This is a genomic window from Yimella radicis (assembly GCF_054778255.1).
This window is the reverse complement of sequence record NZ_BAAGZR010000007.1, coordinates 229860-287128: the sequence shown is the minus strand read 5'-3', so window position 1 is coordinate 287128 and position 57269 is coordinate 229860. Positions and strand designations below refer to the sequence as shown.

Annotated in this window: 55 protein-coding genes and 1 riboswitch (2 of these 56 cut by a window edge); of the genes, 35 read left to right on the top strand and 20 right to left on the bottom strand. The window is 67.5% G+C overall.

Annotation, left to right across the window (positions count from 1 at the left end; genetic code table 11):
- Positions 1 to 665: the 5' portion of a THUMP-like domain-containing protein gene (locus tag ACYU8W_RS05885; RefSeq protein WP_499467438.1), read on the bottom strand. The gene continues 556 nt to the left of window position 1, outside the view; only the first 665 of its 1221 coding nucleotides appear in the window; the start codon lies at positions 663 to 665; its stop codon lies beyond the left edge, outside the window.
- Entirely contained in the window at positions 665 to 1567 is a 903-nt protein-coding gene (locus tag ACYU8W_RS05880) for a metallophosphoesterase (RefSeq protein WP_499467436.1), read from the bottom strand. The genes ACYU8W_RS05885 and ACYU8W_RS05880 overlap by 1 nt, the downstream gene beginning before the upstream one ends.
- A 227-nt stretch (positions 1568 to 1794) precedes the next feature.
- On the opposite strand from ACYU8W_RS05880, the gene groES reads away from it, so the two are divergent.
- From groES to shbA, 3 genes are all read left to right on the top strand, one after another.
- On the top strand, positions 1795 to 2088 hold the full coding sequence (gene groES, locus ACYU8W_RS05875; protein ID WP_205744757.1) for a co-chaperone GroES: 294 nt from the start codon (positions 1795 to 1797) through the stop codon (positions 2086 to 2088).
- 128 nt (positions 2089 to 2216) lie between these two features.
- Positions 2217 to 3827, top strand: a complete 1611-nt coding sequence (gene groL / locus ACYU8W_RS05870) for a chaperonin GroEL (protein WP_141929166.1) — start codon at positions 2217 to 2219, stop codon at positions 3825 to 3827.
- Positions 3828 to 4079: 252 nt separating this feature from the next.
- Positions 4080 to 4658 carry an RNA polymerase sigma factor ShbA gene (shbA, locus tag ACYU8W_RS05865; RefSeq protein ID WP_499467434.1) on the top strand — a complete coding sequence of 193 codons (579 nt, stop codon included), beginning with the start codon at positions 4080 to 4082 and terminating at the stop codon, positions 4656 to 4658.
- On the opposite strand, the gene ACYU8W_RS05860 is transcribed toward shbA, so the two are convergent.
- Positions 4649 to 4831 carry a hypothetical protein gene (locus ACYU8W_RS05860; protein WP_499467433.1) on the bottom strand — a complete coding sequence of 61 codons (183 nt, stop codon included), beginning with the start codon at positions 4829 to 4831 and terminating at the stop codon, positions 4649 to 4651. The two genes, shbA and ACYU8W_RS05860, sit on opposite strands and share 10 nt — an antisense overlap.
- Positions 4832 to 5235: 404 nt before the next feature.
- Entirely contained in the window at positions 5236 to 5727 is a 492-nt protein-coding gene (locus ACYU8W_RS05855) for a hypothetical protein (protein WP_499467431.1), read from the bottom strand.
- A gap of 51 nt (positions 5728 to 5778) precedes the next feature.
- Between ACYU8W_RS05855 and guaB the strand changes: the two genes are divergently transcribed.
- From guaB to guaA, 7 genes are all read left to right on the top strand, one after another.
- Positions 5779 to 7305: an IMP dehydrogenase gene (gene guaB / locus ACYU8W_RS05850; RefSeq protein ID WP_499467429.1), complete on the top strand. Its 1527-nt coding sequence runs from the start codon at positions 5779 to 5781 to the stop codon at positions 7303 to 7305.
- 85 nt (positions 7306 to 7390) lie between these two features.
- Positions 7391 to 8512 (top strand): GuaB3 family IMP dehydrogenase-related protein, encoded by a 1122-nt coding sequence (locus tag ACYU8W_RS05845; protein WP_129625951.1) that lies wholly within the window; start codon positions 7391 to 7393, stop codon positions 8510 to 8512.
- Positions 8513 to 8635: 123 nt separating this feature from the next.
- Positions 8636 to 10264 (top strand): succinic semialdehyde dehydrogenase, encoded by a 1629-nt coding sequence (locus ACYU8W_RS05840; protein WP_499467427.1) that lies wholly within the window; start codon positions 8636 to 8638, stop codon positions 10262 to 10264.
- The gene (locus ACYU8W_RS05835) at positions 10261 to 11976 is read left to right on the top strand and encodes a GMC oxidoreductase (protein ID WP_499467425.1); all 1716 of its coding nucleotides are present in this window, start codon (positions 10261 to 10263) and stop codon (positions 11974 to 11976) included. The genes ACYU8W_RS05840 and ACYU8W_RS05835 overlap by 4 nt, the downstream gene beginning before the upstream one ends.
- A 29-nt stretch (positions 11977 to 12005) precedes the next feature.
- Positions 12006 to 12791 carry an SURF1 family protein gene (locus ACYU8W_RS05830; RefSeq protein WP_499467423.1) on the top strand — a complete coding sequence of 262 codons (786 nt, stop codon included), beginning with the start codon at positions 12006 to 12008 and terminating at the stop codon, positions 12789 to 12791.
- A complete protein-coding gene (locus tag ACYU8W_RS05825) occupies positions 12784 to 13137 on the top strand; it encodes a DUF3817 domain-containing protein (RefSeq protein WP_499467422.1) in 354 nt (117 codons plus the stop codon). Before ACYU8W_RS05830 ends, ACYU8W_RS05825 begins: the two co-directional genes overlap by 8 nt.
- Positions 13138 to 13146: 9 nt before the next feature.
- Positions 13147 to 14724 carry a glutamine-hydrolyzing GMP synthase gene (gene guaA / locus ACYU8W_RS05820; RefSeq protein WP_499467420.1) on the top strand — a complete coding sequence of 526 codons (1578 nt, stop codon included), beginning with the start codon at positions 13147 to 13149 and terminating at the stop codon, positions 14722 to 14724.
- Between the two features lie 141 nt (positions 14725 to 14865).
- Here the strand turns inward: guaA and ACYU8W_RS05815 are convergent, their stop codons facing one another.
- Positions 14866 to 16311: a sugar porter family MFS transporter gene (locus ACYU8W_RS05815; protein ID WP_499467418.1), complete on the bottom strand. Its 1446-nt coding sequence runs from the start codon at positions 16309 to 16311 to the stop codon at positions 14866 to 14868.
- Positions 16312 to 16459: 148 nt separating this feature from the next.
- On the opposite strand from ACYU8W_RS05815, the gene ACYU8W_RS05810 reads away from it, so the two are divergent.
- Positions 16460 to 17317 carry a phosphatase PAP2 family protein gene (locus ACYU8W_RS05810; protein WP_499467416.1) on the top strand — a complete coding sequence of 286 codons (858 nt, stop codon included), beginning with the start codon at positions 16460 to 16462 and terminating at the stop codon, positions 17315 to 17317.
- A gap of 3 nt (positions 17318 to 17320) precedes the next feature.
- Here ACYU8W_RS05810 and ACYU8W_RS05805 read toward each other — a convergent pair whose 3' ends face one another.
- Positions 17321 to 18406: a lysylphosphatidylglycerol synthase transmembrane domain-containing protein gene (locus ACYU8W_RS05805; protein WP_499467414.1), complete on the bottom strand. Its 1086-nt coding sequence runs from the start codon at positions 18404 to 18406 to the stop codon at positions 17321 to 17323.
- On the bottom strand, positions 18403 to 19200 hold the full coding sequence (locus tag ACYU8W_RS05800; RefSeq protein WP_499467412.1) for a PIG-L deacetylase family protein: 798 nt from the start codon (positions 19198 to 19200) through the stop codon (positions 18403 to 18405). The genes ACYU8W_RS05805 and ACYU8W_RS05800 overlap by 4 nt, the downstream gene beginning before the upstream one ends.
- A gap of 22 nt (positions 19201 to 19222) precedes the next feature.
- Between ACYU8W_RS05800 and ACYU8W_RS05795 the strand changes: the two genes are divergently transcribed.
- The 7 genes from ACYU8W_RS05795 to ACYU8W_RS05765 all read left to right on the top strand — a co-directional run bounded on the left by ACYU8W_RS05795 (position 19223) and on the right by ACYU8W_RS05765 (position 27117).
- Entirely contained in the window at positions 19223 to 20368 is a 1146-nt protein-coding gene (locus ACYU8W_RS05795; protein WP_499467410.1) for a glycosyltransferase family 4 protein, read from the top strand.
- A gap of 252 nt (positions 20369 to 20620) precedes the next feature.
- Complete coding sequence (locus ACYU8W_RS05790) at positions 20621 to 21760, top strand: GAF domain-containing protein (protein ID WP_499467408.1); 1140 nt, start codon at positions 20621 to 20623, stop codon at positions 21758 to 21760.
- A 143-nt stretch (positions 21761 to 21903) separates the two neighbouring features.
- On the top strand, positions 21904 to 23427 hold the full coding sequence (exaC, locus tag ACYU8W_RS05785; RefSeq protein WP_129625940.1) for an acetaldehyde dehydrogenase ExaC: 1524 nt from the start codon (positions 21904 to 21906) through the stop codon (positions 23425 to 23427).
- Positions 23428 to 23529: 102 nt separating this feature from the next.
- A complete protein-coding gene (locus ACYU8W_RS05780; RefSeq protein ID WP_141929151.1) occupies positions 23530 to 23943 on the top strand; it encodes a DUF779 domain-containing protein in 414 nt (137 codons plus the stop codon).
- Positions 23944 to 23948: 5 nt separating this feature from the next.
- Positions 23949 to 25103, top strand: a complete 1155-nt coding sequence (locus ACYU8W_RS05775) for an iron-containing alcohol dehydrogenase (RefSeq protein ID WP_499467406.1) — start codon at positions 23949 to 23951, stop codon at positions 25101 to 25103.
- The gene (locus tag ACYU8W_RS05770; protein ID WP_499467404.1) at positions 25100 to 26449 is read left to right on the top strand and encodes a GAF domain-containing sensor histidine kinase; all 1350 of its coding nucleotides are present in this window, start codon (positions 25100 to 25102) and stop codon (positions 26447 to 26449) included. The genes ACYU8W_RS05775 and ACYU8W_RS05770 overlap by 4 nt, the downstream gene beginning before the upstream one ends.
- Positions 26449 to 27117: a MadR family response regulator transcription factor gene (locus ACYU8W_RS05765; protein WP_499467402.1), complete on the top strand. Its 669-nt coding sequence runs from the start codon at positions 26449 to 26451 to the stop codon at positions 27115 to 27117. Before ACYU8W_RS05770 ends, ACYU8W_RS05765 begins: the two co-directional genes overlap by 1 nt.
- A 33-nt stretch (positions 27118 to 27150) precedes the next feature.
- Here ACYU8W_RS05765 and mftM read toward each other — a convergent pair whose 3' ends face one another.
- The 4 genes from mftM to mdo form a co-directional block, all read right to left on the bottom strand.
- Positions 27151 to 28023: a mycofactocin oligosaccharide methyltransferase MftM gene (gene mftM, locus ACYU8W_RS05760; RefSeq protein WP_499467400.1), complete on the bottom strand. Its 873-nt coding sequence runs from the start codon at positions 28021 to 28023 to the stop codon at positions 27151 to 27153.
- Between the two features lie 7 nt (positions 28024 to 28030).
- On the bottom strand, positions 28031 to 29554 hold the full coding sequence (locus tag ACYU8W_RS05755) for a VWA domain-containing protein (RefSeq protein WP_499467398.1): 1524 nt from the start codon (positions 29552 to 29554) through the stop codon (positions 28031 to 28033).
- Positions 29555 to 29566: 12 nt separating this feature from the next.
- Positions 29567 to 30784, bottom strand: a complete 1218-nt coding sequence (locus ACYU8W_RS05750) for an AAA family ATPase (protein WP_499467396.1) — start codon at positions 30782 to 30784, stop codon at positions 29567 to 29569.
- Between the two features lie 92 nt (positions 30785 to 30876).
- Positions 30877 to 32169 (bottom strand): NDMA-dependent methanol dehydrogenase, encoded by a 1293-nt coding sequence (mdo, locus tag ACYU8W_RS05745; protein WP_499467394.1) that lies wholly within the window; start codon positions 32167 to 32169, stop codon positions 30877 to 30879.
- A 276-nt stretch (positions 32170 to 32445) separates the two neighbouring features.
- Here mdo and mftA point away from each other — a divergent pair, with 276 nt between their 5' ends.
- From mftA to mftD, 7 genes are read left to right on the top strand one after another with little or no spacing between them, the layout of a single operon-like run.
- Complete coding sequence (gene mftA / locus ACYU8W_RS05740; RefSeq protein WP_141929144.1) at positions 32446 to 32550, top strand: mycofactocin precursor MftA; 105 nt, start codon at positions 32446 to 32448, stop codon at positions 32548 to 32550.
- Positions 32550 to 32819, top strand: coding sequence for a mycofactocin biosynthesis chaperone MftB (mftB, locus tag ACYU8W_RS05735; RefSeq protein WP_141929143.1), 270 nt, complete (start codon positions 32550 to 32552; stop codon positions 32817 to 32819). The genes mftA and mftB overlap by 1 nt, the downstream gene beginning before the upstream one ends.
- A complete protein-coding gene (gene mftC / locus ACYU8W_RS05730) occupies positions 32816 to 34015 on the top strand; it encodes a mycofactocin radical SAM maturase (RefSeq protein WP_141929142.1) in 1200 nt (399 codons plus the stop codon). Before mftB ends, mftC begins: the two co-directional genes overlap by 4 nt.
- Positions 34012 to 34758, top strand: coding sequence for a mycofactocin biosynthesis peptidyl-dipeptidase MftE (gene mftE, locus ACYU8W_RS05725; RefSeq protein WP_246092488.1), 747 nt, complete (start codon positions 34012 to 34014; stop codon positions 34756 to 34758). The genes mftC and mftE overlap by 4 nt, the downstream gene beginning before the upstream one ends.
- Entirely contained in the window at positions 34755 to 35531 is a 777-nt protein-coding gene (locus tag ACYU8W_RS05720; protein WP_499467391.1) for a mycofactocin-coupled SDR family oxidoreductase, read from the top strand. Before mftE ends, ACYU8W_RS05720 begins: the two co-directional genes overlap by 4 nt.
- Complete coding sequence (mftF, locus tag ACYU8W_RS05715; RefSeq protein WP_499467389.1) at positions 35528 to 36958, top strand: mycofactocin biosynthesis glycosyltransferase MftF; 1431 nt, start codon at positions 35528 to 35530, stop codon at positions 36956 to 36958. The genes ACYU8W_RS05720 and mftF overlap by 4 nt, the downstream gene beginning before the upstream one ends.
- Complete coding sequence (mftD, locus tag ACYU8W_RS05710; protein WP_499467387.1) at positions 36958 to 38181, top strand: pre-mycofactocin synthase MftD; 1224 nt, start codon at positions 36958 to 36960, stop codon at positions 38179 to 38181. The genes mftF and mftD overlap by 1 nt, the downstream gene beginning before the upstream one ends.
- A gap of 42 nt (positions 38182 to 38223) precedes the next feature.
- Here mftD and ACYU8W_RS05705 read toward each other — a convergent pair whose 3' ends face one another.
- The 4 genes from ACYU8W_RS05705 to ACYU8W_RS05690 all read right to left on the bottom strand — a co-directional run bounded on the left by ACYU8W_RS05705 (position 38224) and on the right by ACYU8W_RS05690 (position 42209).
- Positions 38224 to 39282 carry a hypothetical protein gene (locus tag ACYU8W_RS05705; RefSeq protein ID WP_499467385.1) on the bottom strand — a complete coding sequence of 353 codons (1059 nt, stop codon included), beginning with the start codon at positions 39280 to 39282 and terminating at the stop codon, positions 38224 to 38226.
- Positions 39275 to 39973: a hypothetical protein gene (locus tag ACYU8W_RS05700; protein ID WP_499467384.1), complete on the bottom strand. Its 699-nt coding sequence runs from the start codon at positions 39971 to 39973 to the stop codon at positions 39275 to 39277. Before ACYU8W_RS05700 ends, ACYU8W_RS05705 begins: the two co-directional genes overlap by 8 nt.
- 333 nt (positions 39974 to 40306) lie before the next feature.
- Entirely contained in the window at positions 40307 to 41644 is a 1338-nt protein-coding gene (locus ACYU8W_RS05695) for a serine hydrolase domain-containing protein (protein WP_499467382.1), read from the bottom strand.
- Positions 41645 to 41648: 4 nt separating this feature from the next.
- A complete protein-coding gene (locus ACYU8W_RS05690) occupies positions 41649 to 42209 on the bottom strand; it encodes a GNAT family N-acetyltransferase (protein WP_499467380.1) in 561 nt (186 codons plus the stop codon).
- A 132-nt stretch (positions 42210 to 42341) separates the two neighbouring features.
- Here ACYU8W_RS05690 and pcrA point away from each other — a divergent pair, with 132 nt between their 5' ends.
- Entirely contained in the window at positions 42342 to 44771 is a 2430-nt protein-coding gene (gene pcrA / locus ACYU8W_RS05685) for a DNA helicase PcrA (RefSeq protein ID WP_499467378.1), read from the top strand.
- A gap of 54 nt (positions 44772 to 44825) precedes the next feature.
- On the opposite strand, the gene ACYU8W_RS05680 is transcribed toward pcrA, so the two are convergent.
- The gene (locus ACYU8W_RS05680; RefSeq protein WP_499467376.1) at positions 44826 to 45803 is read right to left on the bottom strand and encodes a M23 family metallopeptidase; all 978 of its coding nucleotides are present in this window, start codon (positions 45801 to 45803) and stop codon (positions 44826 to 44828) included.
- A gap of 141 nt (positions 45804 to 45944) precedes the next feature.
- Between ACYU8W_RS05680 and ACYU8W_RS05675 the strand changes: the two genes are divergently transcribed.
- The 4 genes from ACYU8W_RS05675 to ACYU8W_RS05660 all read left to right on the top strand — a co-directional run bounded on the left by ACYU8W_RS05675 (position 45945) and on the right by ACYU8W_RS05660 (position 49877).
- Positions 45945 to 46409, top strand: coding sequence for a cobalamin B12-binding domain-containing protein (locus ACYU8W_RS05675; protein WP_129625934.1), 465 nt, complete (start codon positions 45945 to 45947; stop codon positions 46407 to 46409).
- Positions 46410 to 46458: 49 nt separating this feature from the next.
- Entirely contained in the window at positions 46459 to 47640 is a 1182-nt protein-coding gene (gene sucC / locus ACYU8W_RS05670) for an ADP-forming succinate--CoA ligase subunit beta (protein WP_499467373.1), read from the top strand.
- A 16-nt stretch (positions 47641 to 47656) separates the two neighbouring features.
- Positions 47657 to 48547: a succinate--CoA ligase subunit alpha gene (sucD, locus tag ACYU8W_RS05665; RefSeq protein WP_499467371.1), complete on the top strand. Its 891-nt coding sequence runs from the start codon at positions 47657 to 47659 to the stop codon at positions 48545 to 48547.
- Positions 48548 to 48650: 103 nt separating this feature from the next.
- Entirely contained in the window at positions 48651 to 49877 is a 1227-nt protein-coding gene (locus ACYU8W_RS05660) for a cell division protein PerM (protein ID WP_499467369.1), read from the top strand.
- A 12-nt stretch (positions 49878 to 49889) separates the two neighbouring features.
- Here the strand turns inward: ACYU8W_RS05660 and ACYU8W_RS05655 are convergent, their stop codons facing one another.
- The 3 genes from ACYU8W_RS05655 to purN all read right to left on the bottom strand — a co-directional run bounded on the left by ACYU8W_RS05655 (position 49890) and on the right by purN (position 51535).
- Entirely contained in the window at positions 49890 to 50552 is a 663-nt protein-coding gene (locus ACYU8W_RS05655; protein ID WP_499467367.1) for a hypothetical protein, read from the bottom strand.
- Positions 50549 to 50818: a hypothetical protein gene (locus ACYU8W_RS05650; RefSeq protein WP_499467365.1), complete on the bottom strand. Its 270-nt coding sequence runs from the start codon at positions 50816 to 50818 to the stop codon at positions 50549 to 50551. Before ACYU8W_RS05650 ends, ACYU8W_RS05655 begins: the two co-directional genes overlap by 4 nt.
- Before the next feature lie 90 nt (positions 50819 to 50908).
- Positions 50909 to 51535, bottom strand: a complete 627-nt coding sequence (gene purN / locus ACYU8W_RS05645) for a phosphoribosylglycinamide formyltransferase (protein ID WP_499467364.1) — start codon at positions 51533 to 51535, stop codon at positions 50909 to 50911.
- Between the two features lie 43 nt (positions 51536 to 51578).
- Positions 51579 to 51656: riboswitch (ZMP/ZTP riboswitch) on the top strand.
- Positions 51657 to 51683: 27 nt separating this feature from the next.
- Between purN and purH the strand changes: the two genes are divergently transcribed.
- From purH to ACYU8W_RS05625, 4 genes are all read left to right on the top strand, one after another.
- A complete protein-coding gene (purH, locus tag ACYU8W_RS05640; RefSeq protein ID WP_499467362.1) occupies positions 51684 to 53285 on the top strand; it encodes a bifunctional phosphoribosylaminoimidazolecarboxamide formyltransferase/IMP cyclohydrolase in 1602 nt (533 codons plus the stop codon).
- Positions 53286 to 53435: 150 nt separating this feature from the next.
- Positions 53436 to 54395 (top strand): DMT family transporter, encoded by a 960-nt coding sequence (locus ACYU8W_RS05635; protein ID WP_499467360.1) that lies wholly within the window; start codon positions 53436 to 53438, stop codon positions 54393 to 54395.
- A gap of 120 nt (positions 54396 to 54515) precedes the next feature.
- The gene (locus ACYU8W_RS05630; protein ID WP_499467358.1) at positions 54516 to 55361 is read left to right on the top strand and encodes a bifunctional methylenetetrahydrofolate dehydrogenase/methenyltetrahydrofolate cyclohydrolase; all 846 of its coding nucleotides are present in this window, start codon (positions 54516 to 54518) and stop codon (positions 55359 to 55361) included.
- Complete coding sequence (locus ACYU8W_RS05625) at positions 55358 to 55618, top strand: DUF3017 domain-containing protein (protein ID WP_499467357.1); 261 nt, start codon at positions 55358 to 55360, stop codon at positions 55616 to 55618. The genes ACYU8W_RS05630 and ACYU8W_RS05625 overlap by 4 nt, the downstream gene beginning before the upstream one ends.
- Before the next feature lie 210 nt (positions 55619 to 55828).
- Here the strand turns inward: ACYU8W_RS05625 and ACYU8W_RS05620 are convergent, their stop codons facing one another.
- The gene (locus tag ACYU8W_RS05620) at positions 55829 to 56809 is read right to left on the bottom strand and encodes a malate dehydrogenase (RefSeq protein ID WP_499467356.1); all 981 of its coding nucleotides are present in this window, start codon (positions 56807 to 56809) and stop codon (positions 55829 to 55831) included.
- Positions 56810 to 56966: 157 nt separating this feature from the next.
- On the opposite strand from ACYU8W_RS05620, the gene ACYU8W_RS05615 reads away from it, so the two are divergent.
- Positions 56967 to 57269, top strand: partial view of a beta propeller repeat protein gene (locus ACYU8W_RS05615; RefSeq protein ID WP_499467355.1) — the start only. The gene runs 963 nt beyond the window's last position; 303 of the gene's 1266 nt are visible here — the first part of the coding sequence; the start codon lies at positions 56967 to 56969; its stop codon lies off the right edge, out of view.

The following is a 57269-nucleotide window of genomic DNA, read 5'->3' as shown; positions in this document are numbered from 1 at the left end:
GCTCCGTCGGGGAGTGCCGAGCGTGGGAAGGAAGGACTGAGCTTGGCGCCCACCGCTCGTCCGGAGGCCCCCAGAGCGGTGACGAAATTCCAGGACGGCAGGAGATCCTCCAGCCGGAAGGTGCGCCTGGTCCGGCCGGTGATGTCGGCAACGCCCGAGGTGCGCCGCGCCGGATCGAGCCAGACACCCACGTGTGAGGGGACGTCGACGGTCGTGACGTCCTCGACCGACACCGTCGTACCGCCGGGCAGGTTCGCGCGTGCGATCGCCGCAGTCGCAGCGTCCAGGTCGAATGCGTGCACGGCAAGTCCGGCGCGAGCGAATGCCCGTGCGTCCGAGCCGATTCCGCAACCGAGGTCGTACACGTGGTTCACGCCCGCGGCTGCGAAGCGGGCCGCGTGCCCGTCGGCGATGCGCGGACGGGTGGCCTGCTCGAGTCCGTCGGGAGTGAAGAACATCCGCGCGGCGTCGGGTCCGAACTTCTCCACCGCCCTGTGTCGCAGCGCCGACTGTGTGAGCACGGCACTGACGAGTTCGGGATCGTGGCCCTGTGCGCGCAGTCGCGTCGTCAACGCCATCACCGAAGCAGGGTCGTACGAAGGCAACGAGTCGAGCAGCGAACGGCCGTCGTCCGACAGGATTCGCTCGACGAGAAAGGCATCCATCAGGACGGCGTCCAGGTGGAGGACTTGCTGGAGAAGGCCTCGCGGCGCTCCGCCGGCGAGAGCGCGGCCAGCGCGTCCTGCACCTGCGGCGAGAACCCGCTGACCACCGGGGGAGAGCCGAGCGGAATGTGAGTGTGCACCAGCCCGTGCGGATGTATGTCGACCAGGTCGAAGCCTTGACGCCCGTCGACCCCGACCAGCGCTCCGTTCGGCGCCCCGCCGTCCAGGGAGTAGCAGGACACGGCCGCCACCGAGACCGGGATGCCCGCGAACGTGCCGTGACAGCTGTGGTGCAGGTGCCCGGCCAGGATCGCCCGGACATCGCTGCCACGCAGCACCGATGCGAAGGCGTCCTGGTTGTCGAGGCCGATGACATTCATCAGGTCGACAGCCGAGACCAGTGGCGGGTGATGCAGCGCGAGCAAGGTGCCGTACTGACTGGGCGTACTCAGCCGGTCTGCCAGCCAGGCGATCTGGTCGTCGTCGATCGCACCGTGGTGGTAGCCGGTCACCGTGCTGTCCAGCGCGATCACCCGAAGCCCGCGCAGGTCGTACACGCGATCCTGCGGCTCGTCGTCCACCGCGAGATCGAAGAGCCCGCGGGCGTACGGCGCACGTTCGTCGTGGTTGCCCATGACCCAGATGACCGTGCAGGACAACTCCTTAGCCGCGGGCTCGACGATCTCACGCAGTGCGCGATATGCGTCCGGTTCGCCGAGGTCGGCGAGGTCGCCGGTGAACACCATCGCGTCGATGGACCGACCGGTGCGAACCACTTGGTCCAGGGTGCGGCGCAGGTTGTCGATCACGTCGATCACCCCGTGCAGCCGGCGCCCGTCCGCGAGCACGTGCGGGTCGCTCAGATGGGCGATGGTGTGGGTCGGCGCGGGTCCGAATCGCATGTCCCCATCCTGCCCGCCCGAACGGAATGAAGAGTGTCGGACGGCAGTTAGCACTCGACGTATGCGAGTGCTAGATTCGCCAGTGGCACTCAGCCTGTGACAGTGCCGGCTCCGCAAAGGCTCAGGTCGACCCCCGCGACGGCGACCGGAGCCCGGGAGCCGGTGAGTCACAGGGCAAACTTCCGCCGCACGACGCGGTGGGTACAACGTAGAAAGGATCCGCTGTGGTGAACATCAAGCCGCTCGAGGACCGCATTGTGGTCAAGGCCGTCGAGGCCGAGCAGACCACCGCTTCCGGTCTGGTCATCCCGGACACCGCCAAGGAGAAGCCCCAGGAGGGCGAGGTCGTCGCTGTCGGCCCCGGCCGCTTCAACGAGGACGGTGACGAGCGTGTCCCTATGGACATCAAGGTCGGCGACAAGGTCATCTACTCCAAGTACGGCGGCACCGAGGTGAAGTACGGCGGCCAGGAGCTGCTGATCCTCTCGGCGCGCGACGTGCTCGCCATCGTCGAGCGCTGATCGGCCTCACGAGCATTCAAGGCGCCCCGGCTCGCCGCCCTCTGCGGGCCGCGATCCGGGGCGTCGCACATTCCCCGGTCCACCCAGGACCTCTCGAAAGAGACTGAAAGACAAGGACTTCCATCACCATGGCAAAGACCCTGGAGTTCAACGACGACGCGCGTAAGTCGCTCGAGCGCGGTGTTGACGCACTCGCCAACGCCGTCAAGGTGACGCTCGGCCCCAAGGGCCGCAACGTCGTCATCGACAAGAAGTGGGGCGCCCCGACCATCACCAACGACGGCGTCACCATCGCCCGTGAGGTCGAGCTGGACGACCCCTACGAAAACCTCGGCGCGCAGCTCGCCAAGGAGGTCGCCACCAAGACCAACGACATCGCCGGTGACGGCACCACCACCGCGACCGTCCTCGCCCAGGCGATGGTCAAGGAGGGTCTGCGCAACGTGGCCGCCGGCGCCTCGCCGTCCGGTCTGAAGCGCGGCATGGACAAGGCCGTCGAAGCCGTCAACGACCAGTTGCTGTCCAATGCCCGCGAGGTCGACGGCAAGGAAGAGATCGCTCAGGTCGCATCCCTGTCCGCGCAGGACACCACGATCGGTGGCCTCATCGCCGACGCGTTCGACAAGGTCGGCAAGGACGGTGTCATCACGGTCGAGGAGTCCTCGACGGCGGTGACCGAGCTCGACTTCACCGAGGGCATGCAGTTCGACAAGGGCTACATCTCGCCCTACTTCGTGACCGATCCGGAGCGGATGGAGGCCGTCCTCGAGGACGCCTACATCCTGATCAACCAGGGCAAGATCTCGGCGATCGCCGACGTCCTGCCGGTGCTGGAGAAGGTCGTCCAGTCGGGCAAGCCGCTGGTGATCATCGCCGAGGACATCGACGGCGAAGCGCTGTCGACCCTGGTGGTCAACAAGATCCGCGGCACCTTCAACGTCGTCGCGGTCAAGGCCCCCGGTTTCGGTGACCGTCGCAAGGCGATGCTGCAGGACATGGCCATCCTCACCGGTGGTCAGGTCATCGCCGAGGAGGTCGGCCTCAAGCTCGACCAGGCTGACCTGGACGTGCTGGGCCAGGCCCGCCGCGTCGTGGTCACCAAGGACTCCACCACGATCATCGACGGCCAGGGCGACACCGCCGACGTCGACGGTCGCGTGAAGGAGCTGAAGGCCGAGATCGAGCGCACCGACTCCGACTGGGACCGCGAGAAGCTCCAGGAGCGTCTCGCCAAGCTGGCCGGCGGCGTCTGCGTCATCAAGGTCGGCGCCCACACCGAGGTGGAGCTGAAGGAGAAGAAGCACCGCATCGAGGACGCGATCTCCGCCACCCGTGCGGCGATCGAGGAGGGCATCGTCGCCGGTGGTGGCTCGGCGCTCATCCACGCCGTCTCGGCGCTCGACTCCCTGCAGCTCGAGGGCGACGAGGCCACGGGCGCGAACATCGTCCGCAAGGCGGCCGCCGAGCCGCTGCGCTGGATCGCCGAGAACGCGGGCCTCGAGGGTTATGTCGCGGTGTCGAAGGTCGGTGAGCAGCCGCTGGGCAGTGGCCTCAACGCCGCCACCGGCGAGTACGGCGACCTGATCAAGGCCGGCGTCATCGACCCGGTCAAGGTCACCCGTTCCGCGCTGCGCAACGCGGCGTCCATCGCGTCGATGGTGCTCACCACCGACACGCTCGTGGTGGAGAAGCCGGAAGAGGAAGAGCCCGCGGCCGCGGGCCACGGACACGCTCACTGAGGCGGTCCATCCAGGCAAGCGCCCCGGTTCCTCACGGACCGGGGCGCTTCGCATTCCGGCATCGGCAGGTCAACCGGCATTTGACCAGCACGGCAGGTGGATGCCTACTCTGGTGAGTGCGCCCCTCGGTCATCTGTCCAGGAGTTCGGCCGGGACGGGGTTCAGGAACCGACGACGAGGACCCGGGAAGGCAGGATGAGCGGATCGCCAAACGCTGCCCACCGACCTGTAACAAACTGGGCCGCTCGCACGATGTCCCCATCGGAAGCGCAGATCCCCCTGCGGGACCTGGCTGCTGAGGCTCGTGCAGGAAGCGATGCTGCGGCAGCCGCTTTGATGGCAGGCGTCCACGAGATCGCGTTGCGCTACGCCCGAGCCCGGCTCGGCCGTTTCTCCGCGACCTCGGACGCCGCGGCAGACGTTGCTCAGGAGGTGTGTGTGGCCGTGTTGACCGCGCTGCCTCGATACGTCGACCAAGGCGCCCCGTTCGAGGCATTCGTCTATCGCATCGCTTCCCACAAGGTGGCCGACGCCCAGCGCGGCGTGCTGCGTGGTGCAGTGCCCAGCGATGATCTTCCCGAGCAGACCGACGCGCGACTGACCCCCGAGGAGCACGCGCTCGAGGCCGACCGATCGGCGCAGGTGCATGCCTACCTCGACCAGTTGAACGAACAACAGCGCGAGATCCTCACGCTTCGGGTTGCCGTGGGCATGTCTGCCGAAGAAACCGCCGCCGCCCTTGACATGACTCCCGGCGCCGTCCGCGTCGCGCAGCACCGTGCGCTTGCCCGTCTGCGCAGGATCATGACCGACACGAAGGATCAGCAGTGACGCCGCGCCTGGACGACATCCGTCGCGACGACGAGTGGCTGGACGCCCTCGGCGGTCGTCGAGGCGCGCAGGCGTCGAACGACGAAGCGATCGCGCTGCTCTCGGAGTGGGTCGAGGCGATCGATCACCTCCCCAGCAGGCCCGAACCGGTTGTCGGCCGTTATTCGCGCCATGGGCTCCTTCGCGGACGTCGCGGCGCGGGCCTCCACCTGCGTCGTGTCGCGTCGGTCTCCGGTATCGCGGTTGCGGCCCTGTCGGTGAGTTCGGTGTCTGCTGCGGTCACCGGCACTTCGGTTCCGGTGTTCCGTGAACTCGGCACGGTCACCCGCGGACTCGTCGGCGCCGACCCCTTGCCCCGCACGGTCGAGGCGACCGGCGTACCTGCCGAATCATCTTCCAGCACAACACAGTCGGACACCAGGTCCGACGACCGCGCCCACGAGCACTCCGGTACGACGACGCAGACGCAGTCGGCAACGAGCGATGACCCGACCTCGGTACCGCGAGCCTCCAGTACGCAGTGGGTCTGGACCGGCACGCAGTGGAAGCAGTCCACGACTTCGGTAGGTTCGACGAGTCAGCAACGTCCGACGTCCACGCGCGCGACGCGTCCGGTGCTGCCTCCCACCGGCACTTCGGCTCCGACGTCGACCAGCGTCCCGACCTCCACTTCGACGCCGTCGTCCACCTCGACGCCGTCGTCCACCTCGACGTCCACCTCGACGCCGTCGTCCACCTCGACGTCCACCTCGACGTCCACCGCGACGTCCACCTCGACCAGCAGTCCGACGGCCTCGAGTCCGTCGACGACGAAGTCAACGAAGACCACCAAGAAGACGCGTCCGACCTCTCCGTCCACCGTGACAAGAACGCCCACGTCAACGGCAACGAGCACGCCGACGTCCACATCGACCGACGGTCGGCGCGGGCGCCCGACCGCGCGTCCCACACTTCCGATGCCGCCGCAGCCGTCTCCGCGTGCCCGTACCGCGACCGCGAGCGAGAGGTCCGTCGTGACCCCGGACGACGCCTCGGACTCGTTGGCGAACGAGACCTTCACCGCCACCATTCAGTGACCACCCTCGTCGCGTCGGCTCCGTCGGCTTCGTAGACTTGCACAATGACGTCTGGTGAGCCGACTGTGAGCGATGTTCCTGCGATCTTCGGCCAACTGGGCCTGACCTACGACGACGTGCTGTTGTTGCCGGGGGAGACCGATGTGATCCCCTCCGAAGTCGACACCACCTCCCGCCTCACCCGCGATCTGAAACTGCGCATGCCGCTGATCTCGGCGGCGATGGACACCGTGACCGAGTCGCGGATGGCGATCGCGATGGCGCGCCAGGGCGGCATCGGTGTGCTGCACCGCAATCTGTCGATCGAGGACCAGGCCGAGCAGGTCGATCTGGTCAAGCGCACCCAGACCGGGATCATCTCCAACCCGGTCACGATCGGTCCCGACGCCACGCTCGAGGAACTCGACCAGATCTGTGGTCGCTATCGCGTCTCCGGACTTCCGGTCGTCGACCCCGACAACACGCTGATCGGCATCATCACCAACCGCGACCTGCGGTTCACCCCGCTCGCGGAGTGGGCGACCGCCAAGGTGCACGAGATGATGACGCCGATGCCGCTGGTCACGGGACCGGTCGGCATCAGCCGTGAGGACGCCACCTTGTTGCTGCGTCAGCACAAGCGGGAGCGTCTGCCGCTGATCGACGACGAGGGCAAACTCGTCGGCCTGATCACCGTGAAGGACTTCGTGAAGTCCGAGCAGTTCCCCGACGCTTCCAAGGACGACCAGGGACGGCTGCTGGTGGCCGCCGCCGTCGGCTACTTCGGTGACGCCTGGGAGCGCGCGACCCGTCTGGTCGAGGCCGGCGTCGATGTGCTCGTGCCCGATGTCGCGAACGGTCACGCCAGCCTGATGCTCGACATGATCCGCAAGCTGAAGTCCGACCCGGCCACCAAACACGTCCAGATCATCGGCGGCAATGTGGCCACCCGCGCCGGAGCGCAGGCACTCGTCGACGCCGGCGTCGACGCGGTGAAGGTCGGCGTCGGGCCGGGTTCGATCTGCACCACGCGCGTGGTCGCCGGTGTCGGCGTACCGCAGGTGACCGCGATCTACGAGGCGTCCCTGGCCTGCAAGCCGGCGGGTGTGCCGGTGATCGGTGACGGTGGTCTGCAGTACTCCGGCGACATCGCCAAAGCATTGGTCGCGGGCGCGTCCTCGGTCATGATCGGTTCGCTGATCGCCGGCTGCGAGGAGTCGCCCGGCGAGGTGATCCTGCTGAACGGCAAGCAGTTCAAGACCTATCGCGGCATGGGCTCCCTCGGCGCCATGGCGTCGCGCGGCAAGAAATCGTTCTCCAAGGACCGCTACTTCCAGGCCGACGTCGCCTCCGACGACGAGCTCGTGCCCGAGGGCATCGAGGGGCGGGTTCCCTACCGAGGACCGCTCGGCTCCGTGGTCCACCAACTGGTGGGCGGTTTGCACCAGTCGATGTTCTACGTCGGAGCGAACACGATCCCGGAACTGCAGGAGAAGGGTCGCTTCGTGCGCATCACCTCGGCCGGTCTCAAGGAATCACACCCGCACGACGTGCAGGGCATCGTCGAGGCACCGAACTACGCCGGACGCTGACTACGCCCGTAGTCCAGGAAACCGGTCGCCACTGCGGCCGCTTCCCGCAGCGTCTGTGTCCTTGGCGCACCGATAAGCTCTTCCGGTGACTGAGATCGAGATCGGACGTGGCAAGCGCGGGCGTCGCGCGTACTCCTTCGACGACATCGCGGTGGTGCCCTCGCGTCGGACCCGTGACCCGCGCGAGGTGAACGTCGGCTGGCAGATCGACGCCTATCACTTCGACCTGCCGGTCATGGCCGCGCCGATGGACTCTGTGATGTCGCCCGACTCCGCCATCGCGTTCGGCAAGCTCGGCGGCCTGCCGGTGCTCGACCTCGAAGGTCTGTGGACCCGGTATGAGTCACCCGAACCGTTGCTCGCCGAGATCGCTGCGCTCGAGCCGGCCCACGCGACCGCCCGGATGCGTGAGATTTATGAAGAGCCGATCCGCGAGGACCTGATCCGGCTGCGGCTGAAGCAGATTCGCGACTCCGGCTGCACCGTCGCCGGCGCGTTGTCGCCGCAGCGCACCCAGGAGTTCTGGAAGGCCGTCGTCGACGCCGGCGTCGACCTGTTCGTCATTCGCGGCACCACCGTCTCGGCCGAGCACGTCTCGGGTCGGTCCGAGCCGCTGAACCTCAAGCGATTCATCTACGAACTCGACGTGCCGGTGATCGTCGGCGGGGTCGCCACCTACACGGCATCGCTGCACCTGATGCGTACCGGTGCGGCCGGCGTCCTGGTCGGCTTCGGTGGCGGAGCAGCACACACCACCCGGCAGACGCTCGGCATCCAGGTGCCGCTGGCGTCCGCCGTGGCCGACGTCGCCGCCGCTCGTCGCGACTACATGGACGAGACCGGCGGCCGCTACGTCCACGTCATCGCCGACGGGGGCATGGGCACCAGCGGCGACATCGTCAAGGCCATCGCCTGCGGTGCGGACGCGGTGATGCTCGGCGCCGCCCTGGCGCGAGCCACCGAGGCACCCGGACGCGGTTTCCACTGGGGCTCCGAGGCGCACCACTCCGAACTACCGCGTGGCGAGCGGGTCGAGGTCGGCTCGGTCGGATCACTCGAGGAGATCCTCGTCGGCCCTGGTCTCGGCGCCGACGGCACGACCAATGTCATCGGTGCGCTGAAGCGCGCGATGGCCACGACGGGTTACCTCGAACTCAAGGAATTCCAGCGGGTCGAGGTCATCGTCGCCCCGCATCAGAAGAGCTGACCATCCCGGCGAAGGTCAGCAGATCCGCCCGGTTGACGTCGGATTCCTGCGGACTTTCGGTGTTCGTTGGACGGGTCTCGGCGTTGGGGTGACGTTGGCGGCGATGCGTTCTACTGTGGAGTAATGACCGACCTGCTGAACTCCACGCACGACTCGACGCACCCCTCCGGGCAGGATCCGGCGGGTCGGGAGCAGAGCCGTCCGCCGCACGTCATCGCACCTGCCCTGGCTGCCCGCCTCGCGCGTAGGGCGCTGACCTCCCCGGGAGCCGCGACGTTCGACTGCGTCACGCCGATGACAGGCGGGGTCTTGGGCACGATCCCGCAGAGTTCGGTGGACGACGTAGATATCGCCTACCGCACCGCGCGGTCGGTGCAGCCGCGGTGGGCAGCGTTGTCGGTGCAACAGCGGGCCAGGTTCCTGCTGGAACTGCACGACCTCGTCCTGGACAACCAGGCCGAGTTGCTGGACCTGATCCAGCTCGAGTCGGGAAAATCGCGCCGCCACGCGTTCGACGAGGTGCTGGACGTGGCGGGTGTGAGCCGGCACTACGCGCGCAAGGGCCCGTCGTACCTGGCCACCAAGCGTCGTCTCGGCGCACTGCCGATGCTCAGCCAAGCTCGCGAACTGCGCCACCCCAAGGGCGTCGTCGGTGTCGTCGCGCCCTGGAACTACCCGCTGTCGATGTCGATCACCGACGTCCTGCCGGCACTGCTGGCGGGCAACGCGGTCGTCCTGCGTCCGGACAACAAGAGTGCGCTGACCGCGCTGAGTGCGGTGGAACTCATCGACCGCGCCGGCCTGCCGGAGGGGCTCCTGCAGGTCGTCCTCGGTGACGGCCCGACCATCGGTAACGCGGTGTTGGAGCGCGCCGACTACGTCATGTTCACCGGCTCGACGGCGACCGGTCGCAAGGTCGCCGCGGCCGCCGGCGAACGGTTGGTGGGTGCGTCCCTCGAACTGGGTGGCAAGAACCCGATGTACATTGCGCAGGACGCGAACCTCGAACTCGCCGCCGAATGCGCAGTGCGTGCGATGTTCTCCTCGGCCGGTCAGCTGTGCATCTCGGTGGAGCGGCTCATCCTGCACGAGGAGATCGCCGACGACTTCCTCGCGGTGTTCGTGCCCATGGTGGCGGACATGAAGCTCGGGCCGCAGCTGGAGTGGGGCACCGACATGGGTTCGTTGATCTCCGCCGAGCAGCTTGAGCGGGTCAGCGCGCACGTCGACGATGCGGTCGCGGCAGGAGCGAAGGTGCTCACCGGTGGCAAGGCGCGCCCAGATCTCGGTCCGTACTTCTACGAACCGACCGTGCTCGACGGCGTCACCGAGGAGATGGACGTCTGCCGCACGGAGACGTTCGGTCCGGTCGTCTCGGTGTACCGGGTCGCCGACGACGCCGCCGCAGTCGCGAAGGCCAACGATTCCGAGTACGGACTCAACGCGTCAGTGTGGACGCGGGACACGGCGCGCGGTCGCCGTATTGCGAATCAGATCCGTTGCGGCACAGTCAATGTCAACGAGGGCTATGTCGCGGCCTGGGGGAGCAACGGTGCGCCGATGGGTGGCATGAAGCAGTCCGGTATCGGTCGCCGGCACGGCGCCGAGGGCATCCAGAAGTACACCGAGAGCCAGAACGTCACCGTGCAGCACGGTCCGGGATTCGTGATTCCGAAGGGCATGTCGCAGAAGGCGTGGGCCCGGATGATGACCTCCGGCCTGAAGGTGATGAAGAAGGCGGGTCTGTCATGAGCGTCGAGGAGCACCTGCTCGACTACGACGTCGTGGTGGTGGGATCGGGGTTCGGCGGGTCGGTCGCCGCGTTACGCCTGGCCGAGAAGGGCTACGCCCTCCACGTCTTCGAGGCCGGCCGCCGGTTCGAGGACGACGAGTTCGCCGAGACCTCGTGGGACGCGCGCCGTTACCTGTGGGCGCCTGCGCTGAAGTGCTTCGGTGTGCAGCGGATCCACAAACTGCCTGACGTGATGATCCTGGCCGGGGCCGGAGTGGGCGGTGGGTCGCTCAACTACGCGAACACGCTGTACAAGCCCACGGCTGCGTTCTTCAAGGACGCGCAGTGGGCGAACATCACCGACTGGGACGAGGAACTCTCCCCGCACTACGAGACGGCGAAACGGATGCTCGGCGTCGTCGAGGAGAACCCGTGCGACGGCCCGGTGGAGCAACTGATGCGGGACGTCGCGAGCGACCTCGGGGTCGCCGACTCCTTCCGCAAGACGCCGGTCGGGGTGTTCTTCGGTGAGTCGGGAAAGACCGTCGACGACCCCTATTTCGGCGGTGAGGGGCCTGCGCGCACCGGGTGCACCGAGTGCGGCAACTGCATGGTCGGCTGTCGCGTCGGCGCGAAGAACACCTTGATGAAGAACTACATCGCGCTGGCCGAACGGCGCGGCGTCGAGTTCGAGGCGTTGCGGACCGTCGTCGATCTGGAAGCGTTGCCCGAGGGTGGTTTTCGGGTCACCACCGAGCGGTCCGGCGCGTGGCTGTCCAAGGATCGTCGCAGCGTGACCGCGGGACAGGTCGTCCTGGCCGCCGGCACCTGGGGTACCCAGACACTGCTGCACGGGTTGAAGGCATCGGGACGTCTGCCGCAGCTGTCCGAGTGCCTCGGTCTGCTCACTCGCACCAACTCCGAAGCCCTCGGCGGCGCGGCGACCGCGAAGGTCCCCGCAGACATGGACCTGTCCAAGGGCGTCGCGATCACCACCTCGTTCCACGTCGACGACGCCACCCATGTCGAGAACGTCCGTTACGGCGCGGGTTCGAACGCGATGGGTCTGCTCACCGCGTTGCTGGTGAACGGCGACAATGGACCGCTGGGGAAGGCCAAGGACTTTGCCGGGCAGTTCGCCAAGCAGCCGATGTCGGCGCTTCGCATCGCAGCCGGACCGAGGTGGTCGGAGCGCACCATCATCGCGCTGGTCATGCAGACGATCGACAATTCGATCACGGTCTCCGGACGGCGCCGCTTCGGCAAGGTTCGCCTGACCAGCCGTCAGGGTCACGGTCAGCCCAACCCGAAGTGGATTCCGCAGGGGCACGAGGCGATTCGCGCCATGGCTGATCGACTGCAGGTGGTCGCCAAGGAGAAGGCACTCCCCGGCGGCACGTGGGGCGAGATCTTCGGAATCCCGCTGACCGCCCACTTCCTGGGCGGGGTCGTGATCTCCGATTCACCGGAGCGCGGCGTCCTCGACCCCTACCACCGCGTCTGGGGACACCCTGATCTGCACGTCGTCGACGGCTCAGCCATCTCGGCCAACCTGGGTGTGAACCCGTCGCTGACGATCACCGCCCAGGCCGAACGGGCGATGGCCTGCTGGCCGGCGATGGGGGAGCGGGACGAGCGTCCGGCGCAGGGCGAGCCCTATCGGCGCCTCGACGTGCCTGCCGCTCGAGTCCCCGGCGTCGACCTCGGCCTGCCGACCACCCGTCCCGCCTGACTACAGGTGTAGCGGCTTAGGCTGGCCAGGTGCTGCGTCGACTGTTCACCCTGCGCTGGACCGCGTTGCTGATCCTGCTCGCAGTGGTCGTCGGCGGCGTGGGTTTCGCCGGGCTGTGGCAGCTCAACGTGGCCAAGGATCGCGGCACCAACCAGGAGGTCGCCAAGGCCCCGACCAAGCCGGTGGTCCCGATCACCGAGCTGCTGAAACCGCACGAGACGTTTCCTGCGGTCGAGTCGTCCCGCCGCGTCACCGCACAGGGCCGTTACGAACCCGACAAACAGTTCCTGGTCGCAGACCGCCGCCTCGACGGGCAGTCCGGCTACTGGGTCGTGACGCCCATGATTCAGCGGACGACGGGCGCCCGACTGGTGATCCTGCGGGGATTCGTGACCTCCCCGTCCGCCGCCTCGAAGCCGACGCGCAACGATGTGACGGTGACCGGCGGTATGGCGCCGGGTGAATCTCCTTCTGTCGGAACGTATCCCGCGGGACAATCGGGTTCGATCGACCTTCCGGCCAAGCTCAACGAGTGGGGCGGAGACCTCTACAACGCTTTCCTGTTCGCTGTCGAGGAGAAGCCGAATGCGACGGACGACTCGATCACCCGCGTCCCGCCACCCCCGCCGAACCCGACGCACGGGTTCCGGTTCGTGAACCTGATGTACGCCTTCCAGTGGTGGGTCTTCGCGATCTTCGCCATCTACGTCTTCTGGCGGATGTTGCGCGACGACGTGTACGGACCACCCGAGCGTCGCCGCCGCCCGACGTCCACCGACAATGAACCGACCGCCGTCGAGGAGAGCAATGTCTGAGCAGTACCCGATCGAGGACCCACAGCGAGTCCGCAGCGCCCTGACCTTCTTCCGCATCACCGCGCTGATCGCCGGAGTCGCGCTGATCGTGTTGGTGGTGGAGATGGTGCTCAAGTACGGGATGGACAACGACGCCCTGTCGTGGTGGTCACCGGTGCACGGGCTGCTGTTCATGGGTTTCGTCGCGGCCACCTACAACCTCGGCAGCAAGCTGCGCTGGCCCATGGGGCGCATGGTCGGATACATCCTCACCGCGTTCGTGCCACTGCTGTCGTTCTGGCTGGAGAAGAAGGTCACTCGTGAGGTGCAGGGGCAGCTGGCCGGGGCAGGGCACCCCGCTCGATAGACTCGGGCGGTGACCGCTCCGCTTCAGGAACACCCCGTCCTCGTCGTCGACTTCGGCGCCCAATACGCCCAGCTCATCGCACGCCGTGTGCGCGAGGCCAACCTCTACAGCGAGGTCGTCCCGCACACGATGAGCGCGGCCGAGATGCTCGCCAAGGAGCCGGCCGCGATCGTGCTCTCCGGCGGCCCGTCATCGGTCTACGCTGAAGGTGCGCCCTCGCTCGAACCCGCCCTGTTGGACGGCGGCGTGCCGGTGCTCGGTATCTGTTACGGCTTCCAGGCGATGGTCAACGCGATGGGTGGCACGGTCGAACACACCGGACTGCGTGAGTACGGCGCCACCGAGGCCTCGATCACCGACACGTCCTCCACCTTGTTCAACGGTCAGCCCAGCGAGCAGTCGGTGTGGATGAGCCACGGTGACTCGGCGTCCAAGGCGCCGGACGGTGTCCGCGTCACCGCGACCACGCCGGGTGCCGAGGTCGCTGCATTCGAGGACGACGACCGCAAGCTCTACGGCGTGCAATGGCACCCGGAAGTCATGCACTCCACCTTCGGTCAGCGCGTGATGGAGAACTTCCTGTGGCGTGGCGCCGGTCTCGAAGCCGACTGGACCCCGGACGCGATGGTCGAGGAACTCGCCGCCGAGGTGAAGGAGAAGATCGGTGAAGACCGCGCGATCTGCGCTCTCTCCGGCGGCGTCGACTCGTCCGTGGCGGCAGCCCTCGTCCAGAAGGCCGTCGGCGATCAGTTGACCTGCGTGTTCGTCGACCACGGTCTGCTGCGTGATGGCGAGGCCGAGCAGGTGGAGAAGGACTTCGTCGCCGCGACAGGGGTCGACCTGGTCGTGATCGATGCTAAGGACCGCTACCTCGAGGCGCTCGCCGGAGTCAGTGACCCGGAGGAGAAGCGCAAGATCATCGGACGCGAGTTCATCCGCGTGTTCGAGCAGGCCGCCCGCGACATCGTGGCGGACCGTGGCGACGAGGAACACCCGGTCAAGTGGTTGGTGCAGGGCACGCTCTACCCGGACGTCGTCGAATCCGGTGGGGGTACGGGCGCTGCGAACATCAAGTCGCACCACAACGTCGGCGGCTTGCCCGACGACATCCAGTTCAAGCTGGTCGAACCATTGCGCTCGCTGTTCAAGGACGAGGTGCGCAAGGTCGGCCTCGAACTCGGCGTGCCCGAGGACATCGTCTGGCGCCAGCCGTTCCCGGGCCCCGGCCTCGGTATCCGAATCGTCGGTGAGGTCACGGCCGAGCGACTGGACATCCTGCGCGCTGCCGACAAGATCGCCCGCGAGGAACTCACCGCCGCCGGGCTCGACCGCGACATCTGGCAGTGCCCGGTGGTGTTGCTCGCCGACGTCCGCTCGGTGGGTGTGCAGGGCGACGGACGCACCTACGGTCACCCGATCGTGCTGCGCCCGGTGTCGTCCGAGGACGCGATGACCGCCGACTGGACGCGCGTGCCCTACGACGTGCTCGCCAAGACCTCGAACCGCATCACCAACGAGGTGTCCGAGGTCAACCGCGTCGTCCTGGACGTCACGAGCAAGCCGCCGGGAACCATTGAATGGGAGTGAGCTGATCCATCGACCCCGGGGTGGGAAGCCGCCGGGGACCATCGAGTGGGAGTGATTCTCTGACAGCAGCCGCAATAACGACCGGATCCCTTGACTACGCCTGTAGTCAAGGGATCCGGTCGTCATCGGGGCCGATCGAGATCAGTCGCCCATGTCCTCCAGTTCCATGCCCTTGGTCTCGCGCACCCACTTCTTGACGAAGATGAACGACAGCACCGCGAACACTGCGTAGATGCCGTACGTGATGCCGAGCGACACGTCACGCAGCGACGGGAAGCTGACGGTGACGACCCAGTTGGCGACCCACTGGGCGCCGGCGGCCAGGGCGAGCGCAGCGGCGCGCATCCGGTTGGGGAAGGTCTCGCCGAGAAGCACCCAGACGATGGGTCCCCAGGACATGCCGAACGCGACCACGAACACGTTGGCCGCGACGAGGGCGGTGATGCCCTGCGCGTCGCTCAACTGTGGGGTGGCCTCACCGTCGACGGTGACGACCTGCGCGGTCTGGAACACGAACGCCATCACCGACAGTGAGACGGCCATTCCGGCAGAACCGATGAGCAGCAACGGTTTACGCCCGACCTTGTCGACGCTGGCGATCGCGATGAGCGTGGTGACGATGTTGACGACCGAGGTGATGACGGTGATCTTGAACGAGTCCTGCTCGCTGAATCCGACGGCCTCCCAGAGCACGTTGGAGTAGTAGAAGATCACGTTGATGCCGACGAACTGCTGGAAGACCGACAACCCGATGCCGATCCAGACGATTGGCATGAGTCCGAGCGCGGGTCCCTTGAGGTCGGCCATCGACGGCTTGTCCTCGCGGTGCAGCGACCGCTGGATCCGGTCGATCTTCACCTCGAGGTTGCGCTGACCGAGCAAGGTGGAGAGCACCTTGCGAGCTTCGGGGATCTTGTGGGTGGCGATCAGGTAACGCGGCGACTCAGGGATGGTGGTCGACAACAGTCCGTAGATCACCGCGGGGACGGCCATCGCGAGGAACATCCAACGCCAGGCCTCCAGCCCGAGCCAGAGCTCGTCGTGTGACGATCCTGCAGCAGCGGCGAGCAGGTAGTCGACCAGCAGCGAGGTGAAGATGCCGGTGACGATCGCGAGTTGCTGCAGGGACCCGAGTCGCCCACGGATAGCTGCGGGAGCGATCTCGGCGATGTAGGCAGGCGCAATCACCGAGGCCGCACCGACGCCGAGACCGCCGACGATGCGGAACAACACGACCATCCACAGACTCTGGGCGAAACCGGTGCCGATCGCGCTGATGAAGAACAGAATGGCGGCGAGCTTCATGACCGACAGGCGCCCGACCTTGTCCGCCAGGCGTCCGGCGTACACAGCACCCGCCGCGGCACCGAGCAGGGCGGACGCGACCGCGAATCCGAGGGAAGCGGAACCGACCTCGAACTTCCTTTCGATCGCGGAGACTGCACCGTTGATGACCGCGCTGTCGTAGCCGAACAGGAATCCGCCGAGCGCCGCGACGGACGCGATCCGGACGGCGCTCTTGCCACTTGCGGTGTCGGAGTTGTCGTAGATCGATTCCTCGTCCGAAATCGGGCCGTGTTCGCTCATGGCCGTCTCGCTTCCTACTGATGTGGCGGGTGTGAGGGTGGTGTCAGAGAACGCTACGCCTGGGTCAGGCGAGCAGGGGAGCTCTCGTCCAGCCAGGTGTGAGCGATCTGGCGGAGCAATTTGCCGGCATCGTGCGTTGAGCACGGTGATGTCCACGATCGACCGCACCCAGAACCTTCGCCGGACCTCGTCCCGCTCGACGCAGCCACCTGCCTCGGCAGTGTTCGTGCTGCTCGCAGCGATGCTCGGATCAGCCCTGACCGGTGCCGTCCTGGTGAAGGTGTTCCTGCACAATCTCACCGGTGCCCGTCTGGACAACCGGTTGATGAGTTTCCTGGGCGGCCCACCCGAGGCGTTCGACCGGATCAACGCGTGGAGTGGCACCGTGTCACCGGTCACCGTCCTCGCGATCCTGGCGGTGACGACATTCGTCGCGATCCGACGTGATCGTCACGCAGTCGCTGCAGCTACCGTGCTGGCAGTCCTGGGTGCCACGGCGACTACTCAGGTGCTCAAGCACGGAGTGTTCGAACGCGTCGGCAGCCTGCCGAACTCACTGCCGAGCGGTCACACGACGGCGGCGATGTTGTGGGCCATCGGCGCCGTCCTTGTGTCATCGCGCGGTTGGCGCCCTGTCGTGACAGTCGTCGGCGCGATCGTGGCCAGCACGATCGGAGTCGGCACGATCGCCGGACGCTGGCACCGTCCCTCCGACATCGCCGCGGCGGCGGCAGTCTGCCTCGGTTGGGCCGCCCTCGCCGTCCTGGTCGCAACGCTCGTCCAACGCGGGGCCCGACCCGCACATTCGCGCCCGACGGGGGACTACCTGAAGATGCTCGGCGTGGTGGTCCTCGTGTCGTGCCTGGCCTTCTTCGCACTCGGTTTTGTGCTCGGCGGCCAGGGGATCGAACAGGTTGCAGCGCTGGCCGTCCTCCTCGGCATGGTGATCGTCTGCGCCGGCACCGTCACGCTGGTCGCGTGGCTGGCTGACCGCGAACTCGCCTGAGCCTCAGTCGTCCTCGGCCGCATGCGCGGCCTTGGGTCCCATCCACCATGCGAGCCAACCCAGTGCGCCGAGCGGGATCTCGGCCACGTTGGTGAAGATCGCGTAGAGCAGGGCGCCGGCCGCGGCGGAGGTGTGGTCGGCGCCCCAACTACCCAGCACCAGGATGATGCCGGCCTCGGCCACGCCCAGACCCCCCGGGGTGATGCCGACGGCGCGCAGCAGGCTACCGATGGCGTACGCGGCAAACAGGTCGGTCACCGGCAGGTCCACACCGACCGCCCGCATGATCTGCCAGAAGAGCACGAACCAGATCAGCAGTTGTCCGACCACCCCGAGCGTCATCGGGAACCAACCACGCCGGGTGAGGGCGGACATCCGCGACTGTTGGTCGACGAGCAGGTGCTCGAGGCGCGGTTGGCGACCTTTGCGCACCCGAGCGATGAGCGGGCTGACTCGGCGGTCCAGCCAGGAGCCGAGCTTTCGGGTACGGACCGGGCTGGTGAGCGCGACGATGAAGCCGACCAGGAGCAGCAGGCCGGCGACCCCGCCCCACCAGGCGCCGTTGCTCACCGCCGGTGGGAGGTCGTGCTTGTTGCGGGAAACCAGCACGATCCCGAGGAGCGGCAAGGCGATCCGCGCCAGGACGTTCCACACACCGCTGACGATGAGACCGGTGGAGATGGCCCGTCGTTTGAATCCCCACGACCGCAGGATCACCCAACTGGCGGCGAGCGCCGTCGCACCGCCGCCGGGCATCGTGTTGGCGACGGCAGAGCCGGTGACGTTGACGATCGCGGCCCGCGTATGACTGATTCCCGGCCAGGACGCGGTGAGCGTGAAGGTGTAGATCCACAGGCCGGCCAGCATGAGCGCGGCGAATCCGAGTGAGGGGAGCAGACCGACCGTCTGCAGCCGAACTCCGATCTCCGTCCAGGTGGTCTTGGCCAGCCAGGGCAGCCCCCAGATGATGAGGGCGGCTGCCAGCCCCATGCCGAGCAGCGCGTTGACCGCGCTCTTCCAGGTGAACTTGGGCATCTCGGGCTGGACATCGATGGTGTCCTGCGCGAGTTCCATGTCGGGTTCGGTCATGCGAGCCCCGCGAAGACGTCCCGGGCGACCGGGCCCTCGTGGGCCGGGTCGACGAACCATTCGCGACCGAACACCAGGTCGTAGACCGGGCGCGGAATGCGAAGGAACGCCGCGAGCGTGCGGTCGCCGTCGTCCGCGGTTGCCTGGGACGCGTGCGCTGCCATCGCGGCGCGCTTGGCGGCGATGTGCCGGTGCACGTCGATTCGATGGGTGATGTTCTTGCGGGCGGTGAACGCCCGCTCGTAGACCTCGATGTCGAACGCGTCCGGGAAGGTGTAGACCTTCGACACAGCTTTGAGAGCGCCGACCAGAAGGTCGCGCGGAACGGTCGCCTCCAGCACCCGTTTCGTGCCCGCCATCTCGGCGGCGAGCGCACCGACCTCGTGCACCCGAACGTGGTCGCGGTGGCCGTAGCCGCCGCCCGGGTCGTAGCTGGTCAGGACGTCGGCGTCCTCCTCGTCGAGCACCTCGGCCAGCCGTCCGGCGGCCTCGTCCGCGGGCGCGGTGACGAACCCGTTGGCAGGAGCTTGGCCTTCCATCCCCGAATCGGCGTAACCGAGGTGGACGACACGGGCCACCCCGAGTGCGTCCGCGCTGCGCCGGAGTTCGGCGAGCCGGCGCGCGCCGAGCCCGCCGTCGTCCCGATATTCACCTGCCGCCAAACCGAGCCCCCCGTCGGTCGCTGTCACGAGCACCACCCGGTGCCCTGCGGCGGCGGCCTTGGCCATCGTGCCGCTTGTGAGCAGGGCTTCATCGTCAGGGTGTGCGTGGAACGTCACCAGTGTGTGCGACATCGCGGACATTCTCGCGCATGACATGCTTACGCCCGTGAAGGTGGCCCTGTTGTCGGACTGCTACCTGCCCAGGCTGGGCGGTATCGAGGTCCAAGTACACGATCTGGCCCGTCACCTCACCCGCGCCGGGCACGAGGTTGTCGCCTTCACCGCCACCCGCGAGCCGGGCCAGCGACGCAACGAACTCGAGATCATCGACGGTATCCCTGTGCACCGCTTGGCGATCCCGATGCCGCACGGCCTGCCGATCAACCCGCTCGCCCCGCCGACGTTGCGTCGTCTGCTGCGTGCGGGACAGTTCGATGTTGCCCACGTCCATATGGGGGTCGTTGCGCCGTTCTCGATGGACTGCGCCCGGGTCGCGCTCGACCTGGATCTGCCGACCGCCGTCACCTGGCACTCGCTGCACGCCCGGATGGAGGCGCCGATCCGCCTGGCGGGTTATGTCGCGCGGTGGGCCAAATCGGGTGCCGCGCTGTCTGCGGTCTCCGGTGTCGCGGCGGCGCCGGTGATGTCGCTGGCCGGGCTGCAGCACAAGGTCGCGATCCTGCCCAACGGCATCGACACCCAGCAGTGGGCACCGTTGCCGCGTGCGCCCAAGAGTCCGGACGAGCCGGTACGCATCGTGTCGGCGATGCGTCTGATGGGTCGCAAGCGCCCCCTCGAACTGCTCGACCTCGTGCACGAGGCACGCCGTCAGGTGCCGGACGTCGACGTTCGGCTCGAGGTACTGGGGGAGGGACCGCTGCGCGGAAAGGTCGAGAGCAAAGTGAGGCGCCTGCGTGCGCAGAACTGGTTCAGCGCGCCCGGACGAATGACGCGGATGCAGGTACAGGAGCGGTATCGCCTCTCCGACATCTACATCGCGCCGGCGGAGCTCGAGGCCTTCGGTATCGCGGCGCTCGAGGCACGGACCATCGGGCTCCCGATCGTGGCGCCGCGCAAGAGCGGGGTGTCGGAGTTCGTGGAGCATCGCGTCAATGGCCTGCTCGCGGGCGACGACGCCGGTATGTCGGACGCGCTCGTCCGGCTCCTCACCGACGTCTCGATGCGGGAGAAGATGATCGCGCACAACACGTCGGTGCTGCCGAAGGAGTCGTGGCCGAGCGTCGTGCAGATGGTCGAGGCGGAGTACGAGCGCGCGATCGAGCAGATGAACGAGCGCTAGAACAGACGCTCTTCCTTCACCTCACGGGGTTCTTCCAGGTCAAGCAGGAAACGCTTGCGATCCAGGCCCCAGTGGCCGGGGTAGTAGATGTTGACGATCGAGTCATCGTCCGCGACGATCGTCAGCTACCCGATGACGGACTCCAGTACACAGTGCTTCATGACGTGTAGACGCTGGAGCAGCCTCGGATGTGAGTCGGTCTGAATCGTCGGAACCGCTTTCGTTTGGACCCGTTGCGTTGTCTACTGGGGTATGTCCTTCGTCCGCCCGCTGGTCGCCGACTCGTGGCGCCGTTCGCTCGACGCCGGCGTTCGCGCGAGCGAGGAGCAGGCACCGCTGGTGCTCAGTGGCGGCTCGCTCGAGGACTATCGCCGCGCGCATCCGCTGTGGCGCGCGATGCCGGTGCTGCACGACGTGCTCGAACAGGCGATCGTCGATTGCGATGCGCTGTTGGCGGTGGCCGACGAGAACGGGCAGTTGCTGTTCGTTCGGGGGAGCAACGACGCGCTCGACAAGGCGGAGCGGATCGGTTTCGCAGAGGGTGCCTCCTGGGACGAGCGGGTGGTCGGCACGAACGCGCCCGGCACCGCGATCGCGCTCGGCGAGCCGGTCGTCGTCCGCCAGCAGGAACATTTCCTGGAGTCGGTGCACCGCTGGTCGTGCGTTGCGGTGCCGATCCGCGACCCGCACAGCGGCGGGGTCATCGGTGCCGTCGACGTCACCGGCGCAGACCACATCGTCGTCCCGCAGACGATGGCGATGCTGCGTGCCGCGGCCCGATTGGCCGAGATGGAGTTGCACCGCATCGGTTCGCCGGCCCCCACCGGGGTGCGTCTCAGCGGGCTCGGGGTCGACTCGGCGGTGGTGTCCGTCGGCGAGCGCACGGTCGCTTTGAGCCCACGCCACAGCGAGATCGTCACCCTGCTGGCCGGTCGCCCCGACGGCATGTCGGGCGATGAGATCGCCTGCGGCCTCTACGAGTTCGAGTCGGGTCGATCGACCGTGCGGGCCGAACTGCAACGGCTGCGGACGGTGCTCGGCGACGACCTGTTCGCCTCCCGGCCCTATCGACTGCTCATGCCGGTGCACAGCGACTGGTCGGTCGTGCTCGACCTGTTGGAGCGGGGCGACGTCGCCGGAGCCGTGCAGCGATACCGCGGCCCGTTGCTGCCGCGCTCGGACGCACCGGGCGTCGTCGAACTGCGCGAGCGGGTGCATGCGGCGCTCGCAGCCGCGGTGCGGTCGAGCGGACGCAGCGACCTGCTGATGTCGTGGACGCGGCACCCTTGGGGAGCCGACGACCACGAGGCGTGGGCCGCCCTCGCCGGCTTGCTACCGATCGGGTCACCGATGCGCTCGGTGGCGCAGGCGCACCTCCAACGTCTGGCCTGACCCGGCTTCTACCGTCGGCGGGATGCCCGCGTTCCGCTGATCGGACCGCCCGACGAAGGCGGCGCAGATGTTGCAACGTCGATGCAACGTCGACGTGATTAGCATCACACTCATCGCACCAACAACGACGATGGGAGACAGCGATGCCTGTGTTCGAGCGCCCCGGCACGTCCGGTTCGAAGATCAAGGTCGAGGACCGATACGGCCACTACATCGGCGGCGAGTTCGTCCCGCCCAAGAAGGGCGAGTACTTCGACAACTACGCCCCGCAGACCGGCCAGGTGTTCACCCAGGTGGGTCGAGGCACCGCCGAGGACATCGAAGCTGCGCTCGACGCGGCCCACAACGCGGCCGACTCGTGGGGACGCACGTCCGCCACCGACCGCTCCAACATTCTGCTGAAGATCGCCGACGTCATGGAGGCGAACCTCGAGGACATCGCGGTCATCGAGTCCTGGGACAACGGCAAGGCCGTGCGCGAGACGCTCGCCGCCGACATCCCGCTCGCGATCGACCACTTCCGCTACTTCGCCGGAGCGCTGCGCGGCCAGGAGGGCAGCATCAGCGAGATCGACGAGAACACGATCGCCTACCACTTCCACGAGCCGCTGGGCGTCGTCGGCCAGATCATCCCGTGGAACTTCCCGATCCTGATGGCGGTGTGGAAGCTTGCCCCGGCGCTCGCCGCCGGCAACGCGGTCGTGTTGAAGCCGGCCGAGCAGACCCCGTGGTCGATCCTCAAGCTCGCCGAACTCATCGGTCCCCTGCTTCCCCCGGGCGTGCTCAACATCGTCAACGGGTTCGGCACCGAGGCCGGCAAGCCGCTGGCCTCCAGCCCGCGCATCGCCAAGATCGCCTTCACCGGCGAGACCACGACCGGCCGGCTGATCATGCAGTACGCCAGCCAGAACATCATCCCGGTGACCCTGGAGCTCGGTGGCAAGTCGCCGAACATCTTCTTCGACAGCGTCGCCTCGCAGAACGACGCGTTCTATGACAAGGCGCAGGAGGGCTTCGCAATGTTCGCCCTCAACCAGGGCGAGATCTGCACCTGTCCCTCGCGCGCGCTCGTCCAGAGTTCGATCTACAGCGACTTCATGAAGGACGCTGTTGCTCGCGTCGAGAAGATCAAGATGGGCAACCCGCTCGACACCGAGACCACGATGGGTGCGCAGGCGTCCAACGATCAGCTCGAGAAGATCAAGAGCTACCTCGACATCGGCAAGCAGGAGGGCGCGAAGGTGCTCACCGGCGGGGACGTCGCCTCGCTCGGGGGCGATCTCGACGGCGGCTACTACGTGCAGCCGACCGTGTTCGAGGGCGACAACTCGATGCGGATCTTCCAGGAGGAGATCTTCGGGCCGGTCGTCTCGGTCACCAGCTTCGACGAGGAGGCCGACGCGCTGAAGACCGCCAACGACACCCTGTACGGCTTGGGTGCCGGCGTGTGGTCGCGCGACGGCGCGCAGGCTTACCGGATGGGCCGCGGCATCAAAGCCGGACGCGTCTGGACCAACTGTTACCACGCCTACCCGGCGCACGCCGCGTTCGGTGGCTACAAGCAGTCCGGCATCGGCCGCGAGAACCACAAGATGATGCTCGATCACTACCAGCAGACGAAGAACCTGCTCGTGTCCTACTCCCCGGACGCGCTCGGATTCTTCTGAGCCGACGACCCGCCCTGATGCCCCGGTAGCAGGCCTCGCGCCTGTTACCGGGGCCATCCCGTCCTCGGACGCATGCCCGCACCTCAAGGAGAAGGAAACCGGATGAGCACCGAATCGAAGGTTGCCAAGGCGGTGAACGATGTCGACTGCGTCGCGTTCACCGACGCGGCCGCACAACTCGTGGCGAAACTGGTCGATCGCAACGGACCGGTGATGTTCCACCAGTCCGGCGGATGCTGCGACGGCAGCGCCCCCATGTGTTACCCGGTCGGCGACTTCATGATCGGCGACGTCGACGTGCTGCTGCAGCGGGTGCAGCTGCCCGGCGTCGCCGAACCGGTCCCGTTCTACATGAGCTCCTCGCAGTACGAGTACTGGAAGCACACTCACCTCACAGTCGACGTCGTGCCGGGACGCGGCAGCGGATTCTCGCTCGAGGCGCCCGAAGGAGTGCGCTTCCTCATCCGGTCGCGAATGTTCGACGAAGACGAACTGCGCGGTCTCGGACTGCTGTGAATCGGGTGGCCGGCACGCAGCGGGGCCTGTCGAAGTTCCAGGCCCCGGAAGTTGTCTTCGGCCCCGGTTCCATCGACGAAGCGGGGTTCGCGGCGGGACGTATGGGCGCCCGCCGACCGTTCGTCGTCACCGATCCCGGCATCGTCGCGGCGGGCTGGGCCGACCGGTTGATCGACCTGTTGCGCGCCGCCGGGCTCGACCCGCAGGTCTGGAGTGCGGTCAGCCAGAACCCCAAGGACCACGAGGTTCGGGCAGCCTACGAGCACTACCGCAGCCGCGGCGCCGACGTCATCGTCGGCATCGGTGGCGGCTCGGTGATGGACGCCGCGAAGGGCGTCGCAGTCGTCGCGGGCAACGGCGGCGACATCCTCGACTTCATCGGCGTCGATCAGATGGCGCACCCGCTCCCGCCGACGCTGATGATCCCGACGACGGCCGGCACCGGTGCGGACGTCTCGCAGTTCTGCATCGTCACCGACACCAAACGCTCGGTGAAGGTGACGATCATGGGCCGGACGCTGGTGCCTGAGGTGTCGATCACCGACCCCGACCTGCTGGTCACCATGCCGGCCTGGCTGACCGCCGCGACCGGGCTCGACGCCCTTACCCACGGCATCGAGGCATACGTCTCGCTGGCGCACAACCCGATCGCCGACCTGCATGCGCTCGCCGCGGTCGAAGGGGTCTGCACCCACCTGCGGTCGATGTTTCGGCAGCCCATCGACACCGAGTCGGGTGCCGGCATGGCACAGGCGAGCCTGAACGCCGGACTTGCGTTCAGCAACGCGATCCTCGGCGCTACCCACGCGATGAGTCACCAGGTCGGCGGCCTACTCGACGCACCGCACGGCGTCATCAACGGAGTGCTGCTGCCGCACGTGATTCGCTTCAACGCGCCGTGCCACCGGTTCGTGCAGCTCGCGCGGGCGGCGGGCCTGCCCGATGCGCGCGACGGCGCGCAGGCCGCAGAGTTCCTCGCCACCTGCGTCGAAGAACTCGGTCGTGACCTCGGCGTGCCGACCGGGCTTGCCGGGCTCGGCGTGAGCGCGCAGAACATCCCGACCCTGGCCCGCACCACCTTGCAAGACGCCTGCCTGACGACCAACCCGCGCCCGGCGTCGCAGGAGCAGATCGAGGCGTTGTTCGAGGCTGCGTTGTGATCAACGAACTCGATTCACTCACCGGCATCCGGTCGGGCAAGCGTTCCTACTACCGCGAATACGTGCGGTCCGACGAACGGCTGCACGGCACGCTTCGGGCGATGGACGCGATCTCCCAGGCGGTCGTGCGCACTGTCGAGGGCCCGCGTGAGTTGCTGCAGGAGGTCGTCGAGGCCGCGCGCAGCCACCTCGACGCCGACTGGGCCCTGCTGCTGATCGGCGGGGGAGAGTTCCCCGGCGCCCGTCCGCGGGTGCTCATGGCGCCGCGCGACGGCGACGTCGTGATCGAGGAGTACGGCCTTCCGCTGGAGGTGCGCCGCGAGGTCGGGGCGGTGCGCGGTGGTGCCGTGCCCGGCGACCGGGCCCAATGCGTCCGCGCTCCGATGATGCTCGAGGGTCGCGTCGTCGGCACGTTGTCGGCCCGACACCGGCTGCCGGAGGAGCCGGCCGACGCCGACATCGCTGTGCTGCGCATCCTGGCCAACCAGGCGGCGGTTTCGCTGCACACGTCCGAGCAGTTCCAAGCCGGACTGCTGCTGCACCGACGGGCGCAACGCCTCAACGCCGAAACCGAGGCGCAGCGACGCGACCTCAACGAACGAGACACCGCGTTGCGCCACGCAGAACACCGACTGCAGGTTGCCGCGCAGCGCGAGTTGGTGGAGGAGGAGCGTCAGCGGATCGCGCGCGAGTTGCACGACACCGTCACCCAGCAGGTGCTCTCAGTGGGAATGGCCCTGGAGATCGCTCGTGGTGACGCGGCCGCGTTGCCGGGCGGCGACACTCTTGGCGAACGTCTGGCGGGCACCCGCGACGTCGCCGGTCACGCGGTCGAGCAGCTGCGGCAGGCGATCTTTGCCCTGCGTCAGCCTCACAGCGACCGGGTGCAGTCGTTGGCCGAACTGCTCGAAGCGCTCGTCTTGCAGCACGTCGGGCCGCTGACCTTGCGCTTCCGGGTGGAGGGCGTCGAGGTGGAGGTGCCCGAGCAGGCACGACACGACCTGGTGCGCGCGGTCGGCGAAGCTTTGTTCAACGTCACCGTGCACGCTCAGGCGACCCGTGCCTACGTCCGATTGGTTTATCGCACAGGCGAATTGCGATTGATCGTCGCCGACGACGGCGACGGTGACCCGGCGCGTCTGCGCCGTCACCTCCGTCTCGCGCGCCGCACACCCGGCGACGGACGCCATCGCGGCCTGGCGAACATGGCGGAACGGGCAGAACGCCTGGGCGGAGCAATGAATGTGCGTCGCGCGCGCCTGGGAGGGGTGCGGATCGAGTTCCGCGTGCCGCTGCCAGTGATCATGACGCCGAGGGCGGCCAGCCCCGTAGGGAAGGAACAGTGATGAACGGACTGACGCCGACGACCGGCGAGCGCACGATCACCGTCGTGCTCGTCGACGACCATGCGGTCGTGCGGCAGGGCCTGCGCGCGATCCTCGAACGCGAGGACGACCTGTCGGTGGTCGCAGAGGCGTCGGACGCGCGCGAGGCGCTCGCCGTCGTGCGGCACACCGACCCGGCGGTCGTTGTGCTCGATCTCAAACTCACCACCCAGCAGGACGCCGACGGCATCGACCTGTGCAGCGACCTGATCGCGGCCCATCCCGGGCTTGCCGTGCTGGTGTTCAGCACCTTTGTCGACGACCAACTCGTGCTCGCCGCGGTGCGCGCGGGGGCCCGCGGATACGTGGTCAAGGACGTCGACACGTCCGGCCTCATCAAGGCGATCCGCGACGTGCACCGAGGCGGCAGCGCGTTCGATCCGCGTAGCGCAGCGGCGATGGTGCGCGGCGTGACCGCGCCGGCCGTCGAGGACACCAGCAAGATGACCAAACGAGAACTCGAAGTGCTCGCGCTGCTGGCCCACGGGCACTCCAACAAAGCGATCGGCAAGATGCTTTTCATCTCCGAGGCGACCGCGAAGTTTCACGTCGCCAACATCCTGCACAAGCTCGGTGTCTCCCGGCGCGCCGAAGCGGTCTACGCCGCGAGCAAGCTCGGCGTGATCTGACGACCAGCGAAAGGCGCCGGAACGCAGCGGGATTCAGCGGTCGATGACGAGCCAGCCACCGTGGTGCTCGTGCACCTCGAAGCACAGGCCGGTCTGCGCACCGAGCTCGGCGAGGTCGGCTGGGCCGATCGTGCGCACATGCCCGAAGGTCTCGTCGGCGACGTCTTCGTAGGGCACCCCGACGATCACTCGGCGGTCGGCCAGCCGCACCGCTTCGTCGAGCACCCGGCGCCCGTGCTCGGTGTCGACGTGTTCCAACAGGTGCACCGCGAGCACGGTGTCGACGCTGCGATCGGCGGCCGGCACATGCCCCGCGTCGGCCACCACGGTGGCGACCCGTGCGCCGAGCCGGGGAGCGACCGCACCGAGTAACTGCATGGTGCCCACGCTGAGGTCGGACGCGGTCACGTCCAGCCCCTGCGCGGCCAGCCGCAGGGCGAGAAATCCGAAGCAGCTGCCGAGTTCGTGCACCGAGTCGCCGAGCACGAGTTCGACGGCGTGGTCGTGCACCGGCCGGAATTCCTCTATCGCGCCACCAGGTCGTGCACCAGGAATCGACTCCTGACGAATCGTGTTGCGGTAGAACGATTCCCACGCAGTCAGTGGGTCGTCGGCGCAGGTCAACACGATGCCGGTGAACAACCGTTCGAACAGCTCGGGGCCACGCACCCAGCCCGGTTCGAACAGCTCGGTGTGCAGCAAGCCGGTCAGATCCTCGTCGAGATCGTCGACGCTCAGCTGGTGGGTGATCGCCAAGGGCTCACCGGCGTGCACCGTGAAGTGCGAGGTGTGCACGATCTCTCGGCCGGGCGGAGCCGGACCGCGGATCACCGTGACGCAGTCGTCGCGGTAGACCCCGCCGGGCGCCGAGCGCAGCGGGGACAAGATGTCCTGCGAGGTGTCCATCGCGCCCTCACGCCGGGGTGTGGATGCGATGGGAGAGGTCCTCCAGGCCGCCGAGTCCGCGCACGACCTGCACCCGGTCGCAGTACTCCGCGTAGAGCGGCAGGTCGCAGCGTCCGAGGCGCCAAGAGAACCTCGGCTCGGGCGTAAGCCACAACGTGCTGCGAGCACGCCGGGAGATCTCCTCGAAGGCGCGCAGGCCGGGGTCGTGCCCGTTGCCGCGTCCGTCTCCGAGCATGACGACCGTGGTGCGGTGGTTGAGCGCTGAGCCGTAGTCCTCCAGGAAGGTCTCGAAGACCGAGCCGTAGTCGGAGTCGGCGTCGACATCGATCGGTCCACCGCCGTCCGGGCCGGCCATGACGAGTTCCAGAGCACGGTCGAGGCGATGTTCGGCGAACAGGTCGGTGACCTCGGCGATGTCGGCAACGAAGCCGAAGGTGCGCACCGAGCTCACCAGCGATTGCAGGCTCTGCACCACCTGCAGGGTGAAGGCCGAGGTCGCGCGCACCGACAGCGACACATCGGCCAGCAGCAGCAGACGCGGGCGGTCGTGCGTCTTCGCGACGGTGATCGGCCGGAACGGAACGCCGTCGTACTTCATGTTTTGCCGCATGGTGCGGGCGGCGTCGACGGTGCCCGCCGCGCTGGTGCGGCGGCGCGCCCGCGGCGCACCGTGCAACCCGCGGATGAGGCGGCGCAGGTGGTCCTCGATCTCGGCTCGCTCCTGCTCGTGCAAGAGTTCGGCGCGGGCCGCGTCCTGGGCGCGCTCCTCGATCTCGGGGGCGGCGGCCAGTAAGCGTTCGAGGTGTTCGCGCAGCCGCTCGGGCAAGCCGGCGAGCAGCGGCGCGAGCTGCTCGCGCAGTGCCCTCAGGTCGGAGTCGCCGGCCGGACCCTCGTCGGGCAGGTCGCTCTCGGCGAGCCAGCCGAGTAGCGCCATCTCCTGGGCGACGCTGAGTTGTGCGTCGACCTCCAGCCCGGCGCGGTCGGTCAGCCTGCCGGGCAACCCCGGGTTCTGCAGCCGCCGGGTCGTCAGCTGCACCCGGGCGGCCTCGCCGCGCGGGTCGCTCTGGTCGTTCGACAACACGATCTCGTCGGTCGCCGAGGCCATGTCGAGCTTGTTGGCCTCCTGGTGCAGGTTGTACGACTGGGCGAGGTCCTCGCGGCGGAAGTAGTCGCGGATGTCGTCGGGCGCACCGTGCGAGTGGCCCTGTTGCGGGCTGTCGCCGGGGTCTTCACCGAGGGTGAACTGGTGAAGATCGCCGCTGTCGCTCAGGTCGTCGTGCGCGTGGCCGTGCTCTTCCGGCGCGGCCACGACCGCGCGCAGACCGAAGAACGCGGCGAAGACGTCCTGGAAAATCTCCAGGTCGCGGCGGTCTTTCACCAGGGTCACGCGCAGCGCGGACTCCAGCAGCTCGCGGTCGCCCAGCATGCCCGGTTGGGTCGCTGCCTGCAGCGCGTCGATGGTCTCCGCGACGCTGATCCGCATCCCGAACAACCGCAGCAACCGGACGAACCGGTGGATGGCACCCTGCACGGCGCGCCCCGATCAGAAGGTCCGACGGCGGGCCGTGCGGCGGGTGTCACGACCCGGATCGCCGTAGATGCCCTTGCCGTGGCGGCCCGGCTTGTCCTTCGCCGCCCGCACGGCGGAACCGTCCGGATCGGACGCGTAGGCAGAGTGATCGTGGTCGTGATCCCCATCCGAGTGGTCGTGGTCGTGGTCGCCGTGCCCGTGGCCATGCCCGTGGCCATGCCCGTGCCCGTGGGTGGGCAACTCCTCGGGCACCGTGGCGTTCGGGTCGACCAGCCGGGGGATCGCCTTGCGGGCCTCACTGACATCGCGCTCGTACTTCACGACGATGTTCAAGGTGTCGGACAGCACCTTCGACGACAGTTCGGACGCGCCGAGCACCGCCAGTGTGCGCGCCCAGTCGATCGTCTCGGAAATGCTCGGTGCCTTCCGTAGGTCGAGCTCGCGCAGGCCGCGCACCACCTCGACCAGCTGACTGGCCAGTGCGTCATCGAGGCCGGTGTCCTTGGAGCGGATGATGTCGAGTTCGCGTTCGGCGTCGGGGTAGTCGAGGAACAGGTGAAGGCAGCGGCGCTTGAGCGCGGCCGACAGGTCACGGGTGTTGTTGGAGGTGAGGATGACGTAGGGCTGGTGCTTGGCCCGCACCGTGCCGACCTCGGGGATCGAGATCTGGAACTCCGCGAGCAACTCCAGCAGCACGGCCTCGAGGGCTTCGTCGGCGCGGTCGACCTCGTCGATGAGCAGCACGACGGGGTCGGGGGAGAGCACCGCTTCGAGCAAGGGACGTTGGGCCAGGAAGCGTTCGGAGAAGAACACGCTGTCGTGGGTGGCGATGCGGTCGACGGCCTCGTCGATGGTGCGGGTGTCACCGACGAGCTCGGTGATCTTCTCGCGCAGGATCTGGGTGTAGAGCAGTTGCTTGCCGTAGTCCCACTCGTACAGTGCCTTCGACTCGTCCTGACCCTCGTAGCACTGCAGGCGCAGCAACCGGCGTCCGGTGACCTGCGCGAGGGACGACGCAAGCTGGGTCTTGCCGACACCGGCCGGCCCCTCGATCAGCAGCGGTTTGTCTAGTCGGGTCTGCAAGAACACCGTGGTGGCGAGTGCGTCATCGGCGAGGTAGCCGCCGGCGTTCAATCGGTCTTTGGTGTCCTGCACGTCAACGAACTGCAGGTCGGTCCCGGTGCTGTCGGTGCTGTCGGGGTCGGTGCTCTTGCTGCTCACGGCGGTCACGTTTGCTCCTTGGCCATGCAGGTCGGGTAGCGGGTGGGGCTGTCGGGTCCGCGGGATGATCGCCGCGGACCCGACAGAGTGGGGGCGGACGGTTAGCCGAGCAGGTCGTCCAGGTCGCCGTTCATGCAGTGGTCGACCACCGGCGAAACGGTCTCGAAGGTGCACTCCCGCAGGTTGCCGGGGGTGCAAGCGTCGCCGAGGACGTGGTTGGTGACGCGCTCGACATCGGCCTTGTCACCCTTGATGACCTTGGCCTTCTCGTAGTACTTCGTCGGGCCAGTGCCGAGACGGTTCTTGGAGTAGCTGTCGGCCGTGACGTCGACGAAACGCTCCGGGATGGCCACATCGCGTAGCAACCGGATCGATGCGGCCAGCGCGGCCTCGGCCGCTTGCACATCGGTCATGCCGTGCGTGTCGATGTTCATCGCGCGAGCGATATCGGCGAACTTCTTGTAGCTGGCCGACATGTTGAACGCCCAGACGCGGGGCAACGCGATCGCGTTGTTGAGTCCGTGGTGGGTGTCGTAGAACGCGCTGACCGCGTGGCTTATCGAGTGGATGATGCCGAGGCCACCGGAGTTGAACGCCTGGGCGGCGATGTACTGGGCGTACATCATGCCCTCGCGGCCGCGCAGGTCCTGGCCGTTCCAGGTGGCTGCGCGCAGGTTCTCCTCAGTCAGCTTGATCGCGTGCAGCGCGTTGCCGAGCGAGGGTTGGAAGTCCAGGCGCGACAGGTACGGCTCACTGGCGTGCGCGAGCACGTCGAACCCGCACTGTGCGGTGTAGTCGGTCGGGCAGTCGAAGTAGAGCACCGGATCGTCGACGGCCAGCGAAGCCACACTGGCGTCGTCGAACGCGACGTACTTGTGCGGGTTGTTCGGGTCGGTCGTGGTGTCGGTAATGACGTAGGCCCACGAGGTTTCCGAACCGGTGCCGGCCGTGGTCGACACGGCGATGTGCGGCGGGTTGTTCGGGTTCTCGGACATGTTGAAGCCCTCGAACTCGTTGACGCTGCGCCCGTCGTGAGCGACCGAGATGCGGGCACCCTTGCAGGCGTCGTGGCTCGAGCCGCCACCGATGGAGACGAACGAGTCGCACTTGTTCTCTTGGTACAGCGCCACGGCGTCCATGACGTTGTAGTCCTTGGGGTTCGACTCGACCTTGTCGTAAACGACGACCTCGAGGCCGTGGTACTTCAGCGACTCGACGATCTTGTGGACGATGTCGGTGCCGCGCAGGCCCGAGGTCATCACCAACGTCTTCTTGAAACCCATCTTGAGGGCTTCTGGCCCGATCATCTCGTGGGCACCTGGGCCCATGAGAGCCCGCGGGAACGGATGGAATTCCTTGATCGGGAACGGCTTGAGCAACTCGTCGACCTGCATGGGCGACCTCCTTGTCGGCAGTGAACGGCTCGGACGCTAGGTCGTCGGCGGGCGCCGGAACAGACGAGGACGCGAAGACTGGCCACAGTCGTCGGGTCGTGCGCTGACCGCCCGGGGAGTGCCCCACCTCACCGGTCGGACAGGTGGGTCGCCGGGACCTGCCCGAATGGGTAGGTGCAACTGTCCGGTACGCGGGTTCGGCTGCGGCACAAGCGGTTCTAGCGTCGAATCACGGCGCACCGACCGGTGCGGCGAGTCGAACGGAAGGCGATCATCATGAACGAGGAGATCGACCGCAACGAGGATCTCGACCTCGCCGAGGTTGTCGAGGACAGCCTTGTGGAGGACGTCTCCATCGACGGAATGTGCGGCGTCTACTGATGTTGCACGAGCGATGGGCGCTGAGCGGGTCGGTTGCCTTGCGGCCCGAACCGTTCGGCGCCCTCGCGTACGACTTCACCTCTCGCCGGCTCAGCTTCTTGAAGTCGCCCCGGCTGGTTCGGGTGGTGGAGTCGCTGCGCGAGAGCCAAGACGTTGCCGCGGCACTGACCGGGGCCGGGGTGCCCGAAGAACAGTGGCCGCAGTACGAATCCGCACTCCGCCAACTCGCCGACCGCGGGATGCTCACCAGCCGAGGGAGCCAGTCATGACCCAACTTGCCGAACGACCGACAGAATCCGTCGGACGTCTCGTCGACCGTTTCGAACACGGCCTCGACGCACCGATCTGCTTGACGTGGGAGCTCACCTACGCGTGCAACCTGTCGTGCGTGCACTGCCTGTCCTCCAGCGGACGCCGCGACCCGCGCGAGCTGTCGACCGAGGAGTGCAAGGCACTCATCGACACCTTCCAGCGGATGCAGATCTTCTACGTCAACATCGGCGGCGGTGAGCCCACCATCCGCAGCGACTTCTGGGAGTTGGTGCAGTACGCCGTCGACCACCAGGTCGGAGTGAAGTTCTCCACCAACGGTTTTCGGATCACCCCCGAGCGCGCGCAGTACCTCGCGTCGTCCAACTACATCGACGTGCAGTTGTCGCTCGACGGTGCCACGGCCGAGGTCAACGACCCGATCCGCGGCGCGGGCACCTACGAAGCCTGCATGCGGGCGTTGCAGAACCTGGCCGATGCCGGGATGAAGGACATGAAGATCTCGGTCGTGTGCACCCGCACGAACATCGACCAGCTCGACGAGTTCAAGGCGATCGCCGACAAGTACGGCGCCCAGTTGCGATTGACCCGGCTGCGCCCCTCGGGTCGCGGCGCCGACGTCTGGGACGAGCTGCACCCGTTGCCGCACCAGCAGCGCCAGCTGTACGACTGGCTGGTCGCCAATGGCGAGAACGTGCTCACCGGCGACTCCTTCTTTCACCTCTCTGCCTACGGCGAGGCGCTACCGGGCCTCAACCTGTGCGGTGCCGGACGAGTGGTGTGCCTGGTCGACCCGATCGGGGACGTCTACGCGTGCCCGTTCGCGATCCACGACCGCTTCAAGGCGGGCAACGTGCGCGAAGGCGGCTTCGACACCGTCTGGACCCAGGCGCCGCTGTTCAAGCAGCTGCGGGAACCGTCGGGCGGCGGCGCGTGCGCGTCCTGCTCCGCCTACGACACCTGCCGTGGTGGTTGCATGGCGGCGAAGTTCTTCACCGGCCTACCCCTCGATGGCCCCGACCCCGAATGCGTCAGGGGCAACGCCGGGACCCCGGGCGATGAGCGCCCCGCGCCGTCCGGTGACCACTCGCACAAGGGGCCGGTGCGCAATGCACCGGTGCCGGTGACGATCAACCGACGTCCGCCGCGCAGCGCGTGCGACGAGAACCCGGTGTCGGAGTTGCTGGCGCCGTGAGCCGCACCCGACCGGCACCGCGACTCGAGGCGATCAGCTCGGCGCGCGTCGAACAGCTCGATCGCCCCTGGTTGTTGGTGCCTGTCGGGTCGACCGAACAACACGGACCGCACCTGCCGTGCGGCACCGACAGCCTGGTGGCCCGGACGGTGGCCGCCCGGGTGGCGGCGCGACTCAGCGAGTCGGGGGAGCGGGTGGTTGTGGCTCCCGGCATCGACTACGGCTCGTCCGGGGAGCACGAAGACTTCGCCGGCACCATCTCGATCGGCACCGAGGCGCTGCGCCTGCTGTTGGTCGAGCTCGTGCGGTCGGCGTCGCGCTGGGCGGGTGCCACCGTGCTGGTCAACGGGCACGGTGGCAACCTCGACGCCGTACGATCGGCCGTGCGCCTGCTGCGCACCGAGGGCCGCTCGGTGGCCTGGGTGCCCGGCGGCCCCGCCGGGCGCGACGCACATGCCGGACACACCGAGACCGCCATGATGCTCGCGCTGCGGCCCGACCAGGTCGCAATGGACCGCGCGACCGCGGGCTGCACCGATCCGTTGCCGCAGGTGCTCGAACGGTTGCGCCGCGAGGGCGTGCGCGCGGTGTCACCGACGGGCGTGCTCGGCGACCCGCGCGGCGCCTGCGCCGCCGAAGGGGCGGGCCTGCTCGACGGTGTCGTCGAGGAGATCGTGCGCCGGCTGCGGGCAGTGCACGTCGACGCCGACGGCATGTTGGCCAGAGCAGAGACCGTCGCATGAGCCTCGCCGTCGTTACCGGAGCCGCTCGCGGCATGGGCGCCGCGACCGTCTCCCGACTCGTCGCACGCGGTTGGACGGTGCTGGCGCTCGACGCCTGCCTCGGCGACAGCGAGCCGGGCGCCGTGCAGGCGACTCAGGCCGACCTCGATGCCGTGGTCGCCGCGCATCAGGGCCGGGCGATCGGCGCCGTCGTCGACGTGCGCTCACCCGAGTTGCTGCGCGACGCAATCGATCACGCGGTCGTCGAGCACGGACCTTTGGTGGCCGTCGTGGCCGCGGCGGCCATCATCGACGGTGGCGACGACCTGTGGCTGACCGAACCGGGCGTGCTCGATCGGCTCTGGGAGACCGACCTGGTCGGCGTCTTGAACACCGCCGCCGCGACCGTGCCGCATCTGCTGGCCGCAGCCGAAGCAGGGCAGCAACCGACCTTTTGCGCGATCGCCTCCGCCGCCGGTCACCGGGGCCTGTGGCACCTCGGCGCCTACTGCATCGTCAAGCACGCGGTCGTCGGGCTGGTGCGTGGGCTGGCCGCTGACCTGCACGGACGAGGCGTCACCGTGGTCGGCGTCTCGCCGGGATCGACCGACACCGACATGCTCACCGCCACCGCCGGGCTCTACGGACTCAGCGATGTCGCCGAACTCGCGCAGCGGCAGACCACCGGTCGCCCGCTGAGCGCCGACGAACTCGCCGGCGTCGTCGATGCGGCCTGCACCCTCGGACCGGCCGTGCACGGTTCGGTGCTCGACGCGAGTGCGGGGATGCGATGAGCGGCCCGACGACGTGCGCGCTGCCGGTCGGCACCCGGGTGCGCCTTACCTCGACGGTCACCCGTTGCCACGGCGGCGACGTGCTCTTCTGCACCCGCAGCGGCGCGATGGTGCGACTGCGCTCGAAGGCGCGCGACCTGCTCGCCGGACGCGACGAGATCTTGGTTAGCGACAAGGTCAGTGCCACGCTCGCGCGCGCCCTGCTCGACCGCGGCTTGGCCGACCCGATGTGGGACGACGATGCGCTGACCGAGTCGCTCGACGTGACCGTCGTGATCCCGGTGCGCGATCGCCGGACGGCGCTGGTACGCCTACTCGCGGCGCTGCCCGCGGTGGGTGCGGTCATCGTGGTCGACGACGGGTCGACCGATGCCGACGCGCTGCGCACGATCGCGCAGGAGTGGGACGCGCAACTGGTGCGTCACGACGTCTCCCAGGGTCCATCGGCGGCCCGTAATTCCGGTCTGCGACAGGCGGTTACGCCGTACGTCGCGTTTCTCGACTCCGACGTCGTACCCGACGCCGGCTGTCTGGCTGCACTTGCGCGCGAGTTGCGCGACCCGGCGGTCGCGCTGGTCGCCCCGCGGGTGCTCGCCCTCCCAGTCGACCGACCGGGCTGGGTCGCTCGTTACGAAGACGTGCACTCCTCCCTTGACCTCGGCAAGACCCCCGGACGCGTCGCGCCCGGCACCCGCTTGTCCTACGTGCCGAGTGCGGCTCTGCTCGCCCGGCGCGATGCGCTCGGCGACGGCTTCGACGCCGACATGCGCGTAGCCGAAGACGTCGACCTCGTCTGGCGGCTGCATCGCGCCGGCTGGGTCGTGCGCTACCAGCCAGCCGCGCTGGTGCGCCACGAGCACCGAATTCGGTGGGGGGAGTGGGTGACTCGTAAGGCCTTCTACGGCACGGGCGCGGCGCCGCTGGCTCTGCGGCACGGCGACCGTGTCGCACCCTTGCGGCTCGCGCCGCTGCCCACCGCCGCGGTGCTCGGAGCCGCCACGTTGACACGTCCGGGCGCTGCGCTCGCCGCCACCGCGGTCGCCGCGCAGCTTGCGGTCACCTCACGTCGGTTGCGCCAGGCCGGCGCCCCGTCGGCAACTTGGGCCCTGACCGGGATGAGCCTGGCCACCACCGGCGCCCAACTCGGCGCCTCCTTGAACCGGCACCACTGGCCGCTGGCCGTGGCCGGCGCGGCCTGCTCGCGCCGCGTCCGGTGGTGGTGGGCGATCGCCGCGGTGACCGACGCGGTGACTGACCACCGCCGTACGCACAGCACCCTTGACCTGCCCCGGCACCTGCTCGCGCGTCGTCTCGACGACCTCGCCTACGGCGCCGGTGTCTGGTGGGGCGCCGCACGATCACACACCCTCGGCCCGCTGCTGCCGGCCGGGCTCCGACGACAGCACACACAGAAGGGAGACCCGTGATGGGTCAGCACAAGTGGTTCGAGACGGTCGCCGTCGCGCAGGAGCGCGCCAAGAAGCGACTGCCGAAGTCGGTCTACAAGGCGTTGCTGGCCGGCAGCGAGAAGGGCGTGACCTACGCCGACAACCTCGCTGCGTTCTCCGAGTTGGGGTTCGCCCCGCATGTCGTCGGCGCACCCGCCGAACGCCAGCTCGCCACCCAGATTTTCGGCCAGTCGGTGTCGATGCCGGTGATGATCTCGCCCACCGGAGTGCAAGCCGTGCACCCGGACGGTGAGGTAGCGGTGGCTCGTGCCGCGGCCGCACGCGGCGTGGCGATGGGTCTGTCGTCGTTCGCCAGCAAGCCGATCGAGGAGGTCGTCGCCGCCAACCCGCAGACCTTCTTCCAGATGTACTGGATGGGCGACCGTGATTCGATGGTGCGCCGGATGGACCGGGCCCGCGCAGCCGGCGCCGTCGGCCTCATCGCCACGACCGACTGGTCGTTCTCCAACGGGCGCGACTGGGGAAGCCCGATCATCCCGCAGGCGATGGACCTCAAGACGATGGTGACGCGCGCGCCCGAAGCGCTGCTTCGGCCGAACTGGTTCGCACAGTTCGCCCGCACCGGGCGTCCGCCGGAGTTGTCCGCGCCAAACCTGACCGAGGCCGGCAAGCCGGCGCCCGGCTTCTTCGAGGCCTACTACGAATGGATGCAGACGCCGCCGCCCACCTGGGACGACATCGCCTGGATGGTGCAGCAGTGGGGTGGCACCTTCGTGCTCAAGGGTGTCGGACGGGTCGACGACGCGCTGCGCGCGGTCGATGCCGGTGTCACCGGCATCTCGGTGTCGAACCACGGCGGCAACAACCTCGACAGCACGCCCGCCTCGATCCGGTCGTTGGAGGCGATCGCGGCGACCGTCGGTGACCAGATCGACGTCGCCCTCGACGGCGGTGTGCGCCGCGGCAGCGACGTCGTCAAGGCGCTCGCGCTCGGTGCGAAGACGACGCTCATCGGCCGTGCCTACCTGTGGGGGCTGAGCGCCGGCGGTCAGGCGGGCGTCGAGAACGTGCTCGACGTGATCCGCGGTGGCATCGAGTCGACGATGATGGCGATCGGACGCAGCGACGTGCACGACATCTCCCGCGACGACGTGTTGGTGCCCGAGGGTTTCGCGCGGTCACTGACGGCGGACGAGGTGAGCGCCGGTCCCGCGGTAGCGCACCGTTCGACGGCCGGCTGAGTCCGCGCTCAGAACAAGCGCTCGGCCTTCGTCTCGGCCGACTCAAATCTGTTCAGGCTCAAGAAGGCCATTGGCGGTGAGCTGGTCGAGGATGATCTGGAGTCTGCCAGTAGGAGCAGCGCCGAAGACGCCGCGGATGAGGGCTTCGAGGTGGCTGTGCTCGATACCGGTCGCATGCTCCCAGATGAAGGACGCAACCGGCCCCAGTTGATGGACGACGTCATCGACAAGCACGCACCACTGACCGTTGTTGCCGATTGCATCACTGGTGCTGGCGCGTCGTACGCCGGTTGGGCCGATTGCGTGGCTGAGCTTTGCCTCCCACCGATCGTGCCCCAACGGCGTGGTCGACTGCGCGGCCAGTCCGTCGATGACGTCGAATAACTGTGACGCATCCGAGTACTCGACGTCGTGTACGGGAACCGCCCGGAGTATTTCGCCCAATCGCGTCAGGGGCAACGCCCGATGGGTGAAGCCCGGGGCTTGAGCAACGACACGCGGTACGGCCGTAAGCGGGTCGAGCGCCTCAACCGTGGCGCGGCGGCGCGCATCGACCCGGTTCAGCAGGAGGATGCCCGCCAGAGTGAGCCGGTCTCCTGGATGCTTCAGCGACAGTTCATCTGCTGAGTAGCAGCCCTTGACGGGCGGGTCGGACGAACCGGTCTGCAACGACAGTGGCTTGGGGAATGCCAGCACATTCCACTCGTCGTCAATGACCAGCAACTCATCGGTGACGTAACCAAAGCGCTCGGCGCACAGACGGGCCGCCGCCGTGCTCTTGCCCGTGCCCGACGGTGCGACCAGGGCGAACACCCGGCCGTCGTCTGTGGCGACGCCCGCGGCATGCAGCAGCAGGTGAGCCGAGCGGGTCAGTTCGATGACGGCGTCGCCGATCCGGAAAACGAGTCGTTGCTGTAACCCGGGTGGCAGGCTGATCGTCGGACCGGCGAGATGCAGATCGCGATCGAAGTGTTCAGTGCACGACATACTGCGCGACCAGTCAGCGCGCACCTGGCGTGCGATGGCGGCACCCTCGACCCGTAGCCGCAGGGTGCCGCCGGGCACGCCCAAAAAAAGGTACAGATGGTCGAAGTCAGTCACCGTTACCGGTCGGCGCCGCGGGGGTCTCAGGGCTGTTGCCGTCGGTGGAATCGGTAGCCGCGTCAGCGCCCTTGGCTTGCGCCGGGGCGACGCCCTGCGACTGGCAGCTCGTAAAGTCGGGATTGCTCACGGTCCGCCATGTCGACAGGCCGGTCGCGGTGAACGTGCCGCCGGGGACATTGGACCACCCGCTCGTAGGAGCGTTCTCCGAGGTGGAGTTGTTGACCTGTAGCACGAAAGCGATGGTGAAGTCGTTACGAAAGCTAGAACCGGGCACCGAGGTGGTGTTGGTGGAGTACCGACGGCCGGCGGAGGTGCGGTAGGTGATGTTGAAGCGCTGGCAGGCACCTTCGACGCTGTTCACCGGTTGCAGCTTGATCGCAGGCCGGTAGCCCTGGGTGCTGCTGTTCTGATCATTGTGAACGCCGTCGATCTCGATCTGAAAGTTGCTCAGCGAGTCGGTCTCCCGCCACCGATACCACTTCGTGGTGGTCGTGCAGTTGCAGATCTCCAGGTACGCGGGCCCGTAGACCTTGCCGTAGTTCTCCACAATCGTCGTGGCGCCGGTGGGCAGCTGTGACTGGGAGGAGCACACCGCGCGCAGGTTGTTGATCACCTTCGGACCCAGTGTCAGCGAACCGTCGTCGACGGTGCACTGGCTGATCCCGGCCATCGCGGCCGGGGTGCCCATGACAATGATTGGGGCGGACCAGGCTGCCCCGCTGACCAAGGTGCGCCGGCGAACTGCGCGGTTGCTTTCGGCACTGAGTGACACGTCTGACATCTGAAGTCCTTAACGAAGTGAATGTCAAAGCGACGACTCATCGCTTCCCCCGAGCGAAAGGTTAGCGCAAGTATCGAATTTTGCTCAAGGCGCACTCCCAGCCGACGCTGAAGTGGTGGATGCACGTGGCGCGTGCCCTGTGCACCGCGGGCGACCCTTTGTAGAAGAGACCCAGAAGGGGAGGTACCCGAGCAGGAGGTGCTCGAGCGTCGTGGTGATCCGGTGGTGCTCAGACTTCGTTCAGTGCCAGCCGGACGGATGCGCGCCGCCGGGTAGGTCGGCGTCCGGGTCGTAGGGGCTGCGGGTGAAGCGGAAACTGCCCACATCGAGGAATTGCGTTCCGTTGTCGTTATGCAGGTTCAGGCGCTCCGCGGCGAAGTATTCGTCGAGCCCTATCCAGCCACCGTCGGCGTGCGGCACGAAGCGAGATCCGCGTCCGGCGCGCGTCGGACGCAGGGTGAGCACACTGTCGTGCACGGCCACCACATACTCGCGCGGCCCCCAGAACCAACTCCCCGTCGCAGCGAGTGCGTCAGTGGATTCGGTTGCGGTCCAGGGAGTTTGCTCCTGCGGGGAGAGCTCCTCGAGGCGGGCGAGCAGGTCGTAGCCGAGGTCGAGGTCGAGGTTGCCGGTCGTGTTGGCGAGCAGTGCGAACCCCTCACCGGTCTCCGGATCGATGCGCAATGCCGCGAGGTAGCCGGGCATCGATCCGCCGTGGCCGACGAACCGGCGTCCGTCGCGGTTGTAGACGTCGAGACCGAGGCCGTAAGCGCGGGACCATCGGTCGCCGGGTGTGTCGTCGACCACGCAGGGCACCTGCATCTCGAGGCGCAGATCATCGGGCAGGACGCGGTCGTCGCCCTGGACGAGAAAGCGCGCCCAGCGCCCGAGGTCACCGACGGTCGACCAGAGTTGACCGGCAGGTGCCATCGCACCCGAATCGTGCGTCGGTTCTTGGTGCAGCAGGTCGGCGTGCGGGTGCACCGCCCAGCCCGGCGCGGCGTCACCGGGGCGTTCGTAGGTCGTGTGGGCCAACCCCAGCGGTCTCAGGATGCCGGTGCGTATCGCTTCGAACCAGTGCGAGTTGCGTTGCCGCGCAACGATTGCGCCCGCAACTGCATAGCCGACGTTGGAGTAGTGGAAGCGTGCACCGACTCGATGAGCGCGCCGAACGCTCGGCAACAACTGCGCCCACGTCAGTCCTGCCGAACGTTCCCACCACGGGCCGTCCGTCTCGGCGTACAGACCGCTGGAGTGGTTGAGCAAGGAACCGACCGTGACCCGGTGCATGGACGCGTCCAGCTCGGGCAGGTGATCGGTCACCGGGTCGTCGAGTTCGAGGAGTCCGTCGCGCACGAGTTGGAGAATCGCGACCGCGACGAAAGTCTTGGTGATCGATCCGATGCGGTATGGGGTGTCGGTCGACGCGGTGGGGGAGCCGGCCCGGCCGCTCGGGTGACCAACCGCGTCCGACCATGCAATCGCACCGTCGCGCATCAGCGCAACGGATAGCGATGGCGCGCGATGCATACGTTGTCGAGCGACGAGGTCGACGCGCAGGAGCTGATCGAGGTTCACCCACTCATCCAATCCGGATGTCTGCGGCCTCGCGCAAACTTTCAGTGGGTAACAGCTCGATCCAGTAGCGGCGTTTGTCCTTGCGCACGTCCTCCAGCACACCGCCGCATCGCTCGATCGTGCGTCGTGAAGCCTCGTTGTCCTCGTCGCAGGTCACCAGCACCCGGGCCAGTCCGTGCTCGCGCGCCGTGCCGAGCGAGGCAGCGAGTGCCGCAGTCGCGACCCCACGCCGACGCGCTGACGGGCGCACGCCGTAGCCGATGTGCCCACCCTCCTCGAGTAGGAAGTCGTTGAGGCAGAGGCGGAGGCTGAGCGAGCCCAGCACCTGATCCGGGTCGGTGTCATCGACGATCCAGTACAGCGCGGCAGGGACGAAACCCTCCGGTGGGTCGGTGAGGTTACGACGTTGCTGTGCCAACCACCGTCCGAAGCCGTCGGGGTCAGCGAGCTCCTTTGCGGTGAACCCGAAGATCGAGTAGCCGTGCACATGATCGCCGCCGAACTCGGCGATCGACTTAAACCATGAGTCGCGGAGAGCTTCGGACGGTTCGACCAGGCGGATCATGGTGGCGAGGCTATCCGGCGCTTTCGCCGAGGGTTCGGGGTGTCGTGACGGCGGCACATGCTGGGCACACTTTTGCGATGATCGGCGCAGACTTCGGGGTCGTCGGTGGCACGACATACCCTGGACGGTGAGATGAGCAGCCTGTTCGACGACCTTCCCCTGCCCGGCCTGACCCCCGATTCGGCGTCACCGCACCGCGCGCCCGGTTCCTCCGGCGCGACGACGGACGTCGACGAGCACGGCGTCCCCACCTGGGCCAGCCTGGGCCACGACGCGCCCGAACAACCCCGGGAGCGGCCGAACCGTCCGACCATGCGTGACCCCGAGTCGCTGATCGAAGGACTCAACCCCCAGCAGAAGGAAGCCGTGCTGCACCACGGCTCGCCCCTGCTGATCGTCGCCGGTGCCGGCTCCGGCAAGACACGCGTGCTCACCCACCGCATCGCGCACCTGATGGGTGCGCGTGGCGTCCAGCCCGGTCAGATTCTCGCCATCACCTTCACCAACAAGGCCGCCGCCGAGATGCGCGAACGCGTCGAGGCGCTGGTCGGCCCCGCCGCCAAGATGATGTGGGTGTCCACCTTCCACTCCGCGTGCGTGCGCATCTTGCGCCGCGAGGCGACGAAGGTCGGTCTGAAGTCGACCTTCTCCATCTACGACGCGGCCGACAGCCAGCGACTGATGGCGATGGTCATGCGCGACATGGATCTCGACCCCAAGCGTTTCCCGCCGCGCTCCTTCAGCCACCAGGTGAGCAACCTCAAGAACGAACTGATCGACGAAGAGACCTACGCCGGACGGGTGGGGGAGGGCACGCATCAGGAGCGGATGCTCGCGGAGGCGTACACGATGTACCAACGCCGCCTGCGGCAGGCGAACGCGCTCGACTTCGACGACCTCATCATGACCACCGTCCATGTGCTGCAGGCATTTCCGGACGTCGCCGAGTACTACCACCGCCGTTTCCGGCACGTGCTGGTCGATGAGTACCAGGACACCAACCACGCGCAGTACCAACTGGTGAAGGAGTTGGTCGGGCACGGTACGGACGATCCGGCCGTCGGTCAGGTGCCGCCCGCCGAACTCTGTGTCGTCGGTGACGCCGACCAGTCGATCTACGCCTTCCGCGGCGCGACGATTCGCAACATCGTGGAGTTCGAGCAGGACTACCCGGACGCACGCACCATCCTGCTGGAGCAGAACTACCGCTCGACGCAGACCATCCTGCAGGCGGCCAACGCGGTCATTGAGAAGAACGAAGGACGCCGCCCGAAGAACCTCTGGACCGACTCCGGTGACGGGTCGATGATCACTGGCTACGTCGCCGACTCCGAACACGACGAGGCGGCCTTCGTGGCCCGCACCATCGACACGCTCGGTGACGACCATGGGGTGCGTCCGGGCGATGTCGCCGTGTTCTACCGCACGAACGCTCAGTCACGTGCGTTGGAAGAAGTGTTCGTGCGCGTCGGCCTGCCGTACAAGGTCGTCGGCGGCACCCGCTTCTACGAACGCAAGGAGGTCAAGGACGCGCTCGCCTATCTGCGCGTCGTCTCCAACCCGCTCGACACGGTTAACTTGCGCCGCATCCTCAACACTCCCAAGCGCGGCATCGGTGACCGTGCCGAAGCCTGCGTCTCCGCTCTCGCCGAGCGCGAGCGGATCACCTTCATCGCCGCGCTCGGCCGAGCGGCGGACGCCCCCGGCATCGCCACCCGATCGGTGGCCGCGATCGAGAACTTCACCTCGATCCTCGAACAGTTCCGGATGGCCCGCGAGACCGAGGGCAACGGCATCGGCGACCTGCTCGAGGTGATCCTCGACAAGTCCGGCTATCTCGCCGAACTCCGTGCCAGCCATGACCCGCAGGACGAGACTCGTATCGAGAACCTCGCCGAACTGGTCGCAGTCGCAAGGGAATTCGACGAGTCTTATCCCGAAGGGTCGCTGGAGGACTTCCTCGAGCAGGTCTCGCTGGTGGCCGACGCCGACGAGATCCCGAAGGGTGACGAGAACGACAAAGGCGTCGTCACCCTGATGACTCTGCACACCGCGAAGGGCCTGGAGTTCCCGGTCGTATTTCTCACCGGGATGGAGGACGGCACGTTCCCGCATATGCGGGCTCTGGGTGATCCGAAGGAACTCGAGGAAGAACGCCGGCTCGCCTACGTCGGCATCACCCGAGCAAGACAGCGATTGCACATTTCGCGGGCGGAGGTGCGGTCCGCCTGGGGTGCCCCGCAGTACAACCCACCCTCGCGGTTCCTCGACGAGATCCCGCGTCACCTCATCGACTGGGTGCGGGTCGCGACCACCGGAATGCGTCCGTCATCCACGCCTGCTGTCGCCCGTCTCGCCGCGCGTCCGGGTGTGAAAAGCCCTGGTAATCATCCGATTCCGTCACTCGACGCAGGTGACCGTGTCAGTAGCGACTCCTTCGGGTTGGGCACCGTCGTCCGGCTCGAAGGCAGCGGGGATCGCACGATCGCACACATCGACTTCGGCGGTGACTACGGCGTGAAGCGTCTTGCGCTGCGGTACGGCAAGGTCGAAAAGATCTGAGAACAACGAACAAACCCCACCGCCGAACGGCGATGGGGTTTGTTCGTCGAGAGATCAGAGCAGGCCGCGCGCGGACAGCCAGCCGTACGGGTTGATCGCCACACCGCCGATGTGGATCTCGAGGTGCAGGTGCGGGCCGGTGGAGTTGCCGGTGTTGCCGGACCAGCCGATCATCTGGCCGGCAGCGACCTGCTGGCCCGGGCTGACCGCGAAGCCGGACATGTGCGCGTAGACCGCGCTCACACCGTTGCCGAAGTCGATGTTGACGCGCATGCCCTGGCCGCCGTACCAACCGACAGCGGTGATGGTGCCGGACGACATCGAGCGCAGCGGGGTGCCCACCGGGACCGACAGGTCGATACCGCCGTGGTTCGTGGAACCGATGCCGCCGGGGGAGTTGCGGTAGCCGAAGCCGGAGGTGAAGACACCTGCGCAGCCGGCGATCGGGCAGACGTAACCACCGCTGTTGGTGTTGACAGCTGCCGGTGCACCGGTGGCCCGCTGCGGCGCGCGAGCTGTCGAGCTCACCGGGCCGTTGCCGGCGGAGGCGCCGTACTGCTGGGTGGGCGCCGGCCGGCCGGTGGCCGCCTGACGCGTCGGCTGCTGCTTGAGGCGCGGCGCCGCAAGGGCCTTCGGCGGTTCGACGTGGTCGCGTGCGGTGGTGGCCGTGCTCATGGCCGCGACCGCGGCCTTCTGCTTCGCGGTGGCCTTGAGCGTCTTCGCCCGTGTCTGGGCGGCAGTCTTGGCCTTGGCGCGGGCCGTGACGGCCGCCCTCACCTTGGCGTCGACCGCGGCAGAGGCGCGGGTCGCGCTGCGCGACACCGACTGGTTCTGCGCTGTGACGGTCCACGAGTTCACCGCTTCGACGGTGCCGACCGTCGTCGGCCCCGTGGCGTAGGTGGCCCCGTTCGCCGTGCTGACCGCCCCCGCAGCCACAGCACCGGCAACAACGGCCGTCGTCGGGAGGATGACCTTCCCTCGCTTGATGAACGAGGGACCGGACTGGCGGTGCCGCCCTTTGTAACGAGTCAAAACAGGGACCAACTTCTTCTCTTCGGGGGCCGAGCGGGGAACACCGTACCGTGATCATCCCGTGACATTCCAATCCCCAAGAGAATCTGTGAACAACACCACAATGCGATTGGACCCGCCCGCAGGTCTACGCTTGAGAGCATGAACGATTCGGCGCCGTCCGCAGCAGTTTCTCCCGAGTCCACGGCTGATCAGGCTGTTTCCCCGTTGCGTGTCGTCGTGGCCAAGCCCGGGCTCGACGGACATGACCGCGGTGCAAAGGTTGTGGCCCGTGCCCTGCGTGACGCCGGCATGGAGGTCATCTACACCGGCCTGCACCAGACGCCCGCGCAGATCGTCGAGGCGGCGATCCAGGAGGACGCCGACGCCATCGGAATGTCGGTGCTCTCGGGAGCGCACATGACGTTGTTCGCCGAGGTGATGAAACTGCTCGCGGCCAAGGATGCCGAAGACATCGTGGTGTTCGGTGGCGGCATCATCCCCGAGGAGGACATCCCGGCCCTGGAAGGTCTCGGAGTCGCCACAGTTTTCACTCCCGGCGCAACCACCACGGACATCGTGGAATGGACTCGGACCCACGTGGGCGGCGTCACAGCCGAGGGCTAGAGTGCGAGGCGGAAATCCCTTTGAACCCCGAGAAGAGGATGGATTCCGCGTGGATCTTTTCGAGTACCAAGCGCGAGACATGTTCGAGGCGCACGGCGTCCCGGTCCTGGCCGCCAAGACCGCCACGACTGCGGCTGAGGCCAAGGCAGCTGCCGAGGAGATCGGAGCCAAGTCCGGCGGTGTGACCGTCGTCAAGGCCCAGGTCAAGACCGGTGGACGCGGCAAGGCCGGCGGCGTGAAGGTCGCCAAGACCGCCGACGAGGCGGAGCAGCACGCCGAGCAGATCCTCGGCATGGACATCAAGGGCCACACCGTCGGCACCGTGATGATCGCCCAGGGCGCGAAGATCGCCGAGGAGTACTACTTTTCGATCCTGCTCGACCGTGCGAACCGCAGCTACCTGGCCATGTGCTCCAAGGAGGGCGGCATGGACATCGAGCAGCTCGCTGTGGAGCGCCCGGAAGCTCTGGCCAAGGTGAACGTCGACCCCAACGTCGGCATCGACGAGGCCAAGGCGAAGGAGATCGTCGACGAGGCCGGCTTTGACGCCGAGACCGGCGCGAAGATCGTCCCCGTCCTGCAGAAGCTGTGGGAGGTCTACTCGAGCGAGGATGCAACGCTCGTCGAGGTCAACCCGCTGGTGAAGACCGAGGACGGCGAGATCGTCGCTCTCGACGGAAAGGTCTCGCTCGATGCGAACGCCGCCTTCCGCCACCCCGACCACGAGGCGCTGGAGGACAAGGACGCGGCCGACCCGCTGGAGGCCAAGGCCAAAGCGATGAACCTCAACTACGTCAAGCTCGACGGCAACGTCGGCATCATCGGCAACGGCGCCGGCCTTGTCATGTCGACCCTGGACGTCGTTGCCTACGCCGGTGAGGAGCACACCGGCGGTAAGTCGAAGCCGGCCAACTTCCTCGACATCGGTGGCGGAGCCTCCGCCGAGGTCATGGCCAACGGCCTCGACGTCATCCTGAACGACGAGCAGGTCAAGTCCGTCTTCGTCAACGTCTTCGGCGGAATCACCGCCTGTGACGCAGTCGCCAACGGCATCGTCGGCGCACTGAAGACCCTCGGCGACGAAGCCAGCAAGCCGCTGGTCGTCCGCCTCGACGGCAACAACGTCGTGGAGGGCCGCAAGATCCTCGCCGACTTCAACCACCCGCTGGTCACCATCGAAGAGACCATGGACGGCGCTGCCCGCAAGGCCGCCGAACTGGCCGCGAACTGAACAGGACTGAAGACTCGTGTCGATTTTTCTCAACGCTGACTCCAAGGTCATCGTCCAGGGCATGACCGGCTCGGAGGGCATGAAGCACACCACGCGCATGCTCGCCTCGGGCACGAACATCGTCGGTGGCGTGAACCCGAAGAAGGCCGGCCAGACCGTCGATTTCGACGGTGGCGAGCAGGTCAAGGTCTTCGGTTCCGTGAAGGAAGCCATGGACGAGACCGGCGCGAACGTGTCGGTCGTCTTCGTGCCGCCGGCGTTCGCCAAAGCTGCCGTCATCGAAGCCGTGGACGCCGAGATGCCGCTGATCGTGGTCATCACCGAGGGCATCGCGGTGAAGGACTCCGCGGAGTTCTTCAACTACTGCAAGGACAAGGGCACCAGCCGCATCATCGGTCCCAACTGCCCCGGCATCATCAGCCCCGGACAGTCGAACGCCGGCATCATCCCGGCCGACATTGCCGGTCCGGGCAAGATCGGTCTGGTGTCGAAGTCCGGCACCCTGACCTACCAGATGATGTACGAGCTGAAGGACTTCGGCTTCTCCACCGCGATCGGTATCGGTGGTGACCCGATCATCGGCACCACCCACATCGACGCGCTCGAAGCTTTCGAGGCCGACCCCGAGACCGTCGCGATCGTCATGATCGGCGAGATCGGTGGCGATGCCGAGGAGCGCGCCGCGGCGTACATCAAGGACAACGTCTCCAAGCCGGTCGTCGGTTACGTCGCGGGCTTCACCGCCCCCGAGGGCAAGACCATGGGCCACGCCGGTGCGATCGTGTCCGGTTCGTCCGGCACCGCCCAGGCGAAGCAGGAGGCCCTCGAGGCCGCCGGCGTCAAGGTCGGCAAGACGCCGTCCGCGACTGCCGACCTCATGCGCGAGATCATGAAGAACCTCGGCTGACCGAGTTCTTGTCGGGCCCGGAGACACTGTCTCCGGGCCTGATTCTTTTGGGTACGGCGCGCCTGAACGGCCTGCGCGGGCTCCCGCGTCACCATGGTTCGCGATGAGCCTGCTCGACCGTGTCACTCCTGCTGCCCGCACCGAATCGGATGGACGATCCGTCGGACGCGGCGCGCCGCCGTACGCGCTCGCGTTCGGTTACGGCGTGCTCGCTCCGGTGGCTTTCGCCCTGCTGTTGTTCGCGCCGGTGCTGGCGTCCTGGACGCTCGACCCGCGCACCTCGACGCAGTGGGCCGACGCTCTGGCGATCACCGCCTCCGGGGTCGGGCTGACGCTGCGCGGCTCGATCTCAGTGCCGCACAACGAGATCGAGGGCCTGCACTTCGCGCCGATGTTGCTGACCGCCCTGCTTCTGTTGCTCACCCGGTTCGCCTACCGACCCGTCCAGAGCGCTCTGGACGACGCGGACGCGGCCGGCGAGGAGCAACAGCGCACCCCGCTGGCGTTTCTTGCTGGCTTCGTGATCTCCTGCCTGGGCGTCACCGCCGTGTCGCTGTCCGGATCGGCTCCGGTGAAGTGGTGGAGCGTCCTGCCCGGAGCGATTCTGATAGCGCTTGCCGCGGTGATCTGGTCGATCCGGCGCGACGGCACGGGGGTGGAATTACCGTGGGCAGCGAAGCTCGCCGAGCGGCTGCACCTCAACGTCCGACGCTCGCTGCGTCCGGCGATCGAAGGAGTCGGCGTCCTGTTGACCGCGGGCGCCATGGTGACGTTCGTGCTGGTGATGACGCGGCTCGACCGGGTCGGCAAGGTCGCGGCGCTGCTCGATGTGCACGGCAGCGGGATCGCGTTGCTGTGGTTCGCGCAAGTGCTGGCGCTGCCGAACCTGATCCTGTTCGCGACCGGTTGGCTGACCGGCGCGCCGGTCGTGCTCGGTATGGGTGAGTTGAGCACCTCGTCGGCGACGGCCACCGTGCTGCCGAGCATCCCGGTGCTCGGCGCGTTGCCCGAACCCGGTGCCTTTCCGGGAGTCTTCCGGCTTGCCCTGCTGATCCCGGTACTGGCCGGCGCCTTCATCGGTTGGCGCGCCACGTGGTCTATGCCCGTGCTGACCCACCTGGGTCGCAAGCTGCAGGTGGCATCGTCTGCGGCGGGCCTGGGCGCGTTGGTGGTGTCGATCCTGTTGTGGTGGAGCCGCGCCGGGATGAACCCGGGCCAACTCGACCTCATCGGGCCGGCCATGATCTCGGCGCTCTGGGTTGCGGGGGAGTTGCTGGTCGGTGCTGTGATCGCAGCCGCAGCGGTGCACTACCGGCGCCGCCTGCGCTGAGGTGAAGGCCGGTCAGCGGCCGATCCGGGGCACCTTCGGTGCGTCGATCTCCACGGGTACGACACTGTCGAATACCTCGATCTGCCCGGCCGGGCGGATCCTGCGACCGCCCGGCCGGCTGACGAGGCTGCGGGCGAGTTCGTAAGGGTCGCCGTCGCGTTGCGTATGCAGCCAACGGTCGGCCTGCTCGCGCAGCACCTCCAGGCACCGGGTTCGCAGGAAGTCCAGTTCGTGCTCGACGGCTTCGGTCGCGCTCCTGCCGGTGACGGTGCCTTCGTCCGCCTTGGCCCCGACGAGATGCTCGGAGATCGAATGAGTCGGCAACGCCCGGGGATGAACCAGCGACGAACCGGTGTCGAGGCTGCGCGGCATCGTCTCGTCGAGGTAGTCGGGTTCCTCGCTGATGGTCTGACGACGTTCCAGCGCCTCGGCGTAGTCCAGCAATGCACGCTCTGCGGTGTCGAGGGTCGCGGTGAGTTCGAGCAATCGGGTCGACAGATGAGCACTCGAGCGGACGAACGTCGCGAGTTCGTCGGCCGGTAGCTGGGTGACGACCGAGGCGGCAGCTGACAGGACGTTCACGCGCTGGCGGGTCAGCGGAGTCGTCTGATCGGCGAACCGCTTCGCGATCGCGCGGATCTGCGCCGGGTCGTCCAACGTCGGTGGAGTTGTCACTGGGCGCCCTCTTCGTGCGTGGCGGCCTGGGCGTGGACGAACTCGCTGAGTTGAGCAATGCCGTCGGCGATCCCGTCGGCCGTCCCGGCGGCGACCGCAAGACCTCGCGCGACCAGCGTGGACAACTCGTCGTCGACGATCTGGTCGGTCGGGACGGTGAATGTCTCGGCGACCGAGCGAATCACCGACTCCGAATGCTCGAGAACGACCGCCTGGGCACGCAACTCGCGTGGATCGGCGTCGAGAGCCGCGTCGCGATCGATCATGTGTCCCTTCCAACCGTTGTCTCGCCCGGCTGTCGGGGGCGATTGCGTCGTTCCTTCGAGGGTACGAAACGCTGTGGCCCGGTGGGGGTTTCAGCCGCTGTCGGTGCTGCCGATGCGCACGCGACGTCCCTCGACCCGGAAGCCCTCACGTGCCATGCGCCCGACGTACTCGACCAGCTGAGGGCGTTCGGCCTGCTTGATCCGCTCGGTGAGGGTGTCAACATCGTCGTCGTCCTCGACCGGCACCACACACTGCGCCACGATCGCGCCGGTGTCGATCCCTTCATCCACGACGAAGAGCGTCGCACCGGTCACCTTGACGCCGTACTCGAGGGCGTCGGCCGGCCCATGAATTCCGGGGAAGCTCGGCAACAGCGCGTTGTGGCTGTTGAGATAGCGGCCGCCGAACCTCGACAGGAACGCCGGCCCCACGAGCTTCAGGAAGCCCGCGGACACGACCAGATCGGGGGAGTACTCGGCCACTTTCGCCCCGAGCGCGTCGTCCCACGCCTGCCGGGACTCGAAGTCCTTGGTGCGCAGGACGAAGGCGGGGACGCCGGCGCGCTCGGCACGTTCCAGTCCGAGTACGTCCGGACGGTCGGAACCCACGGCCACGATCTCGACGCCGTACGAGTCGTCCGCGGACGCGTCCAGCAGGGCTTGGAGCAGCGAGCCGGAACCGGACAGGAGGACGACCACGCGGGCGGGGGAATTCACGCAGGCGAGGTTACCGCTCGGGTCGTCACGCCCCCTCGGTACGCTGGGCGCACACGACTGGCGCAGGTGGGTGACCACCAGGGAGTGACTGGATCGTGGATCGATCGCCTGGGTCCACATCGCATGCAAGCGACTGTTCAGGAGTGTCATGTCCGTCGATCAACGTGCGATCAAGCGCGCTCTCGTCTCCGTGTACGACAAGACCGGGCTGGAGGATCTGGCCCGCGGTCTGCACGAGGCCGGTGTGGAACTCGTCTCGACCGGGGGCTCGGCCGCCCTCATCGAGAAGCTCGGTCTGCCGGTCACCAAGGTCGAGGACCTCACCGGCTTCCCCGAATGCCTCGACGGACGCGTGAAGACGCTGCACCCGCGGGTGCACGCCGGCATCCTGGCGGACACGCGCAAGCCCGAGCACGTCACGCAGTTGGGCGAGCTGGGGGTCGAGCCGTTCGACCTGGTGGTCAGCAACCTGTACCCGTTCACCCAGACCGTCGCCTCCGGTGCCTCACCCGACGAGTGCGTCGAGCAGATCGACATCGGCGGCCCCTCGATGGTGCGTGCCGCAGCCAAGAACCACCCGAGCGTCGCGATCGTCACCGACCCGGCGTCGTACGACGCGGTGCTGGAGGCGGTCCGCGCCGGTGGGTTCACGCTCGAGCAGCGCAAGCGTCTGGCAGCGGAGGCCTTCGTGCACACCGCTACCTATGACGTCCATGTGGCGTCCTGGATGGGCAACGTGCTCACCGACACCTGCGACGGCGACGGCTACCCGGCGTGGATCGGTGCCACCTGGACCAAGTCACAGACGCTGCGTTACGGAGAGAACCCTCACCAGTCGGCAGCGTTGTACGACAACGGTTTCCAGCCCGGCGGCCCCGGCCTGGCGCAGGGTGAACTGCTGCACGGCAAGCCGATGAGTTTCAACAACTACACCGACGCCGACGCCGCGCACCGGGCCGCGTACGACCAGGGCGACGAACCGACCGTCGCGATCATCAAGCACGCCAACCCGTGCGGGATCGCCGTCGGCTCCGACATCGCGGACGCGCACCGCAAGGCGCACGCGTGCGACCCGGTGTCGGCGTTCGGCGGTGTCATCGCAGCGAACCGGACGGTGACCCGCGAGATGGCCGAGACGGTCAAGGACATCTTCACCGAGGTCGTCATCGCGCCCGATTTCGAGTCCGAGGCGCTGGAGGTGCTGCAGGGCAAGAAGAACATCCGCCTGCTCAAGGTCGCGCCCCGACGCATGGGCGGCGACATGCGACACATCTTCGGCGGCATGTTGCTGCAGGACGGCGACGCGCTGGACGCCGAGGTCACGGACGAGTCCGGGACAGTGATCGGGGGCGACGAGGTCGACAACTGGCGCCTGGTCGCCGGCAACGCGGCCGACGAGGCGACGCTCGCCGATCTGCGCTTCGCCTGGCGAGCTGTGCGTGCGGTGAAGTCGAACGCGATCCTGCTCGCCAAGGACGGTGCGTCCGTCGGCGTCGGGATGGGCCAGGTCAACCGGGTCGACTCCTCCCACCTCGCGGTCTCACGCGCGGGTGAAGAGCGAGCTCGGGGCGCCGTCGCCTCGTCCGACGCGTTCTTCCCGTTCGCCGACGGACTCCAAGTGCTGATCGACGCCGGTGTGAAAGCCGTTGTCGCACCTGGTGGTTCGATGCGCGACCAGGAAGTGATCGACGCCGCGAACGCCGCCGGTGTGACGATGTACTTCACCGGCACGCGCCACTTCGCGCACTGAGCCTGACGATCATCGAGCAGAAGTCGCGGACGTATCGAGCAGGGTCCGCGACTTCTGCTGTTCTCGAGCGGGGTCCGCGGCGGGTGCGACACGGTCTGCCTACTGACCCGCATCGCATGCGGATGAAGTATCGGAACACAATGGATCTCGATGTCCACCAATACTGAAGTCCATTCTCCGCGCGTCCAGTTCCTGGCGCTCGCCGGCGCGTTCTCCTCCGGCGCGATGCTCGCTGTCCAGTCACGCTTGAACGGCGTCGTCAGCGAACACAGCGGACGCCCGCTGATGGCGGCGTTGTGGAGCTTCGGCTCCGGACTCGTCGTGTTGACCATCGCTGTGCTGGTGATTGCGTCGGTGCGGCGAGGCGTCCGGCGGATGATCGAGGCGCTGCGAGCCGGCCGGCTGAAGTGGTGGCAGTGCATCGGTGGGTTCTTCGGCGGGCTGTTGGTGGCCGTGCAGGCGTGGTCGGTGCCGATCGTCGGTGTCGCAATCTTCAGCGTGGCCGTTGTCGGCGGGCAGACCCTGAACGGACTGCTCGTCGACCGGCTCGGACTCGGACCGGCGGGAGTGCATGCGGTGACCGGTGTCCGGTTGCTCGCCGCGATCGTGGCTGTCGTGGGAGTCGTGGTCGCTTCGACCACCGCAGGGGCGGGGGAGTTCTCCCTGTTACCCGCGGTCGCTGCGTTCCTGGTGGGAGCCGGTATGGCGGTCCAGCAGGCGGTCAACGGACGCGTGTCGGTCGCGAACAAGAGTCCGATGGCGACGACCTGGCAGAACTTCTTCGTCGGCACCGTCACGCTGCTCGTCGTGAGCCTCGTCGTGCTGCTGACGTCCGGGACACACGATTGGACGCTGTCGAGCGACGTGCCGCCCTGGGCACTGACCGGCGGACTGATCGGGATCGTCTTCATCGCGATCACGTCGTGGGCGGTACGGATCACCGGCGTGTTGGTCTTCGGCCTGCTCGCCGTCGCCGGTCAGCTGTTGACGGCCGTCGGCCTTGATCTGATCGATCCTGCGGCCCGAGACCGCATCGGTGCGCAACTGTTGATCGGACTGCTGATCACATTGGTCGCGGCCGTGGGGGCAGGTCTTGCCCGCAATCGCTGAAGGCTGTTGCACCTGCACGAGAGCTTCTTCCCGCAGGCGGGCGCCTCGCCCACCACGGCGACCGCCGATTGTCAGTAGTCGGCGAACCTCGAACCGTGCCACCTGGCAGGATGGGTGACCGTGACCGCAATCGTGATGGACGGCAAGGCGACTCTGCGAGCGATCAAGGACGAACTGCGCACCCGCGTCGCCGTTCTCGCCGAGAAAGGTGTGACTCCCGGTCTCGGCACAGTCCTCGTCGGGGACGACCCCGCGTCGCACTGGTACGTGGGTGCCAAGCACAAGGACTGCGAATCGATCGGCATCCGCGGGTTGCGCCATGACCTTCCCGCGTCGGCCACGCAGGCCGAGGTGGAAGCGGTCATCGACGAACTCAACGCGGACGACGCGTGCACCGGGTTCCTCGTCCAGCAGCCCACCGGCCTCGACGAATTCGCCCTGTTGTCAAGGGTTTCCCCTGAGAAGGACATCGACGGTCTGCACCCGGTGAACCTCGGCAAGCTGGTGCTCGGCAAGGACGGCCCGCTGCCCTGCACTCCGCTCGGCGCGATCGAACTCCTGCGGCGCTACCAGGTGCCGATCGACGGAGCGAACGTGGTCGTGGTCGGACGCGGGCTGACCGTGGGCCGCCCGCTTGGCCTGCTGCTGACCCGCCGCTCGGAGAACGCGACAACCACGTTGTGCCACACCGGGACTCGTGCCCTTGCCGACCACGTCCGCGAAGCCGACATCGTCATCGCTGCGGCCGGAGTGCCCGACCTCATCACCAAGGACATGGTCAAGCCAGGTGCAGCCGTCATGGACGTCGGCGTGAGCCGCCGCGACGGCAAGATCGCCGGCGACGTGGCGAAGGACGTCGCCGAGGTCGCCGGGTGGATCACCCCCAACCCGGGCGGGGTCGGCCCGATGACCCGCGCGATGTTGCTGAGCAATCTGGTCACGATCGCCGAACAGAAGGTGGCGTGAGGCGTCCGCCGCTCGGTCCGGCGTGGTATTTGCTGGCCGCCGGCGCCATGTGCTCCATCGCCGTCCTGGTGCTCGGCGACGTGCGCACGGGCGGTTATCTGCTGGCGGCGACCGCGGCCGGGGGAGCTCTGCTGCGCCTGGCGTTGCCGGAGCGGCTCGCGGGCGGCATCGTCGTCCGTCGCCGAGGCACCGATGTCCTGTTGTACGGACTGCTCGCCGTCGCACTCGCGACGGTGTTCTCACTCGTCCGGCTCTGATTCTTCCGGCACGGCGAAGGGCCCCGGAACCTGCACCGGTCCGGGAGCCCTGCGCCAGTGCGTACTGCTACGGCTTTACGAAGACCGGATCTTCTGCTGCGCGGCCTTCGGCGACGGGCTACTTACCGGGTCTTTATGTACTGCCCTCCCTCGGGGTGGGACGACGATGCCCCACGACCGAGTGGTCGTGGGGCCGCGCGCGAGTGAGACTCAGATGAGGCCGAGCTTCTCCACCGCGGCGCGCTCGTCCTGCAAGCGCTTGGCGGACGCCAGGATGCGCTCCTTGCTGAAGTCGTTCAGTTCCAGACCCTGGACGATCTCGTACTTGCCGTTCTTCACGCGGCACGGGAAGGAGGAGATGATGCCTTCCGGCACGTCGTACGAGCCGTCGGTCGGGACGGACATCGAGACGATCTGGTCGGTGCCGAGCATCCAGTCGCGCATGTGGTCGATGGTCGCCGAGGCAGCCGATGCGGCGGACGATGCACCGCGCGCCTTGATGATCGCCCCACCGCGGGTGGCGACGGTCGGGATGTACTCGTCCTTGATCCAGGACTCGTCGACCAGGTCGGCCGCGACCTTGCCGCCGACCTTGGTGTTGTAAAGGTCCGGGTACATCGAGTCGTCGTGGTTGCCCCAGATCGCGAGATCCTTGATCTCGTCGACCGCAACCTCGAGCTTCTTGGCGAGCATCGCCTTCGCACGGTTGTGGTCGAGACGGGTGAGCGCGTTGAACCGCTCGGCCGGGATGTCGGGGGCGTTCTCCTTGGCGATGAGCGCGTTGGTGTTCGCCGGGTTACCGGTGACCAGGATCTTGACGTCGTCGGCGGCGACCTTGTTCAGCGCGGCGCCCTGGCCGGTGAAGATCTTGCCGTTGGCGGAGAGCAGGTCGGAGCGGTCCATACCCTCCTTGCGCGGCATGGCGCCGACCAGCAGGGCCGCGTTGGCGCCGTCGAACATCTTCTCGGCGTCGTCGCCGATCTCGACGGAGTGCAGCAGCGGGAACGCGCAGTCGTCCAGTTCCATGACGACGCCCTCGAGCGCCTTCAGCGCAGGGGTGACTTCGAGCAACTGCAATTGAACCGGGGTGTCCGGGCCGAGCAGGGCTCCGCTGGCGATGCGGAAAAGAAGGCTGTAACCGATCTGGCCGGCGGCGCCGGTGACGGCTACCTTGACAGGCTGGGTGCTCACGTAAATCCCCTCAGGACGTCTACGGGTGGGTACGGGTCGAAAGTATCAGCGGTCGGTGCGTGACGCCCCGGCAGCCATGAGATATGGGAATTGTGTGACCAGTGCGGCGAAGGCGGCATACTGTCCGAGGAATTCCACCTGATCGAAGGGACCTCCCGTGCGCCGAAGCCTGTGGCCGTTCGCCCTCGGGCTGCTGCTGATCCTCGACGTCGCACTCGTCGCCTGGGCGATGCGTCCGGGGGAGCGGACGGCGAGCGAGGACCCGTCGCCGTCGACTTCCACGTCGGTGACCTCGTCGACGACAAGTTCGAGAGCGCCTGCGGCGCAAGCCGATCGGGTCATCGTGGTTCCCGTGAATGCACAGTCCGCGTGGCGACTGGTGACCGGTTCGAACTGCGAGGGCTCGGTGGTGATCACTCGTAGCCAGAACGCCGGGGCGAACTGGGCGAACGGCCCTCGG

Coding starts and splice junctions, on each gene's coding strand:
- ACYU8W_RS05635 (WP_499467360.1), top strand. CDS start 53,436: ATGTCCACCAATACTGAAGTCCATTCTCCGCGCGTCCAGTTCCTGGCG.
- exaC (WP_129625940.1), top strand. CDS start 21,904: ATGCCTGTGTTCGAGCGCCCCGGCACGTCCGGTTCGAAGATCAAGGTC.
- ACYU8W_RS05675 (WP_129625934.1), top strand. CDS start 45,945: ATGAACGATTCGGCGCCGTCCGCAGCAGTTTCTCCCGAGTCCACGGCT.
- ACYU8W_RS05810 (WP_499467416.1), top strand. CDS start 16,460: ATGTCCACGATCGACCGCACCCAGAACCTTCGCCGGACCTCGTCCCGC.
- mdo (WP_499467394.1), bottom strand. CDS start 32,169: ATGCAGGTCGACGAGTTGCTCAAGCCGTTCCCGATCAAGGAATTCCAT.
- ACYU8W_RS05840 (WP_499467427.1), top strand. CDS start 8,636: ATGACCGACCTGCTGAACTCCACGCACGACTCGACGCACCCCTCCGGG.
- mftD (WP_499467387.1), top strand. CDS start 36,958: ATGGGTCAGCACAAGTGGTTCGAGACGGTCGCCGTCGCGCAGGAGCGC.
- ACYU8W_RS05805 (WP_499467414.1), bottom strand. CDS start 18,406: ATGACCGAACCCGACATGGAACTCGCGCAGGACACCATCGATGTCCAG.
- pcrA (WP_499467378.1), top strand. CDS start 42,342: ATGAGCAGCCTGTTCGACGACCTTCCCCTGCCCGGCCTGACCCCCGAT.
- ACYU8W_RS05825 (WP_499467422.1), top strand. CDS start 12,784: ATGTCTGAGCAGTACCCGATCGAGGACCCACAGCGAGTCCGCAGCGCC.
- ACYU8W_RS05860 (WP_499467433.1), bottom strand. CDS start 4,831: ATGGCGCGAATAACGGCCGACAACCGGTTCGGGCCTGCTGGGGAGGTG.
- ACYU8W_RS05835 (WP_499467425.1), top strand. CDS start 10,261: ATGAGCGTCGAGGAGCACCTGCTCGACTACGACGTCGTGGTGGTGGGA.
- shbA (WP_499467434.1), top strand. CDS start 4,080: ATGTCCCCATCGGAAGCGCAGATCCCCCTGCGGGACCTGGCTGCTGAG.
- ACYU8W_RS05720 (WP_499467391.1), top strand. CDS start 34,755: ATGAGCCTCGCCGTCGTTACCGGAGCCGCTCGCGGCATGGGCGCCGCG.
- ACYU8W_RS05660 (WP_499467369.1), top strand. CDS start 48,651: ATGAGCCTGCTCGACCGTGTCACTCCTGCTGCCCGCACCGAATCGGAT.
- purH (WP_499467362.1), top strand. CDS start 51,684: ATGTCCGTCGATCAACGTGCGATCAAGCGCGCTCTCGTCTCCGTGTAC.
- ACYU8W_RS05855 (WP_499467431.1), bottom strand. CDS start 5,727: ATGGTGGCGGTGAAGGTCTCGTTCGCCAACGAGTCCGAGGCGTCGTCC.
- ACYU8W_RS05700 (WP_499467384.1), bottom strand. CDS start 39,973: ATGGGCACCCCGGCCGCGATGGCCGGGATCAGCCAGTGCACCGTCGAC.
- mftA (WP_141929144.1), top strand. CDS start 32,446: ATGAACGAGGAGATCGACCGCAACGAGGATCTCGACCTCGCCGAGGTT.
- mftB (WP_141929143.1), top strand. CDS start 32,550: ATGTTGCACGAGCGATGGGCGCTGAGCGGGTCGGTTGCCTTGCGGCCC.
- ACYU8W_RS05790 (WP_499467408.1), top strand. CDS start 20,621: ATGTCCTTCGTCCGCCCGCTGGTCGCCGACTCGTGGCGCCGTTCGCTC.
- ACYU8W_RS05880 (WP_499467436.1), bottom strand. CDS start 1,567: ATGCGATTCGGACCCGCGCCGACCCACACCATCGCCCATCTGAGCGAC.
- groL (WP_141929166.1), top strand. CDS start 2,217: ATGGCAAAGACCCTGGAGTTCAACGACGACGCGCGTAAGTCGCTCGAG.
- ACYU8W_RS05780 (WP_141929151.1), top strand. CDS start 23,530: ATGAGCACCGAATCGAAGGTTGCCAAGGCGGTGAACGATGTCGACTGC.
- ACYU8W_RS05795 (WP_499467410.1), top strand. CDS start 19,223: ATGCTTACGCCCGTGAAGGTGGCCCTGTTGTCGGACTGCTACCTGCCC.
- ACYU8W_RS05650 (WP_499467365.1), bottom strand. CDS start 50,818: ATGATCGATCGCGACGCGGCTCTCGACGCCGATCCACGCGAGTTGCGT.
- mftC (WP_141929142.1), top strand. CDS start 32,816: ATGACCCAACTTGCCGAACGACCGACAGAATCCGTCGGACGTCTCGTC.
- mftM (WP_499467400.1), bottom strand. CDS start 28,023: ATGGACACCTCGCAGGACATCTTGTCCCCGCTGCGCTCGGCGCCCGGC.
- ACYU8W_RS05800 (WP_499467412.1), bottom strand. CDS start 19,200: ATGTCGCACACACTGGTGACGTTCCACGCACACCCTGACGATGAAGCC.
- mftF (WP_499467389.1), top strand. CDS start 35,528: ATGAGCGGCCCGACGACGTGCGCGCTGCCGGTCGGCACCCGGGTGCGC.
- ACYU8W_RS05815 (WP_499467418.1), bottom strand. CDS start 16,311: ATGAGCGAACACGGCCCGATTTCGGACGAGGAATCGATCTACGACAAC.
- guaB (WP_499467429.1), top strand. CDS start 5,779: ATGACGTCTGGTGAGCCGACTGTGAGCGATGTTCCTGCGATCTTCGGC.
- ACYU8W_RS05765 (WP_499467402.1), top strand. CDS start 26,449: ATGAACGGACTGACGCCGACGACCGGCGAGCGCACGATCACCGTCGTG.
- ACYU8W_RS05690 (WP_499467380.1), bottom strand. CDS start 42,209: ATGATCCGCCTGGTCGAACCGTCCGAAGCTCTCCGCGACTCATGGTTT.